Annotated in this window: 54 protein-coding genes and 1 pseudogene; 23 read left to right on the top strand and 32 right to left on the bottom strand. The window is 73.1% G+C overall.

What is annotated here, in order from left to right; genetic code table 11:
* Positions 1–6: 6 nt before the first annotated feature.
* A pseudogene (locus BU52_RS36380) lies at positions 7–256 on the top strand (urease accessory protein UreD); the annotation flags it as partial.
* Positions 257–437: 181 nt separating this feature from the next.
* Entirely contained in the window at positions 438–2,048 is a 1,611-nt protein-coding gene (locus tag BU52_RS16840) for an alpha/beta hydrolase (protein ID WP_037934895.1), read from the top strand.
* Between the two features lie 70 nt (positions 2,049–2,118).
* On the opposite strand, the gene BU52_RS16835 is transcribed toward BU52_RS16840, so the two are convergent.
* Entirely contained in the window at positions 2,119–2,844 is a 726-nt protein-coding gene (locus BU52_RS16835) for a lysophospholipid acyltransferase family protein (protein WP_037934893.1), read from the bottom strand.
* Between the two features lie 186 nt (positions 2,845–3,030).
* Between BU52_RS16835 and BU52_RS16830 the strand changes: the two genes are divergently transcribed.
* On the top strand, positions 3,031–3,486 hold the full coding sequence (locus BU52_RS16830; RefSeq protein WP_037934890.1) for an RpiB/LacA/LacB family sugar-phosphate isomerase: 456 nt from the start codon (positions 3,031–3,033) through the stop codon (positions 3,484–3,486).
* 34 nt (positions 3,487–3,520) lie between these two features.
* On the opposite strand, the gene BU52_RS16825 is transcribed toward BU52_RS16830, so the two are convergent.
* The 4 genes from BU52_RS16825 to BU52_RS16810 all read right to left on the bottom strand — a co-directional run bounded on the left by BU52_RS16825 (position 3,521) and on the right by BU52_RS16810 (position 8,790).
* Complete coding sequence (locus tag BU52_RS16825) at positions 3,521–5,983, bottom strand: SpoIIE family protein phosphatase (protein WP_037934887.1); 2,463 nt, start codon at positions 5,981–5,983, stop codon at positions 3,521–3,523.
* 143 nt (positions 5,984–6,126) lie between these two features.
* The gene (rocD, locus tag BU52_RS16820; RefSeq protein ID WP_037934885.1) at positions 6,127–7,353 is read right to left on the bottom strand and encodes an ornithine--oxo-acid transaminase; all 1,227 of its coding nucleotides are present in this window, start codon (positions 7,351–7,353) and stop codon (positions 6,127–6,129) included.
* Entirely contained in the window at positions 7,350–8,162 is an 813-nt protein-coding gene (gene ddaH, locus BU52_RS16815) for a dimethylargininase (RefSeq protein WP_078903287.1), read from the bottom strand. The genes rocD and ddaH overlap by 4 nt, the downstream gene beginning before the upstream one ends.
* 124 nt (positions 8,163–8,286) lie before the next feature.
* A complete protein-coding gene (locus BU52_RS16810) occupies positions 8,287–8,790 on the bottom strand; it encodes an Lrp/AsnC family transcriptional regulator (protein ID WP_037934878.1) in 504 nt (167 codons plus the stop codon).
* Between the two features lie 121 nt (positions 8,791–8,911).
* Here BU52_RS16810 and BU52_RS16805 point away from each other — a divergent pair, with 121 nt between their 5' ends.
* From BU52_RS16805 to BU52_RS16790, 4 genes are read left to right on the top strand one after another with little or no spacing between them, the layout of a single operon-like run.
* Positions 8,912–9,667 carry a LytR/AlgR family response regulator transcription factor gene (locus BU52_RS16805; protein WP_037934873.1) on the top strand — a complete coding sequence of 252 codons (756 nt, stop codon included), beginning with the start codon at positions 8,912–8,914 and terminating at the stop codon, positions 9,665–9,667.
* A gap of 15 nt (positions 9,668–9,682) precedes the next feature.
* Positions 9,683–10,039, top strand: coding sequence for a hypothetical protein (locus BU52_RS16800; protein WP_037934870.1), 357 nt, complete (start codon positions 9,683–9,685; stop codon positions 10,037–10,039).
* Between the two features lie 20 nt (positions 10,040–10,059).
* A complete protein-coding gene (locus BU52_RS16795; protein ID WP_037934865.1) occupies positions 10,060–11,772 on the top strand; it encodes a sodium/solute symporter in 1,713 nt (570 codons plus the stop codon).
* The gene (locus BU52_RS16790) at positions 11,769–12,974 is read left to right on the top strand and encodes a sensor histidine kinase (RefSeq protein WP_037934858.1); all 1,206 of its coding nucleotides are present in this window, start codon (positions 11,769–11,771) and stop codon (positions 12,972–12,974) included. The genes BU52_RS16795 and BU52_RS16790 overlap by 4 nt, the downstream gene beginning before the upstream one ends.
* Positions 12,975–12,997: 23 nt before the next feature.
* On the opposite strand, the gene BU52_RS34840 is transcribed toward BU52_RS16790, so the two are convergent.
* From BU52_RS34840 to BU52_RS16765, 5 genes are all read right to left on the bottom strand, one after another.
* Positions 12,998–13,174, bottom strand: coding sequence for a membrane protein (locus BU52_RS34840; protein WP_037934856.1), 177 nt, complete (start codon positions 13,172–13,174; stop codon positions 12,998–13,000).
* Between the two features lie 53 nt (positions 13,175–13,227).
* Positions 13,228–14,178: a cytochrome c oxidase assembly protein gene (locus tag BU52_RS16780; protein WP_037934854.1), complete on the bottom strand. Its 951-nt coding sequence runs from the start codon at positions 14,176–14,178 to the stop codon at positions 13,228–13,230.
* A 201-nt stretch (positions 14,179–14,379) separates the two neighbouring features.
* Positions 14,380–15,405: a 6-phosphofructokinase gene (locus tag BU52_RS16775; RefSeq protein WP_037934853.1), complete on the bottom strand. Its 1,026-nt coding sequence runs from the start codon at positions 15,403–15,405 to the stop codon at positions 14,380–14,382.
* Positions 15,406–15,617: 212 nt separating this feature from the next.
* Complete coding sequence (locus tag BU52_RS16770) at positions 15,618–16,346, bottom strand: type 1 glutamine amidotransferase (protein ID WP_037934852.1); 729 nt, start codon at positions 16,344–16,346, stop codon at positions 15,618–15,620.
* Between the two features lie 24 nt (positions 16,347–16,370).
* On the bottom strand, positions 16,371–17,609 hold the full coding sequence (locus BU52_RS16765; RefSeq protein WP_037934847.1) for a Mur ligase family protein: 1,239 nt from the start codon (positions 17,607–17,609) through the stop codon (positions 16,371–16,373).
* A 146-nt stretch (positions 17,610–17,755) separates the two neighbouring features.
* Here BU52_RS16765 and def point away from each other — a divergent pair, with 146 nt between their 5' ends.
* Positions 17,756–18,301, top strand: a complete 546-nt coding sequence (def, locus tag BU52_RS16760; RefSeq protein ID WP_037934844.1) for a peptide deformylase — start codon at positions 17,756–17,758, stop codon at positions 18,299–18,301.
* 29 nt (positions 18,302–18,330) lie between these two features.
* On the opposite strand, the gene BU52_RS16755 is transcribed toward def, so the two are convergent.
* A complete protein-coding gene (locus tag BU52_RS16755; RefSeq protein ID WP_037934842.1) occupies positions 18,331–18,972 on the bottom strand; it encodes a TetR family transcriptional regulator in 642 nt (213 codons plus the stop codon).
* Positions 18,973–19,144: 172 nt separating this feature from the next.
* On the opposite strand from BU52_RS16755, the gene BU52_RS16750 reads away from it, so the two are divergent.
* Positions 19,145–20,371: an acyl-CoA dehydrogenase family protein gene (locus BU52_RS16750; protein WP_037934839.1), complete on the top strand. Its 1,227-nt coding sequence runs from the start codon at positions 19,145–19,147 to the stop codon at positions 20,369–20,371.
* Positions 20,372–20,472: 101 nt separating this feature from the next.
* Positions 20,473–21,153 carry a transcriptional regulator gene (locus tag BU52_RS16745; protein WP_037935190.1) on the top strand — a complete coding sequence of 227 codons (681 nt, stop codon included), beginning with the start codon at positions 20,473–20,475 and terminating at the stop codon, positions 21,151–21,153.
* Here the strand turns inward: BU52_RS16745 and BU52_RS32815 are convergent.
* The 6 genes from BU52_RS32815 to BU52_RS16715 all read right to left on the bottom strand — a co-directional run bounded on the left by BU52_RS32815 (position 21,140) and on the right by BU52_RS16715 (position 26,887).
* Positions 21,140–22,003 (bottom strand): RICIN domain-containing protein, encoded by an 864-nt coding sequence (locus BU52_RS32815; RefSeq protein WP_051858316.1) that lies wholly within the window; start codon positions 22,001–22,003, stop codon positions 21,140–21,142. The genes BU52_RS16745 and BU52_RS32815 overlap by 14 nt on opposite strands.
* 159 nt (positions 22,004–22,162) lie before the next feature.
* Positions 22,163–22,399: a DUF6213 family protein gene (locus tag BU52_RS16735; RefSeq protein WP_037934835.1), complete on the bottom strand. Its 237-nt coding sequence runs from the start codon at positions 22,397–22,399 to the stop codon at positions 22,163–22,165.
* A 25-nt stretch (positions 22,400–22,424) separates the two neighbouring features.
* Complete coding sequence (locus BU52_RS16730) at positions 22,425–23,810, bottom strand: NADP-dependent succinic semialdehyde dehydrogenase (RefSeq protein ID WP_037934833.1); 1,386 nt, start codon at positions 23,808–23,810, stop codon at positions 22,425–22,427.
* A gap of 78 nt (positions 23,811–23,888) precedes the next feature.
* Complete coding sequence (locus BU52_RS16725) at positions 23,889–24,353, bottom strand: NUDIX domain-containing protein (protein WP_037934829.1); 465 nt, start codon at positions 24,351–24,353, stop codon at positions 23,889–23,891.
* Positions 24,350–25,888 (bottom strand): ATP-dependent DNA ligase, encoded by a 1,539-nt coding sequence (locus BU52_RS16720; protein ID WP_037934826.1) that lies wholly within the window; start codon positions 25,886–25,888, stop codon positions 24,350–24,352. The genes BU52_RS16725 and BU52_RS16720 overlap by 4 nt, the downstream gene beginning before the upstream one ends.
* A gap of 51 nt (positions 25,889–25,939) precedes the next feature.
* Complete coding sequence (locus BU52_RS16715) at positions 25,940–26,887, bottom strand: NAD(P)/FAD-dependent oxidoreductase (protein ID WP_037935185.1); 948 nt, start codon at positions 26,885–26,887, stop codon at positions 25,940–25,942.
* A gap of 77 nt (positions 26,888–26,964) precedes the next feature.
* On the opposite strand from BU52_RS16715, the gene BU52_RS16710 reads away from it, so the two are divergent.
* The 6 genes from BU52_RS16710 to BU52_RS16685 all read left to right on the top strand — a co-directional run bounded on the left by BU52_RS16710 (position 26,965) and on the right by BU52_RS16685 (position 32,212).
* Positions 26,965–27,540, top strand: a complete 576-nt coding sequence (locus BU52_RS16710) for a helix-turn-helix domain-containing protein (protein ID WP_037934823.1) — start codon at positions 26,965–26,967, stop codon at positions 27,538–27,540.
* Positions 27,541–27,634: 94 nt separating this feature from the next.
* The gene (locus BU52_RS16705) at positions 27,635–28,612 is read left to right on the top strand and encodes an NADPH:quinone oxidoreductase family protein (protein WP_037934821.1); all 978 of its coding nucleotides are present in this window, start codon (positions 27,635–27,637) and stop codon (positions 28,610–28,612) included.
* The gene (locus tag BU52_RS16700; protein ID WP_037934817.1) at positions 28,609–29,790 is read left to right on the top strand and encodes an acyl-CoA dehydrogenase family protein; all 1,182 of its coding nucleotides are present in this window, start codon (positions 28,609–28,611) and stop codon (positions 29,788–29,790) included. The genes BU52_RS16705 and BU52_RS16700 overlap by 4 nt, the downstream gene beginning before the upstream one ends.
* Complete coding sequence (locus BU52_RS16695; protein WP_037934814.1) at positions 29,787–30,872, top strand: acyl-CoA dehydrogenase family protein; 1,086 nt, start codon at positions 29,787–29,789, stop codon at positions 30,870–30,872. The genes BU52_RS16700 and BU52_RS16695 overlap by 4 nt, the downstream gene beginning before the upstream one ends.
* Positions 30,873–31,051: 179 nt before the next feature.
* The gene (locus tag BU52_RS16690) at positions 31,052–31,915 is read left to right on the top strand and encodes a phosphatidylinositol-specific phospholipase C/glycerophosphodiester phosphodiesterase family protein (RefSeq protein WP_037934811.1); all 864 of its coding nucleotides are present in this window, start codon (positions 31,052–31,054) and stop codon (positions 31,913–31,915) included.
* 102 nt (positions 31,916–32,017) lie between these two features.
* A complete protein-coding gene (locus BU52_RS16685) occupies positions 32,018–32,212 on the top strand; it encodes a hypothetical protein (RefSeq protein WP_037934808.1) in 195 nt (64 codons plus the stop codon).
* Positions 32,213–32,233: 21 nt separating this feature from the next.
* Here the strand turns inward: BU52_RS16685 and BU52_RS16680 are convergent, their stop codons facing one another.
* Positions 32,234–32,629 carry a luciferase domain-containing protein gene (locus BU52_RS16680; RefSeq protein WP_037934806.1) on the bottom strand — a complete coding sequence of 132 codons (396 nt, stop codon included), beginning with the start codon at positions 32,627–32,629 and terminating at the stop codon, positions 32,234–32,236.
* Between the two features lie 122 nt (positions 32,630–32,751).
* Here BU52_RS16680 and BU52_RS16675 point away from each other — a divergent pair, with 122 nt between their 5' ends.
* Positions 32,752–33,123 carry a DUF4180 domain-containing protein gene (locus BU52_RS16675; RefSeq protein ID WP_037934803.1) on the top strand — a complete coding sequence of 124 codons (372 nt, stop codon included), beginning with the start codon at positions 32,752–32,754 and terminating at the stop codon, positions 33,121–33,123.
* A 22-nt stretch (positions 33,124–33,145) separates the two neighbouring features.
* On the opposite strand, the gene BU52_RS16670 is transcribed toward BU52_RS16675, so the two are convergent.
* Positions 33,146–34,354, bottom strand: coding sequence for an ROK family transcriptional regulator (locus BU52_RS16670; protein ID WP_037934800.1), 1,209 nt, complete (start codon positions 34,352–34,354; stop codon positions 33,146–33,148).
* Between the two features lie 42 nt (positions 34,355–34,396).
* Complete coding sequence (gene xylB, locus BU52_RS16665) at positions 34,397–35,842, bottom strand: xylulokinase (RefSeq protein WP_037934798.1); 1,446 nt, start codon at positions 35,840–35,842, stop codon at positions 34,397–34,399.
* A gap of 115 nt (positions 35,843–35,957) precedes the next feature.
* On the opposite strand from xylB, the gene xylA reads away from it, so the two are divergent.
* Both xylA and BU52_RS36375 read left to right on the top strand, forming a co-directional pair.
* Entirely contained in the window at positions 35,958–37,124 is a 1,167-nt protein-coding gene (xylA, locus tag BU52_RS16660) for a xylose isomerase (protein WP_037934796.1), read from the top strand.
* Positions 37,125–37,740: 616 nt separating this feature from the next.
* Entirely contained in the window at positions 37,741–38,004 is a 264-nt protein-coding gene (locus BU52_RS36375; protein ID WP_235216362.1) for a hypothetical protein, read from the top strand.
* Positions 38,005–38,024: 20 nt separating this feature from the next.
* On the opposite strand, the gene BU52_RS16650 is transcribed toward BU52_RS36375, so the two are convergent.
* Positions 38,025–39,287 carry an SWF or SNF family helicase gene (locus BU52_RS16650; RefSeq protein WP_037934794.1) on the bottom strand — a complete coding sequence of 421 codons (1,263 nt, stop codon included), beginning with the start codon at positions 39,285–39,287 and terminating at the stop codon, positions 38,025–38,027.
* Positions 39,284–42,139, bottom strand: coding sequence for a DEAD/DEAH box helicase (locus BU52_RS16645; RefSeq protein WP_051858314.1), 2,856 nt, complete (start codon positions 42,137–42,139; stop codon positions 39,284–39,286). Before BU52_RS16645 ends, BU52_RS16650 begins: the two co-directional genes overlap by 4 nt.
* A gap of 271 nt (positions 42,140–42,410) precedes the next feature.
* Between BU52_RS16645 and BU52_RS16640 the strand changes: the two genes are divergently transcribed.
* Positions 42,411–42,593, top strand: a complete 183-nt coding sequence (locus tag BU52_RS16640) for a hypothetical protein (protein WP_037934791.1) — start codon at positions 42,411–42,413, stop codon at positions 42,591–42,593.
* Between the two features lie 7 nt (positions 42,594–42,600).
* Here the strand turns inward: BU52_RS16640 and BU52_RS16635 are convergent, their stop codons facing one another.
* The 3 genes from BU52_RS16635 to BU52_RS16625 form a co-directional block, all read right to left on the bottom strand.
* Entirely contained in the window at positions 42,601–43,983 is a 1,383-nt protein-coding gene (locus BU52_RS16635) for a tannase/feruloyl esterase family alpha/beta hydrolase (protein WP_037934788.1), read from the bottom strand.
* 183 nt (positions 43,984–44,166) lie between these two features.
* Positions 44,167–45,066: a hypothetical protein gene (locus BU52_RS16630; protein WP_037934785.1), complete on the bottom strand. Its 900-nt coding sequence runs from the start codon at positions 45,064–45,066 to the stop codon at positions 44,167–44,169.
* A gap of 136 nt (positions 45,067–45,202) precedes the next feature.
* Positions 45,203–45,499 carry a hypothetical protein gene (locus BU52_RS16625; RefSeq protein ID WP_037934782.1) on the bottom strand — a complete coding sequence of 99 codons (297 nt, stop codon included), beginning with the start codon at positions 45,497–45,499 and terminating at the stop codon, positions 45,203–45,205.
* Positions 45,500–45,596: 97 nt separating this feature from the next.
* Between BU52_RS16625 and BU52_RS16620 the strand changes: the two genes are divergently transcribed.
* Positions 45,597–46,478, top strand: coding sequence for an oxygenase MpaB family protein (locus BU52_RS16620; protein ID WP_037934779.1), 882 nt, complete (start codon positions 45,597–45,599; stop codon positions 46,476–46,478).
* 21 nt (positions 46,479–46,499) lie between these two features.
* Here BU52_RS16620 and BU52_RS16615 read toward each other — a convergent pair whose 3' ends face one another.
* Together BU52_RS16615 and BU52_RS16610 are read right to left on the bottom strand one after the other, a co-directional pair.
* Positions 46,500–47,099 carry a class I SAM-dependent methyltransferase gene (locus tag BU52_RS16615; protein WP_037935178.1) on the bottom strand — a complete coding sequence of 200 codons (600 nt, stop codon included), beginning with the start codon at positions 47,097–47,099 and terminating at the stop codon, positions 46,500–46,502.
* Positions 47,100–47,237: 138 nt separating this feature from the next.
* Positions 47,238–47,666 carry a PPOX class F420-dependent oxidoreductase gene (locus BU52_RS16610; protein WP_037934777.1) on the bottom strand — a complete coding sequence of 143 codons (429 nt, stop codon included), beginning with the start codon at positions 47,664–47,666 and terminating at the stop codon, positions 47,238–47,240.
* A 119-nt stretch (positions 47,667–47,785) separates the two neighbouring features.
* Between BU52_RS16610 and BU52_RS16605 the strand changes: the two genes are divergently transcribed.
* A complete protein-coding gene (locus BU52_RS16605) occupies positions 47,786–48,193 on the top strand; it encodes a roadblock/LC7 domain-containing protein (protein ID WP_037934774.1) in 408 nt (135 codons plus the stop codon).
* A 502-nt stretch (positions 48,194–48,695) separates the two neighbouring features.
* Here the strand turns inward: BU52_RS16605 and BU52_RS16595 are convergent.
* Both BU52_RS16595 and BU52_RS16590 read right to left on the bottom strand, forming a co-directional pair.
* On the bottom strand, positions 48,696–49,562 hold the full coding sequence (locus BU52_RS16595) for an acyl-CoA thioesterase (protein WP_037934767.1): 867 nt from the start codon (positions 49,560–49,562) through the stop codon (positions 48,696–48,698).
* A 19-nt stretch (positions 49,563–49,581) separates the two neighbouring features.
* Positions 49,582–52,125 (bottom strand): DEAD/DEAH box helicase, encoded by a 2,544-nt coding sequence (locus BU52_RS16590; protein WP_078903296.1) that lies wholly within the window; start codon positions 52,123–52,125, stop codon positions 49,582–49,584.
* Positions 52,126–52,240: 115 nt separating this feature from the next.
* On the opposite strand from BU52_RS16590, the gene BU52_RS16585 reads away from it, so the two are divergent.
* Complete coding sequence (locus BU52_RS16585; RefSeq protein WP_037934763.1) at positions 52,241–53,035, top strand: metal-dependent hydrolase; 795 nt, start codon at positions 52,241–52,243, stop codon at positions 53,033–53,035.
* 20 nt (positions 53,036–53,055) lie between these two features.
* Here the strand turns inward: BU52_RS16585 and BU52_RS16580 are convergent, their stop codons facing one another.
* The 3 genes from BU52_RS16580 to BU52_RS16570 form a co-directional block, all read right to left on the bottom strand.
* Complete coding sequence (locus tag BU52_RS16580) at positions 53,056–53,310, bottom strand: type B 50S ribosomal protein L31 (RefSeq protein ID WP_037934761.1); 255 nt, start codon at positions 53,308–53,310, stop codon at positions 53,056–53,058.
* A gap of 51 nt (positions 53,311–53,361) precedes the next feature.
* The gene (locus BU52_RS16575; protein ID WP_037934758.1) at positions 53,362–53,832 is read right to left on the bottom strand and encodes a DUF5709 domain-containing protein; all 471 of its coding nucleotides are present in this window, start codon (positions 53,830–53,832) and stop codon (positions 53,362–53,364) included.
* A 245-nt stretch (positions 53,833–54,077) separates the two neighbouring features.
* Positions 54,078–55,202 (bottom strand): ABC transporter ATP-binding protein (locus tag BU52_RS16570; RefSeq protein ID WP_037934756.1); only part of this gene is annotated, 1,125 nt, incomplete at its 5' end.

The following is a 55,202-nucleotide window of genomic DNA, read 5'->3' as shown; positions in this document are numbered from 1 at the left end:
CGGGTGGACCCCGGACGGCTCACCTCCCGTCCGACCCTGCGGATCGCGGGTCGAACCGTCCTCGACCAGCGGTTGGCCCGCGGCCCTGGGGCGCCCGGTGGCCGGGACGCCCCTGCCGTGCCGGGCGGACCACGAGCCGTCTCAACGCGTCATGGTGTGGCCCTGGTTCGAGGACCAGCCCGTCCCCGCGGCAGCGCCGGGAGGAGGTGCCGCCGTCCTGACCCTCCCGGGCCCCGCCGCGCCGGTGCCCGCCGTGCGCTGCGGCTGTGCCGCCTCCTCGGCGGGGCATCGGCCTTCTTCGGCCCGGTGTCCGATTGATGGAACCCGCTTATCCGGTTATCGGATTGGCAAAGAAGGGGCATCGCCCCTGTTCCCGGGAACCCCCGAGCGGCGAGGATCCCCCGTATCCATCACAACGAGGAACGGGGAGGCACCACTTGACGGACAGCGGACCGAAGAGGCGGGCCAAGGCGCTCGGTTCGGCCGGCGTGCTCGTCGCGGCCACACTCGTCGCCGGCGCCGTCGCGGCACCCACGGCGAACGCCACGGCGCCCACGGCGACTGCGTACCACGGCAAGGACCGAGAGGCCAGGGGCGTGGCCGTCGCCGCTGCCCGGGCCGCCGAGCGCGGCATCGACTGGCAGGACTGCCCCGCCGACTGGAACCTGGCCAAGCCCATCCAGTGCGGCTGGGTCTCGGTGCCCCTGGACTACGCCAAGCCGTACGGCAAGCAGATCAAGCTCGCCGTCGACCGCATAGGCAACACCGGTACCCCGGGCGAGCGACAGGGCGCGCTGCTGTACAACCCCGGCGGCCCCGGCGGCTCGGGCCTGCGCTTCCCCGCCCGGGTCACCGGAAAGAACCCCGTCTGGGCCAACACGGCCAAGGCGTACGACTTCGTGGGCTTCGACCCGCGCGGCGTGGGCAAGTCGGCGCCCATCTCGTGCGCCGACCCGCAGGAGTTCGTCAAGGCGCCGAAGATGGACCCGGTGCCCCGCGACGAGGCCGACAAGCTGGCTCAGCGCAAGCTCGCCCGTGAGTACGCCGAGGGCTGCTACGAGCGCAGCGGCGAGATGTTGCCGCACATGACCACGCCGAACACCGCGCGCGACCTCGACGTCATCCGCGCCGCCCTGGGCGAGAAGCAGCTCAACTTCCTCGGCGTCTCCTACGGCACCTACCTCGGCGCCGTCTACGCCACCCTCTTCCCGGGCCACGTGCGCCGCATGGTCGTCGACAGCGTCGTCAACCCCTCCCGCGAGAAGATCTGGTACCAGGCCAACCTGGACCAGGACGTCGCCTTCGAGGGCCGCTGGAAGGACTGGCAGGACTGGGTCGCCGAGAACGACGCCACCTTCCACCTCGGCACCACCCGCGACGCCGTCCAGGCTCAGTGGCTGAAGCTGCGCGCCACCGCCGCGAAGGACCCGATCGGCGGAGTCGTCGGACCAGCCGAGCTGATCGGCTTCTTCCAGAGCGCCCCGTACTACGACTCGGCGTGGATCCCCGTCGCGACCGTCTTCAGCAAGTACGTCGCCGGTGACACCCAGGCGCTCGTCGACGCCGCCGCCCCCGACCTCACCGACACCGCGGGCAACGCGGCCGCGGAGAACGGCAACGCCGTCTACACGGCCGTCGAGTGCACCGACGCCAAGTGGCCCACCAACTGGCGCACCTGGGACCGCGACAACACGCGGCTGCACAAGGACCACCCGTTCATGACCTGGGCCAACGCCTGGATGAACCTCCCCTGCGCCACCTGGCCGGTCAAGCAGCACACGCCCGTGGACGTCAAGTCCGGCAAGGACCTGCCCCCGGTGCTGATCGTCCAGGCCGAGCGCGACGCGGCCACCCCGTACACGGGCGCCGTCGAACTGCACCAGCGGCTCAGGGGCTCCCGCCTCGTCACCGAGCGGGACGCCGGGTCCCACGGGGTCACCGGTCTGGTCAACCCCTGCGTCAACGACCGGGTGGACGCCTACCTGCTCACCGGCGAGCTGGACCGGTCCGACGTGACCTGCGCACCGCACGCCACGCCGAAGCCGTAGCGCCTTCCTCCCACGACACGAGGGGCGGCCGGAACTCTCCGGCCGCCCCTCGCCCGTGTGTTCCCCCGGATCAGTTCCGCGGCAGACGCGGGAACCGGCGCTTGTCCTCCGCCCCGCGCTCGGCCTCCTCGGCCTTGGCGACGGCGGCGTACTGGTCGACGTACTCCTGGCCGGACAGCGTGAGGATGGCGTACATGATCTCGTCGGTGACGGCGCGCAGCACCGCCTTCTCGTTCTCCATCCCCTCGTAGCGCGAGAAGTCCAGCGGTTCGCCGAAGCGGATCACCACGGGGCGGATCCGCGGGACGACCTTGCCGGGCGGCTGCGCCTCGAACGTGCCGATCATCGCGCAGGGAACCACCGGGACGCCCGCCCTGAGGGCCATCACCGCGACGCCCACCTTGCCCTTGTAGAGGCGTCCGTCGTGCGAGCGCGTGCCCTCCGGGTAGATGCCGAGCAGTTCCCCCTTGCTCAGCACCCCGAGCCCCTCGCGGATGGCGGCCTGCCCGGCCTCCTTGCCGGAGCGGTCGACGGGGATCTGTCCCGCGCTGCGGAAGAAGAACGCCGTCAGCCGGCCCTTGAGGCCGGGACCGGTGAAGTACTCGGCCTTGGCGAGGAAGGTGATGCGCCGTTTGAGGACGGCCGGCATCAGGAAGTGGTCCGAGAACGACAGGTGGTTGCCCGCGACGATGGCGGCGCCGGACGACGGAACATGCGCCAGGCCTTCTATGCGTGGCCGGAAGGTCAGTCTCAGCAGCGGGCCCAGCAGCACGTATTTGAGCAGGTAGTAGAACAAAAGCACGCTCCTCGACTCTGACGAACGGGCAGTGCCGCCGCGTTCCAGCAGGTCGTCCGGCACGTCGTGAGGTGCCAGTCTAGGACCGCGCGGCACGGCCCGGCACCACGTTCGGCGCGAGAGGAACGGACCGGCCGGACGTCCGGACCGGCCGGAGGACGGGCTCCGGGGAGTAGGCTCCCCGGCATGCGGATCTCCGTCTCCTCCGACATGGACGAACCCGTGGCCCGTGCCCTCCTCGCCGAACTGCGCGACCGCGGCCACGAGGTGAGCGCGCACGGCGCGCTGAGCCCCGGGGACGATCCGCAGTGGGCGGTCTGCTCGGCGGCGGCGGCGCGTGAGGTGGCCGACGGAACGGCCGATCAGGCGGTGGTGTGCTGCTGGACCGGCACGGGCGCCTCGATCGCCGCCAACAAGGTGCCCGGCGTGCGCGCCGCCCTGTGCACGGACGCCTACACGGCGGACGGGGCGCGCCGCTGGAACGACGCCAACGTCCTGGCGCTCAGCCTGCGGCTGACGTCCGCGCCGCTGCTCGGCGAGATCCTCGACGCCTGGTTCGCGGCCACGCCCAGCGACGACCCGGCGGACCGGCGCAACGTGGAACGCACGGCACGCCTCGACCGCACCCGCGCGGGTTCCTGACCCCGGCGGCCGGCGCCGGTCGCCGGCCACCGCCTCACTCCGACGGCGCGGTCAGTGCCTGCTCCGCCCAGATGATCTTCCCGTCGGGGACGAACCGCGTACCCCACCGCTGTGTCAGCTGGGAGACCAGCAGCAGTCCACGCCCGCCCTCGTCCATCGCGCGGGGATGACGCAGATGCGGCGCGGTGGGGCCACCGTCGAGGACCTCGCAGAACAGCGCGCGCTCACGGATCAGCCGCAGCGTGACCGGCCCGGTGGCGTGCCGGATCGCGTTGGTGACCAATTCGCTGACCAGCAGCTCCGTGGTGAAGGCCAGCTCCTCCAGCCCCCATCGGGCCAGTTGCCGGGCGGTGGCCCTGCGTGCCTCGGCCACCACGGCCGGATCCACCGGCAGCTCGCGGACCGCGACCTGTTCCGGCGCGAGACGCCTGGTACGGGCCAGCAGCAGGGCCACGTCGTCGTACGGACGGGCCGGGACCAGCGCGTCGACGACGGCCCGGCACCCCAGCTCAAGGTCGGCCGGCGCCCCGGCCAGCGCCCGCCGCAGCCGCTCCCGGTCCGCGTCGACGGACCAGGAGTCCCCACGGGCGAGCAGACCGTCCGTGTGCAGCGCGAGCGTGCTGCCCTCGGCCAGGGTCAGCTCCACCGCCTCGAACGGCGGGCCGCCCACACCGAGCGGGGGGCCCTGCGGGAGGTCGACGAAGGTCACCGTGCCGTCCGGTGCCACCACGGCGGGCGCGGGGTGACCGGCGGCGGCCATCGCGCACCGGCCGTCCACCGGGTCGTACACGACGTACAGGCAGCCGGCCCCCAGCGACCGGCCAGGGTCGTCGTCCCCGGGCTCCGCCTCGCCCTCGCCCTCCTCCCGCTCCGACCGGGAGACCAGGTCGTCCAGGTGGGCGAGCACCTCCTCGGGCGGCAGATCGATCGCGGCCAGCGTCCGTACGGCCGTGCGCAGCCGTCCCATGGCCGCGGCGGCGTCGATGCCGTGCCCCGGTACCTCGCCGACGACCAGGGCGACGCGGGCGCCCGACAGCGGGACGAGGTCGTACCAGTCGCCGCCGAGACCGGTCAGCTCGTCGGCCGGGCGGTAGCACGCGGACACCTCGACGGCGTCCTGTGCGGGCAGCCGGCGGGGGAGCAGGCTGCGCTGGAGGGCGAGCGCCGCGTCCCGCTCACGGGTGTAGCGCCGGGCGTTGTCCACACTGACGGCGGCGCGGGAGACGAGGTCCTCCGCGAGACTGAGGTCGTCCGCGTCGAACGGGTTCTCGCGGCGGCGACGGAAGAAGGTGGTGACGCCCAGGGTGACGCCCCGGGCCCGGATCGGGACGATCATCACGCTCTGCAGCCCCAGCTCCAGGAAGGTGTGCGCCCGGTCGCCCGGCGTGACGGCGGCCCACTCCAGGGCGAGCGGGTCGAGCTGCTCCTGACGCCAGGGCCGGCCCGTGGTCAGGCAGCGCACGGGCGGGGAGTCCGCCAGATAGGGCACGACCGCACCGGTGTCGACGGCCGTCCGCGGCAGGTCCTCGTAGGCCGAGCGGTGGCCCGCCCGGCGCAGGGGCACCCGGTCCCGGTCGCCGACGGGGCCCGGCGGGGGTTCGGCGCCGCGCAGCACCGTCTCCAGCAGGTCCACGGTGACGAAGTCCGCGAGGCCCGGCACGGCGACGTCCGCCAGTTCCTGCGCGGTGCTCGTGATGTCGAGGGAGCGGCCGATGTGCCCGCCGGCCCGGTCGAGCAGGGCGAGGCGCTGCCGGGCACGGTGCCAATCGGTGACGTCCACGACCGTGTAGTACAGGCCGATCGGGCGGCCCCGCTCGTCGTCGAGGCGGGTGAACGAGAGCATATGCGCGGTCTCGCGCAGCGGTGCCGACCGTACGCGGCCGACGTGCTCGTAGCCGACCACCTGCTCGCCGGTCTCCAGCACGTGCCGCATCCGCGCCTCGACGGCCTCGGCGTCCATGCCCGGCTGGACGTCGGCGTGCCGCAGACCCAGCCGTCGCTCCGCCGGGCCGCCGCCGAACTGCTCGAGCGCGGCGTTGGACCACACGAAGCGCAGGTCCGTGTCCATGATCGCGATGCCGATCGGCGACCCGGCGACCATCCGCTCCAGCACGGTGCGGCTCATGTCCCAGCCGGCCGAACCGGCCGCCCCGGACAGCAGCACCAGCAGCGACGTCCGGCCCCTCGGCTCCACGGCCGGCGTGACCCGCACCATCACCGCGACCGGGCGCCCGTCCCGGTGCAGCGCCGTCATCAGCCCCGCCCAGTCCCCTCCCGAACGGCACCGCTCGACCAGGTCCGGCACCCGCTCGGCGTCGTCGGAGACCAGCAGCTCGGAGAACTTCCGCCCCAGCACCTCCTGCGCGCCGTACCCCAGCATCCGCTCGGCGTGACCGGTCCAGCTCGTCACCATGCCGTGCGGGTCGAGCAACAGGGGAGCGGCGTCGGCCACGTCGTACCCCTGCCGGGCAGCGTCCTGCTCGTTGTGTCCGCCCACGGCCGACCTCTCTGTCGCTGAGAGTGGTCTACCACCTCTTGTCCCCATCTTCACCCTTGTGGGGAGCGAGGGCTTGCCGGGCGGGGCAGGGCGATGCGGTGCCCGGCCGGCGGGTGGACCGGCCGGGCACCGCACCGGGTGTCTCAGGCGTGCGCGGTGAGCACCTTCTCCAGGGTGCGCAGGGCGCCCTGAAGCTCCTCCGCCGTGATGGTCAGGGGCGGGGCAAGCCGGATGGTGGAGCCGTGGGTGTCCTTGACCAGGACGCCCTCGCGCATGAGGCGCTCGCTGATCTCGCGGCCGGTGCCGATCGCCGGGTCCACGTCCACGCCCGCCCACAGGCCACGGGAACGGAAGCCGACGACGCCCTTGCCGACCAGCGCCTGAAGGCCCTCGCGCAGCACCTCGCCCAGGTCCGCCGCCCGGCGCTGGAACTCACCCGTCTCCAGCAGTTCCACCACCGCCGTGCCGACCGCCGCGGCCAGCGGGTTGCCGCCGAAGGTCGACCCGTGCTCACCGGGGTGCAGCACCTGCAGCACCTCCCGCCGGGCCACCACCGCCGACACCGGGACGATACCGCCGCCCAGCGCCTTGCCGAGCAGGACCACGTCCGGGACGACCGACTCGTGGTCGACGGCGAGGGTGCGGCCCGTGCGGCCGAGGCCCGACTGGATCTCGTCCGCGACGAACAGGCAGCCCTCGCGGCGGGTCAGTTCCCGCACGCCGGCGAGGTAGCCGTCGTCCGGGACGATCACACCCGCCTCGCCCTGCACCGGCTCGATCAGCACCGCCGCCGTCGTCTCGTCGACCGCCGCCTCCAGCGCCGCGAGATCGTTGTACGGGACGACGCGGAAGCCCGGGGTGAAGGGGCCGAACCCGGCGCGGGCCACCTCGTCCGTCGAGAAGCTCACGATCGTCGTCGTGCGGCCGTGGAAGTTGTCCGCGGCCACCACGATCGTGGCCCGGTCGGCCGGGACGCCCTTCACGTCGTAGGCCCACTTGCGGGCCACCTTCACACCGCTCTCCACCGCCTCCGCACCGGTGTTCATCGGCAGCACCATGTCCAGCCCGGTCAGGGCGGCCAGGCGCTCCGCGAACTCGGCGAGCCGGTCGTTGTGGAACGCGCGCGAGGTCAGGGTGAGCCGGTCGAGCTGGCGGTGCGCCGCCTCGATCAGCGCGGGATGCCGGTGACCGAAGTTGAGCGCCGAGTAGCCGGCCAGCATGTCGAGGTACCGCCGGCCCTCCACGTCCTCCACCCAGGTGCCCTCCGCGCGGGAGACGACCACGGGCAGCGGATGGTAGTTGTGCGCGAGGACCGGCTCCTCCGCGCCGATCAACTCGGCGGACGTACGCGCGGGGACGACAGAGGTCATGAGCGGATCTCCTGAGTGCAGCACTTGATGCCCCCGCCCGCCTTGTGGAACTCGGACAGGTCGACGGGGACGGGAACGTAACCGCGGTCGGCGAGCCGGCCGGCGAGGGCCGTCGCCTCCGGCGCGATGAAGACGTGGCGCCCGTCGGAGACGGAGTTCAGGCCGAACGCCATCGCGTCCTCACGCGTCGCGATCACCGCGTCGGGATACAGCCGTCCGAGCACCTCGCGGCTGCCCGGTGAGAACGCGTCGGGGTAGTACGCGATGTTCTCGTCGTCCAGGACGAACAGCGCCGTGTCCAGGTGGTAGAAGTACGGGTCGACCAGGGTCAGGCCGATCACCGGAACGCCGAAGAACTCCTGCACCTCGCGGTGCGCCTCCCGGGTGGTGCGGAACCCGGTGCCGGCGAGGATCCAGCGCCCGGCGGGCACCAGGTCGCCCTCGCCCTCGCACACCGACTCGGGATGCTGGACCTCGAATCCCTCGGACTTGAACCACGCCTCGTACGGAACGGACTCCGGGCGCCGCTCCGGCGCGGAGAAGAGGGAGCCGAAGACACGGCCCTCCACGACGACCGCCGCGTTCGCGGCGAACACCATGTCGGGCAGTCCGGGCTCGGGGTTCACGGTCTCCACGGTATGGCCGTGGTCGCGGTAGACGCCGATCAGCGTCCGCCACTGGCGCTGGGCGAGGGAGACGTCGACGGGAAGGTCGGGGTGCATCCAGGGGTTGATCGCGTACCGGACGGCGAAGTGTCTGGGTTCGCAGACGAGGTATCGCCGCCGGCGCGCCACACGGGATCCGGGCACAGAGGGGTTCCTCCGCTTCCATGCGGTGCCGACAGGGGGTGCCTCCACGGTAGGAAGCGACCGGGACGGACGACAAGGAACGAGAGCTGCGCGTTCACGCAGGATCACTGCGTGTTCACGCCGCTCAGCGCACGTCTGATGCGCCGTCCGGCGCGGGCTGGGTCACTCCCGCCTCAGGACTGTCGGGCAGCAGGTGGGACAGCACCATCACGCTGATCGTCTTGCGGATGAACGGCTCCTGGCGGATGCGCTCCAGCACCTCCTCGAAGTGCTCCACGTCCCGCGCCCGCACGTGCAGCAGCGCGTCCGCGCCCCCGGTCACCGTCATGGCGGCGGCGATCTCCGGATGGTTGCGCACCACCTCCGCCAGCCGCCGGGGCGGCGCAGCCCCCTCGCAGTACACCTCGACGTACGCCTCCGTGCGCCAGCCCAGCGCCGACGGCCGCACCGTCGCCGTGAACCCGGTGATCACCCCGGTCTCGCGCAACCGGTCCACCCGGCGCTTGACCGCGGTCGACGACAGCCCGATGGCCGCGCCGATCTCCGCGAAGGACGTCCTGGCGTTCGCCATCAGAGCGGTGACGATCTTCCGGTCGAGCTCGTCGAACGCCGTGGGCCTGCTGTTCATGCGGGCACTGTATCCAGCGGCGTCCGCTCGCCCCCGCCACCGCGGGACCGTCGGCGCACCGGCGGGTGAGCCGCGCCCGGTACGTGTCCAGACGTGGAAATCACCCCTACACTCCACCTTCATGCTGCGCGCCCTCGCCGTCGACGACGAACGTCCCTCGCTGGAGGAACTGCTGTACCTGCTGAACGCCGACCCGCGCATCGGCAGCGCCGAGGGCGCGGGGGACGCCACCGAGGCGCTGCGCCGCATCAACCGCGCCCTCGAATCGGGACCCGACGGGCCCGAGGCCATCGACGTCGTCTTCCTCGACATCCAGATGCCCGGCCTCGACGGCCTCGACCTCGCCCGGCTGCTCAGCGGGTTCGCCCGGCCGCCGCTCGTCGTGTTCGTCACCGCCCACGAGGACTTCGCCGTCCAGGCCTTCGACCTCAAGGCCGTCGACTACGTGCTCAAACCGGTCCGCAAGGAACGGCTGGCCGAGGCCGTCCGCCGCGCCGCCGCCCAGCGCGGCACCGCCCCGCGCATCCCCGTGCACGAACCCGATCCCGACCACATGGCCGTCGAGCTCGGCGGCGTCACCCGGTTCGTGGCCGTCGACGACATCACCCATGTCGAGGCCCAGGGCGACTATGCCCGCCTGCACACCGACCGGGGCAGCCACCTCGTGCGCATCCCGCTGTCCACGCTGGAGGAGCGCTGGCGCTCCCGCGGATTCGTCCGCATCCACCGACGCCACCTGGTCGCCCTGCGCCACATCGGCGAGCTCCGGCTCGGCGCGGGCACCGTGAGCGTCCTGATCGGCGCCGAGGAACTCCAGGTCAGCCGACGGCACGCCCGTGAGCTGCGGGACCTGCTGATGCGCCGGACCACGAGCTAGACAGGGGGAGCACGCATGCCCCAGGACCCGATGGAACGCCGCGTGGTCGTCACCGGACCGCCCCGCCGCACCCGCCGCGCCTCCGGCTACTACCGCCCGCGCACCGAGATCGACGAGCAGACCACCCTCGGGCACACCTACGTGCGCTCCTTGATGCGCACCCAGCTCCGCGCCGGTCTCACCGTGTTCGCCGTGCTCGTGCTGCTCGTCGGTCCGCTCCCGCTGGTCTTCGCCGCCGCCCCCGACGCCGGCCTGGAGTGGGCGGTGCTCGGCTTCGGCCTCTACCCGCCGCTGGTCCTGCTCGCCCGCTGGTACGTACGCCGCGCCGAACGCAACGAACGCGACTTCGTGCGGCTCGTCGAGGACCGCTGAGACCGGGGACCGGCACCACCGTGAACTCCGCCTACGCCGTCACCGCCGTCGCGCTGGTCGCCCTCGCGACCGTCCTCGTCGGCGCCTTCGGCCTGCGCATATCCCGCACCACCTCCGACTTCTACGTCGCCTCACGCACCGTCGGCCCCCGCCTCAACGCCGCCGCCATCAGCGGCGAGTACCTGTCCGCCGCCTCCTTCCTCGGCATCGCGGGGCTCGTCCTGGTCCAGGGGCCGGACATGCTGTGGTACCCGGTCGGCTACACCGCGGGCTATCTGGTCCTGCTGCTGTTCGTCGCCGCCCCGCTGCGCCGCTCCGGCGCCTACACCCTGCCCGACTTCGCCGAGGCCCGGCTCGCCTCGCACGCCGTGCGGCGGCTCGCGGGCGGCCTTGTCGTCGGCGTCGGCTGGCTGTACCTGCTGCCCCAGCTCCAGGGCGCCGGGCTCACCCTGACCGTTCTCACCGGCGCCCCCGACTGGCTCGGTGGGGTGATCGTCGCCGTCGTGGTGACCGTCATCGTCGCCGCGGGCGGCATGCGCAGCATCACCTTCGTCCAGGCCTTCCAGTACTGGCTGAAACTGACCGCCCTGCTCGTCCCCGCCCTCTTCCTCGTCCTCGCCTGGCAGAGCGACGGCGCGCCCAGCCACGCCTTCGACGAACCCGCCGCCTTCCGCGAACAGCGGGTGGTCCGCGTCGACGACACCGTCGACCTGCGGCTCGCCGAGCCCCTCACCGTGACGGTGGACGGCACCGTCGACGGCCGCGCGCACGACGGCACCGACGTCAGCCTGCCCGCCGGCACCCACCGCATCGACGGCGGTACGCGGCTCACCTTCGCCGAGGGCACCGCCGTTCCCTCGGCCGGGCGCGGCGCCGACGACGCGCTGTCGCCCTCCCGCGCGGAGTCGCGCGAGGAACGCCCGCTGTACGCCACGTACGGCCTGATCCTCGCCACCTTCTTCGGCACCATGGGGCTGCCGCACGTCGTCGTCCGCTTCTACACCAGCCCGCACGGCGTCGCCGCCCGCCGCACCACCGTCGCCGTCCTCGGCCTGATCGGCGCCTGGTACCTGCTGCCGCCGGTCTACGGCGCCCTGGGCCGGCTGTACGCCCCCGACCTGACCCTCACCGGCCACGCGGACGCCGCCGTCCTGCTGCTGCCCGGCCGGATGATCGGCGGAACGGGCGGCGACCTCCTCGGCGCGCTCGTCGCCGGGGGCGCCTTCGCGGCGTTCCTGTCGACGGCCTCCGGACTCACCATGGCCGTCGCGGGCGTGCTCACCCAGGACGTGCTCCCCTCTCGGGGCGTGCGGCACTTCCGGCTGGGCACCGTGTTCGCGATGGCCGTCCCGCTCGCCGCGAGCGTCCTGGTCGGCGGACTGCCGGTGGCCGACGCCGTGGGGCTGGCCTTCGCCGTGTCGGCGTCCTCGTTCTGCCCGCTGCTCGTCCTCGGCATCTGGTGGCGCAGGCTCACCCCGCCGGGCGCGGCCGCCGGGATGCTGGTGGGCGGCGGCTCCGCGTTCCTCGCCGTCGCCGCGACCATGGCCGGCTACCCGGGCGCGGGGCCCTGGCACGCCCTGCTCGCCTGGCCCGCGCTGTGGTCGGTGCCGCTGGGCTTCCTCACCATGATCCTGGTGTCCCTGGCCACGCCCGGCCGGGTACCGCCCGGGACGGCTGCGGTGCTGGCCCGCTTCCACCTGCCCGAGGAACTGCGCACGGAGGTGTCCGCATGAGCGGCTTCCTCGCCGGTCTGCTCGTCGCCGTGCTGCCTCTCCTGGCGGCCGGATTCTGGCTCGGCCGGCGCACCGCGCGGCCCACCAGCCTGGCCGGACTCGGCACCCCCGTCGAACACGCCACCTTCGAGACCCTGCACACCGCCTCCCTGGCCACACCGCCGCTCCGCGCGGGCCTGACGGAGGAGACCGCCGGGAAGTCCGCCCGCAAACTGCGCTCGCTGCTGGGCACGGACGCCCTGTGCCTCACCGACCGCGAACAGGTCCTCGTCTGGGACGGTGCCGGCGCCCACCACCGCACGGAGATCATGGAACGCCTGAGCGGCCCTCTCGACACCGGCCGCGGCGAGGCCTTCCCGCTCACCTGCGACACCCCCGACTGCGCCGTGCGCTGGGCCGTGGTCGCCCCGCTCACCGTCGACGACCGGGTGCACGGCGCGCTCGTCGCCTGCGCGCCCCGCGAGTCCGCCGTCCTGGTGCGGGCCGCGGGCGAGGTCGCCCGGTGGGTGTCCGTCCAGCTCGAACTGGCCGACCTCGACCAGTCCCGCACCCGCCTCATCGAGGCCGAGATCAGGGCCCTGCGGGCGCAGATCTCGCCCCACTTCATCTTCAACTCGCTGGCCGTGATCGCCTCGTTCGTGCGCACCGACCCCGAGCGCGCCCGCGAGCTGCTGCTGGAGTTCGCCGACTTCACCCGGTACTCGTTCCGCCGGCACGGTGACTTCACCACGCTCGCCGACGAGCTCCACGCCATCGACCACTATCTGGCACTGGTCCGGGCACGCTTCGGCGACCGCCTCTCCGTCACCCTGCAGATCGCCCCCGAGGTGCTGCCGGTCGCGCTGCCCTTCCTCTGTCTCCAGCCGCTGGTCGAGAACGCCGTCAAGCACGGCCTGGAGGGCAAGGCCGACAAGTGCCACATCCAGATCACCGCGCAGGACGCCGGCGCCGAGGCCCTCGTGGTGATCGAGGACGACGGCGCGGGGATGGACCCCGGCCTGCTGCGCCGCATCCTGGCCCGTGAGGCCAGCCCCACCGGCGGCATCGGGCTGTCCAACGTCGACGACCGGCTCCGCCAGGTCTACGGCGACGACCACGGCCTCGTCATCGAGACGGCCGTGGGTGCCGGCATGAAGATCACCGTCCGGCTGCCGAAGTACCAGCCGGGCGTCCACCTGACGGGGCGGCTCACCCCGAAGTGAGGCCGGGCCGCCCCGGACGCTTCTCAGGTGCTGCGGGTGGCCACCATCCCGAGCGTGATCAGGCCGAGGACGACCCAGCCGAACCACAGCCAGCCGTTGCTCCCGAGCGCCACCGTGTACGCCGTCACGGCGACCAGGGCGCCCACGGTGAGCACTCCCATGGTCTTCGTCGAGGTGGAACCGTTCGTGGTACCGGGCATCGCAACACCCTCCTCATGACTCGGCTCCCCCCATGGTGCCCGAATCAGTGCCTTCAGTTCCCGTGTGCGTGCAGCGAGGCCAGATAGGCGTTGTACGCCTCGAGCTCCTTGTCGCCGTCCCGGTCGGCCGCGCGGTCCTCGCGCTTCGCCTGCCGCTGGTCGGAGGCGTACCACTGGAACAGCAGGGCGATCAGCACCAGGACGGAGGGGACCTCGCTGAACGCCCAGGCGATGCCGCCGGCCGCGTTCTGGTCGGACAGCGCGTCGACGGCGAGTGAGGCGGGCGGATTGTCGAACGTCGTGACCATCGGCGTCGACGCCATCATCAGGGCGATACCGAAGAACGCGTGGAACGGCATGCCCGCGAACAGCTCCAGCATCCGCATCAGATAGCCCGGCCGGTGCGGACCCGGGTCCACACCCATGATCGGCCAGAAGAAGACCAGGCCGACGGCGAGGAAATGCACCATCATCGCGATGTGCCCGACCCGGGAGCCCATCAGGAAGTCGAACAGCGGGGTGAAGTACAGGCCGTACAGGCTCGCGATGAACATCGGAATGGTGAACACCGGGTGGGTGATGATCCGCATGTAACGGCTGTGCAGCAGCATCAGCAGCAGTTCACGCGGCCCCTTGCGGCCGCGCCCGGCCGGCGGCAGCGCCCGCAGGGCCAGGGTGATCGGGGCACCGAGGAGGATCAGGATCGGCGACACCATGCTGATCACCATGTGCTGCACCATGTGCACGCTGAACATGACCATGCCGTAGTCGTTCAGCTTGGTGCACATCATGAGCCCGATGCTCAGCACACCGGCGGCGAACGCGACGGTCCGTCCCACCGGCCACTTGTCGCCGCGCCGCGTCAGCCGGACCACGCCCCAGCCGTACAGCGCCAGCCCCAGCAGGCACGCGACGAGGAAGAAGGGGTCCGCCGACCAGGCGAGCCCCCGCCCCAGCGTGAACGGCGGCAGATCCATGGTCATACCGTGCCCGCTGTGATCCATCCGCCGGCTCCCGTTTCGTGCAGGTTGTACGCGATCCGTCCGCACTCAGAGTACGGCCGGCCCCGGCCACACCTGTGACCGGGGTCGGGGAGCACCCTCAGGGGCGCGGGGAACCGCGCGACAGGCCCGCGCACGGCCCGCGGACGCCGACGGCAGACGTCGACGAACCCGGGGGACCGGGCTCCTACCGGCGCAGCGCACTCACAGCACGCACTCCGCCTCCGCGTACCGGGAGTCCGGCACCGTCTTCAGCGTCTCGACCGCCTCCGCGAGGGAGACCATCACGATGTCGGTACCACGCAGCGCGGTCATCCGCCCGAACTCGCCCCGGTGCACCGCCTCCACCGCGTGCCACCCGAACCGCGTGGCCAGGACCCGGTCGTACGCCGTCGGCGTCCCGCCGCGCTGCACGTGCCCCAGGATCACCGGCCGCGCCTCCTTCCCGAGCCGGGACTCCAGCTCGAGGGAGAGCTGCCGGGCGATCCCGGCGAACCGCTCGTGGCCGTACACGTCCTTGCCGCCCTCGTCGAAGTCCATGGTGCCGGCCTTCGGCTTGGCACCTTCCGCGGCGACCACGATCGCGAACCGCTTCCCGGCCGAGAACCGCTCGCCGACCTTCGTGGTCAGCTCGTCGATGTCGAAGGGCCGCTCGGGCACGACGATGGCGTGCGCGCCGGCCGCCATGCCGGAGTGCAGCGCGATCCAGCCCGTGTGCCGGCCCATGACCTCCACGATCAGCACGCGCTGATGGGACTCGGCGGTGGTCTTCAGCCGGTCCAGGGCCTCGGTCGCCACCCCGACGGCGGTGTCGAACCCGAAGGTGACGTCGGTGACGGCGATGTCGTTGTCGATGGTCTTCGGCACACCGACTATCGGCAGGCCGTTGTCGGACAGCAGCCGGGCGGCCTTGAGCGTGCCCTCACCGCCGATCGGGATGATGGCGTCCAGGCCCAGGTCCCGGACGTGCCCCCTGGCCCGCTCCACACCGTCCCGCAGATGCTCGGGGCGCACCCGGGAGGAGCCGAGGATGGTGCCGCCGCGGGCGAGGATGCCGCTCACCGCGTCGAGGTCGAGCTTGAGGTAGTCGCACTCCAGGAGGCCCTTCCACCCGTCGCGGAAGCCGATGACCTCGTCGCCGTGGTCGACGACGGCGCGGTGCACGACGGACCGGATGACGGCGTTCAGGCCGGGGCAGTCGCCACCGGACGTGAGGACACCAATGCGCATAGCCCGAAACAACCTTCTCGATGAGGGCCGGGACCGGACCGCGCTGTCCGGCTCGATCCCCGCCACCCTAGCGGCATCGGGGGGCGGGGCCGCACCTCGCGTCCGCCTGCTGGACGACCCCGCTCACCTGTGCGGAGCAGCCGTCAGACGGGCCGGCGGGACCCGTCCGCGCCCTGGTGCGCAAGGGGCGCGGGCGCGGGTCCGCGGCCGGTTCAGGCGGGCTGCTGCGCCGCCGCGATGCGCTCGCTGCGCAGCGCCTCGTACCAGTGGTCGTCGGTCGGCGGCAGCGCGTTGACGTCGAGTGCCAGCTTCAGCAGCAGGTCCGCGATCTGCGGGTTGCGGGCCAGCACGGGACCGTGCATGTACGTGCCGAAGACGGTCTCGTTGAACGCGCCCTCCGTGCCGTCCCCGGTGCCGTTGCCGTTGCCGAAGCGGACCTGGGCGAGCGGGCGGGCCGTGGGGCCCAGGTGGGTGACGCCCTGGTGGTTCTCGAACCCGGTCAGCGGGGGCAGCCCCAGCTGCGGATGGATGTCCGCCAGGACGTCGCCCACGCAGCGGGCGCCCTCACCGCGGACCGAGACCACGTCGAGCAGTCCCAGGCCGGGCTCGCGCTGGCCGAGGTCGTTGATGAACTCGTGGCCGAGGATCTGGTAGCCGGCGCACACCGAGAACACGATCGCGCCGTTCTCGACCGCGCGGTGCAGACCGCCGTCCCGGCGCAGCCGCTCGGCGGCCAGCCGCTGCGGACGGTCCTCGCCGCCGCCGATCAGATAGATGTCGCCGGAGGTCGGGATCGGCTGGTCGCTGCGCACGTCGAGCCGTGCCACGTCCAGGCCGCGCTGCCGCGCCCGGCGCTCCACGACGAGCACGTTGCCCTGGTCGCCGTACGTGCTGAGCAGGTCCGGGTAGATCCAGACGACCCGCAGCTGGTTGTCGCTCACTTCAAGTCCCCTGAGGTGTGGTGGTCAGTTGCCGACGCGGCGGCGCAGGTCCTGGAACGCGGTGTAGTTGGCGATGACCTCGATCCGGCCCGGCGGGCACAGTTGGACCGCCTGGTCGAGGTTCTCGCACACCTGGAACTGCTGGTTCGCGACCTCCAGGCGCACCGCGAGGTCGAGCCTCCGGTCGCCGACGACGCAGATCGGGTGGCCCGTCAGCCGCGTGTAGTCGACGTCCCACAGCCAGGAGGTGTCGGTGCCGTCGGCGGAGCGCGCGTTCACCGACAGGATCACCGGGGTCGGCGGCGGGTCGATCAGCGAGAACGTCTCGAGCCAGCCCGCGGGGTTCTTGGCGAGCAGCAGACGCAGGTCCCGGCCCTCGAACTGGACCACGTCGTAGCGCCCGGCCACGGCCTGCACCTGGTACATGCGCTCCAGGGCGACCTGCGGCGGGACCCCGAAGACGGCGGCGACGGCCGCCGAGGACGCGGCGTTGGCCTTGTTGGCGCGGCCCGGCAGCTGCAGGTGGATCGGCCAGGCGGAGCCGTGCGGGTCGAGCACGTGGTCGCCGGAGAGCGCCCAGCTCGGGGTGGGCCGGCGGAAGCCGCACTCGCCGCAGAACCAGTCGTCGCCGGGGCGTTGCATCACACCGCCGCAGGACGGGCAGGACCAGGCGTCGTCCTTCCACATCTGTCCCGCGGCCACCCAGATCACGTTGGGGGAGGACGACGCGGCCCACACCACCAGCGGGTCGTCGGCGTTCGCGACGATGACGGCCTTGGAACCGGCCAGACCCTCGCGCCAGTTCTCCGCGAGCATCCGGGTCTCGGCGGCGCGGTCGAGCTGGTCACGGGAGAGGTTGAGCAGCGCGATGCACTTCGGGTCGGTGTCCCGGGCCACGCCGGCGAGGTACTTCTCGTCGACCTCGATGACGCCGAACTTCGCGTCCGAGCCGCCCGCCAGCGCGGAGGTGATGCCGGCCGGCATGTTGGCGCCGAGCGCGTTGGACACGACCGGTCCCGCGGCGCGCAGCGCCTCGGCGATGAGCCGGGTGGTGGTGGTCTTGCCGTTGGTCGCCGAGACCAGGACGCAGTCCAGGTTCTGCGCGAGCCGGGCCAGGAGATCGGGGTCGAGCTTGAGTGCCACCCGGCCGCCGATCACCGAACCGCTGCCGCGCCCGGCGGCGCGGGATGCCGCCGCGACCGCCTTGCCCGCGGTCACGGCCAGCTTGGCCCGCGGCGTGAGCGGGTCCGAGTTGCCTGCCATCAGTTCTCGATCCTCCTTGCGTACGCGCCGCGTCTGTGCCTGACGGCCACGTGGTGAGACCTCAGCCTATCGAGATCCATTCGCACTCCAGAACCGCGGCACCATCGTGAGACGGGCGATGCTGCAAGGACCGTACTCTTGCCGCCATGCGACACGGCTCCATCCCCGGCGTCCACGGACGCGTACGGCCCCTCACCCTGCTCGGCGACCCGGTGCTGCACGGGCCCTGCCGGGAGGTCACCGGCTTCGGCCCGGAACTGGCCCGCCTGGTGGAGGACTTGTTCGCGACGATGTACGCGGCCCGGGGCGTGGGCCTGGCCGCCAACCAGATCGGCGAGCCGCTGCGGGTGTTCGTCTACGACTGCCCGGACGACGAGGACGTCCGGCACCGGGGTCACGTGGTGAACCCGCGGCTGATCGAGACGGACGGGCTGGTGCTGCGCGGCCCGGAGGGCTGTCTGTCGCTGCCCGGCCTGGAGGCGGGGACGGAGCGCCACGACCACGCGGTCGTCGAGGGTTTCACGGTGACCGGCGAGCCGGTCACCGTCCACGGCACCGGATTCTTCGCCCGGTGCCTGCAGCACGAGTGCGACCACCTGGAGGGCCGGATCTACGCGGACCGCCTGACGGGGTGGCGGCACCGGCGGCTGATGCGGCAGGTGAGGCGGGCTTCCTGGAACCGGCCGGACTGAGGGGCCCGGGGGAGGCGGCCGGCGCGGGCTCAGAACCCCGGGCCGCCGACCTTGTCGCCCGCCGCCGCGAGACGCCCCCACAGCAGGTCCGCCAGGCTGCGCACCAGTTCCGCGCGGGAGCAGGGCCGCTCGCCGAGCCACCAGTCACCGGCCGCGTGCATCATCCCGACGATGCCGTGCCCCCACACCCGGGCCAGCTGCTGGCTGCCCGGCCCGAGGTCCAGCCGCTCCTCGATCACCTGCGCCAGCTCCTCGCCCATCCGCCGCAGCAGCGGTGCCGAGTGCTTGCCGGTGTCGAAGCCCTGGTCGCTCTGCGAGCCCTCCGCCGGGTGCATCAGGAACCGGTACACCTGCGGGCGTGCCTCGATCGCCGACAGGTAGGTGTCCAGCGTGGCCTCGACCCGCTCGCGCCGGTCCGCCGGGGCGTCGAGCGCCGCCCGCAGCGAGTCGAGCAGCGCGTCGGTGTGCCGCATGGCCAGAGCGGCGTAGAGTCCTCCCTTGTCACCGAAGTGCCGGTAGAGAATCGGTTTGGTGATGCCGGCCTCGGCGGCGATCGCGTTCATCGAGGCCCCGGGGCCGTCGCGCAGCACCACTCGGTCGGCGGCCTCCAGGAGCTCGCGCCGACGCCGGTCGGCGGCGCGCTGCTGATCGGTCCGCTGTGTGGTGTCCATGAGCTCTCCCCACCCGTGCTGATTCCGTGACGCCTGCGCAAACTAACACTGAAGGCCTCACGGCCATCGAACGGGATACGACAGGTCCTGGGGAGTTGACTTTTCCTACCGACCAGTAACAGACTCGGGGTTACCGCAAGTAACATGCACGTGCGCCGCCGCTGGAGGGGTCATGGCCGAGTTCACCATGGAGCTCAACGACGAACAGAAGGAGGTCCGCGACTGGCTGCACGGCTTCGCCGCCGATGTGATCCGCCCCGCGGCCGCCGAATGGGACGAGCGTGAGGAGACTCCCTGGCCGGTCATCCAGGAGGCCGCCAAGGTCGGCATCTACTCCCTGGACTTCTACGCCCAGCAGTACTTCGACGCAAGCGGCCTCGGCATTCCCATGGCCATGGAGGAGCTGTTCTGGGGTGACGCGGGCATCGCCCTGTCGATCGTCGGTACCGGCCTCGCCGCCGTCGGCGTCCTCGCCAACGGCACCGATGAGCAGATCGGCACCTGGATCCCCCAGATGTACGGCGACGCCAATGACGTCAAGGTCGCCGCCTTCTGCTCCTCCGAGCCCGACGCCGGCTCCGACGTGGCCTCCATGCGCACCCGCGCCGTCTACGACGAGGCCAAGGACGAGTGGGTCATCAACGGCACCAAGACCTGGGCCACGAACGGCGGCATCGCCAACGTCCACGTCGTCGTCGCGGTCGTCGACCCGGACCTCGGCTCCAAGGGCCACGCCTCCTTCATCATCCCGCCGGGCACCCCCGGCTGCTCCCAGGGGCAGAAGTTCAAGAAGCACGGCATCCGGGCCTCGCACACCGCCGAGGTCATCCTGGACAACGTGCGCGTCCCCGGCTCCTGCCTGCTCGGCGGCAAGGAGAAGCTGGACGAGCGTCTCGCCCGCGCCCGTGAGAAGGCGAAGAAGGGCGGAGAGCGCGTCAGGAACGCCGCCATGGCGACGTTCGAGGCGTCCCGCCCGGCCGTCGGCGCCATGGCGGTGGGCACCGCCCGCGCGGCGTACGAGGTCGCCCTGGAGTACGCCACCACGCGCGAGCAGTTCGGCCGCCCGATCATCGACAACCAGGGCGTCGCCTTCCAGCTCGCCGACATGCGCACCCAGATCGACGCCGCCCGGCTCCTCGTGTGGCGTGCCTCCTGGATGGCGGTCAACGGCAAGCCGTTCACGGCGGCCGAGGGCTCGATGTCCAAGCTGTTCGCCAGCGAGACGGCCAAGAAGGTCACCGCCCAGGCGATCCAGATCCTCGGCGGCAACGGCTACACGCGCGAGTACCCGGTCGAGCGGATGCACCGCGACGCCGCCATCTACACCATCTTCGAGGGCACGAGTGAGATCCAGCGCCTGGTGATCGCCCGCACCCTGTCGGGCATGCCCATCCGCTGACCCCGCCGCGCGGACGACCCGGCGGTGCGGCGGCACCGCCGGGTTGTCCCCGCCCCGCTCCCGGGGAACGCTCGTGGGTGACCGACGCGAGGGAGGACGCGATGACACGCACGGCCCGGGACCTGATGGAGATCACCATCCGCGAACTGGCGCCGGACCCGCGCGCCAACCCCCTCGTGCCGCTGATCGCCCGCGGCGAGGCGGACCGGGGCGTCCTGGCCGCGCTGGCCCTGGAGCAGCGCCTGGTGATCCCCGCGGACCGCCGCGCGTTCCAGCACCTGGCGGACAGGTCCGCGGCCGAACCGGACTCCGCCGCGTTCTTCACCGCGCTCGCGGAGGGCGAGGCACTCGCCGGGGAGCACCTCGAGCCGTTCGCCGCCGCCTGCGGTGTCGACGCGGCCCGGGCGGACGCGTACGAGGCCCTGCCGGGGTGTCAGGCCTACCCGGCCCACGTCGCCTGGCTGGCCCTGAACGCCGCACCGGCCGACGCCGTCCTCGCCGTGACGGCCAACTTCTCCGCCTGGGGCGGCTACTGCGCCACGATTGCCAAGGCCCTGCGCGCCCACTACGGCTTCACCGACGAGGCCTGCGCCTTCTTCGACTTCTTCGCCGAACCGGCTCCCGACCTCGACCGCACGGCCCTGGCGGCGGTCAGGGCCGCCATGGACGCGGGCAGCCTGGACGAGCACCACGCACGCCGTCACGGGCGTCTCCTGCAGAGCTACGAGGCCATGTTCTGGGAGACCCTGTGCTCTTCGGCCGCCCCGGTCAGACAGGAGTGAGTTCCTTCCAGACCTGGGCGTCGGTGCCGTTGCACTCGTGGATCTGGAGCTGGACGCCGTTGGTGAAGTTTCCGTAGGGCACGTCCAGACACTTGCCGGACCGGGGGTTGACGAAGGCGGCCGGGACTGTCTGGTCGTAGCGCCACTGCTGGGCGCCGGTGCCGTTGCAGGTGTAGATCTGCACGCCGGTGCCGTTGGCTGTTCCCCCGTCGGCCACGTCCAGGCACTTGCCCGAGTTCGGGTTCACCAGGGTGCCCTCGGGCGTGGTCCTCCAGGTCTGGCCCAGGGAGCCGTTGCAGTCCCACAGCTGCACCCTCGTGGCGTCCTCCGTGCCGGCGCCGCTCACGTCCAGACAGTGCTCGCCGCCGTCGGGGCTGTAGGTGGACTCCGTGGGCGTGGGCTCCGGGCCGGTCACGGTGAACGTGCACCAGGCGGACCAGTCGGACGGGCCGTCGGCGCCCTCGGCGCGGATCCGCCACTGGTAGTCACCCGGGCTGAACGTGCTGGTGGGAATCTGCAGGGCCCATACGTAACCGGCCCCGGTGTCCGTCCGGAAGGTGCGGAACGGCTGTTCGCCGAGGCGTGCGAGCTCCATCGTCCCGTCCAGCCCGGGCTGGGGATCGAGGCCCTTGACCGAGGCGGCGAACAACGGGGCGGAACTGTTGGTGGTGCTGAACGTCGGCGGGGTCGCGGCGCCGCACTGCTGGAAGCCCGCGTAGGCACTGGTGGAGATCCGCAACGCCTCGGGGACGTCGGGTGTGGCGGCCCACGCTGTGGCGGGAAGGCCGAGGCCAAGGCAGGCGGCGGCAAGGCCCGTGGCCGCGGCGGACGCGGAACGGTTCCGTCTCATCACTACTCCATCGCACGATCGATCACTCGGTCGCTCAGGAGTTCACACCACCCGGACGTCCCCCGTCAGCCTCTCCGGCGCCGGCGTAAGGATGACGTCACATCCCCTCTTCCGGTGCCGGCCGGACGGGGACGCGGGCGGCCCGGAGAACAGCGGGACCTACGGCGCGCTCCCGCTGCTGTGGGCGATGCACGCCACGTCGATCCGGTCGGCCAGCTTCGCCAGCTCGATCGTCAGCGCGGCGACCGTGTCCTCGTCGAGCCCGTCCTCCCCGGCCTCGACGAGCCGGACCCACCGCCCACCCACCGTGCGCAGCAGTCTGCTGACATCGGCGGCGGCAACCTGCAAGGTCCCGCGGTCGTCGACGATCAGAGGAAGAGTCACTTCGCGGTTCACAGTCGGGATCGTAGTCGTGCGGGCATCACGCACCCTGCCAAACCGTGGTGATGTTGCAGAACTCGCGGATTCCGTGCCCGGACAGCTCACGCCCGTAACCGGACCGCTTCACTCCGCCGAAGGGGAACGCCGGGTGGGACGCCGTCATGCCGTTCACGTACACACTGCCCGCCTCCAGGTCCCGCACGAACCGGTCGACCTCGGCCTCGTCCCGGGTCCAGACGTTGGAACTGAGCCCGAAGGAGGTGTCGTTGGCGATGAGCACCGCCTCGTCCAGGTCCGCCGCGCGGTACAGCGTGGCGACCGGGCCGAAGGCCTCCTCCCGGTGGATGCGCATCTCCCGCCCGATCCCGGCCAGCACGGTCGGCGGGTAGAACCAGCCGGGCCCCTCGGGGCGCTCCCCGCCGCACAGCACGGTGGCACCGGCCCGGACGGCGTCGTCGACCAGCTCCTCCAGGTCGCTCCGGCCCTGTTCGCTGGAGAGCGGACCGACGTCCGTCTCCTCGTCCATCGGGTCGCCGACCTTCAGCGCCTTCATTCCGGCCGTGAACCGCTCGGCGAAGGCGTCGTAGACGTCCGTGTGCACGATGAACCGCTTCGCGGCGATGCAGGACTGCCCCGTGTTCTGCGTCCGCGCGGTCACCGCGACCTCGGCGGCCCGGTCCAGGTCGGCGGACGGCATGACGACGTACGGGTCGCTGCCACCCAGTTCCAGCACCGTCTTCTTGATCATCTCTCCGGCGGTGGAGGCGACCGCGCGGCCCGCGGGCTCGCTCCCGGTCAGGGTGGCCGCCCTGACCCGTTCGTCCCGCAGCAGGTCGTCGACCGCGGCGGAGCCGATGAGCAGCGTCTGGAAGCAGCCTTCGGTGAAGCCCGCGCGGTGGAACAGGTCCTCCAGGTACAGGGCGGTCTGCGGCACGTTCGAGGCGTGCTTGAGCAGCCCCACGTTGCCCGCCATCAGTGCGGGCGCGGCGAACCGCACCACCTGCCACAGCGGGAAGTTCCACGGCATCACGGCGAGCACCGGACCCAGGGGCCGGTAGCGCACGAGAACCCGGGAGGCGCCGGAGTCCTTGACGTCGGAGGCGTCGGGTTCCTCGTCGGCGAGGAGTTCCGCCGCGTGATCGGCGTACCAGTGCATCGCCTTGGCGCACTTCGCGGCCTCCGCACGGGCCTGCCTGACCGGCTTGCCCATCTCCGTGGTGATCACCCGGCCGATGGTCCGCTGGTCCTCGTCGAGGATCTCGGCGGCCCGGTGGAGCAGGCGGGCGCGCTCGTCGAAGGTCGTCGTCCGGTACGTGCGGAACGTGGCCTCCGCGAGCTGGAGCCGGCGCTCCAGCTCCTCCTCGTCCATGGGATGGTACGTCTTGACGGTCTCGCCGGTCGCCGGATTCACCGTGGCGATGTGCATCGCTTGACCTCCCTGGGGACGGGCTGTGCCTTCCGACCTTCCCGCGCGGCGGTGGGCCGCGCAACGCGGGAGGGCTCCTCAGGACGAGTGCTCCGCCAAGCGGTCGAGAAACGCGGCCTGCGCGGAGACGATCACTTCCCGGGCCCGGTCCAGGGGGAACCACGCCACCCGGTCCAGCTCGGGGAACTCCTGGATCCGTCCCGACTTCGGCGGCCACTCCATGCCGAACGTGCCGGGGACCACCGTCGCCGGGTCGAGGTCGGCCTCGACCGCCCAGGCCGTCACGGTCTTCCCGCCGGCCTGCCTGACCTCCCCGAGCGGCAGCGCCCGCCCGTCCGGCGGCGGCAGCCCGAGCTCCTCCCGGAACTCGCGCCGTGCCGCCTCCCAGGCCGGCTCCCCCGGGTCGTACTCGCCCTTCGGCACCGTCCACGCCCCGGTCTCCCGCCGCCGGAAGAACGGCCCGCCCATATGCCCGAGCAACACCTCCAGGCCCGAGCCGGTGTGTCGGAACAGCAGCAGTCCGGCGCTCCGCGAGCCCTTCACGGCCGCACCTCGGGGTGCGCGGCGAGCAGGGTCTCCACCGAGTCGGCCTCCTCGGGACGCTTGTCCTCGCGGTAACGGATCACGCGGGCGAAGCGCAGGGTGACGCCGGCCGGGTAGCGGGTCGAGCGCTGCAGGCCGTCGTAGGCGATCTCCACCACGAGTTCGGGGCGCACCGTCACGACGTATCCGCTCTCCTCGACCGCCAGCTCCCGCAGCCGCTCGGTCTGCCACGCCAGCATCGCGTCGGTCATGCCCTTGAAGGTCTTGCCGAGCATGACGAAGCCGCCGTCCGCGGTGCGCGCGCCGAGGTGCAGGTTGGACAGCTTGCCGGTGCGGCGGCCGTGGCCCCACTCGGCGGCCAGCACCACCAGGTCGAGCGTGTGCACGGGCTTGACCTTCAGCCAGGAGGCACCACGGCGGCCCGCGCTGTAGGGGGCGTCCAGCCCCTTCACCACGACGCCCTCATGACCGCGTTTCAGCGTCTCGGCGAGGAACTCCTCCGCCGTGCCCAGGTCCCCGGGGCCGGACGCCACGGCGCGCCGCACCCGCATCGGTTCCGGGACGAGCCGGGCCAGCTCCGCGTGCCGCGCGGAGAACGGCAGGTCCAGCAGGTCGCGCCCGTCGGCGGAGAGGACGTCGAAGAACACGGGGGACACCGGGACCTCCCGGGCGGCCGTGGCCACGTCCACCCGGGAGCCGACCCGTCCGGCGGTCTCCTGGAACGAGCGGGGACGGCCGTCGCCGTCGAAGGAGATGACCTCCCCGTCCAGGATGAACCGATCACCCGGCAACTCCCGCGCCGCCGACGTCACTTCCGGCAGCCGCCCGGTGATGTCGTCGAGGGTGCGGGTGTGTACGCGCACCGTGTCCCCGTCGCGGTGGACCTGGACACGGATGCCGTCGAGTTTCTCCTCGACCGCGCAGGCCCCCAGCTTCTCCACCGCCTCCGCGACCGAGGAGGCGCTGTGCGCCAGCATCGGCAGCACCGGACGGCCGACGGTGAGCCGGAACCGGTCCAGCGCTCCGGGGCCGTCCGCCAGCAGGGCCCCGGCCACCGACTGGAGGGAGCCTGCCAGCATCACCGCCCGCCGGACACCGGCCGGCGGCGCCCCCGTCGCCTCCGCGAGCCCTTCCACGGCGACCGCGTCCAGGGCGCCCTGCCGTACCTCGCCGGTGAGCAGCCCGAACAGGAACCGCTGCTCGTCCTCGGTGGACGCCCCCAGCAACTCGGCGACCAGACGGGACCGTTCGGCCTGGGAGCCGGGACCGGACACCTTGCCCAGCGTGGTGAGCAGGGCGTCGACCTCGCGCACGGTCAGGGACGGTTCGGCGGCGGGGGCGACCGGACGGCTCAGCACCTTCCAGCCCACGCCGATCCGCCCCTGCGGCAGCCGGCCCGCCAGATACGGGATGACGATCGGCACGTCCTCCGCCTCCGCCTCCCGGAACAGCTCGGCGAGCAGAGCGATCTTCCGGGACCGCGCCGAAGTGGCGGCGACCTCCTGGGACACACGGGCCAGCCGGAACAGCAGCATGCAGCCATGGTGCTACGGAGGCGGCCGCTCCACACCCCGGCCGCGCGTCGCCTATCCGTTCAGGGCGGCGTCCAGGCGGCTCATCAGCAGGTCCCCTACGATCGCGGCCGCCGCGCGGTAGCCGCCGCTCGCGGCGTGCACCACCTGCTCGGCGAAGCCGATCGCGTTGCCCGCAGCCCAGACGCCGGGCACCGTGGTCAGACCGGTCGGGTCGACCACCGGGTAGGCGCCGGACGGCGTCTCCGCCAGCTCGGCACCCAGCCGCTCCAGCAGACCCGTCTGCGGCACCGGCCGCGGGCCGGTGAAGAGCACCGAGCGCGCGTGCGTGCTGCCGTCGGCCAGCCGCACCCCGGTGAGCCGGTCGTCCTCGACCACCAGCCCCGCGACCTCACCGGGCACCACCTCCACGCCGGCGGCGGCCAGCCGGCGCAGGTCCTGGTCGGACAGTTCCTCCTCGGCGACCCGGTGCAGGAAGAAGGTGACGTCCTTCGACCACTGGGACACCATCAACGCCTGGTGCACGCTCGTCGCGCCGGACGCCAGCACGCCGAAGGGCTCGTCGCGCACCTCCCAGCCGTGGCAGAACGGGCAGTGCAGCACGTCCCGCCCGAACCGTTCGGCCACCCCGGGGACTTCCGGCAGCTCGTCCCTCAGCCCGGTGGCGACGACCAGCCGCCGGGCACGCACGCTCCCACCCGCGTCGAGTGCGAGGGTGAAGTCCTCCTCACCCCTGGTGACGTCCGTGACCCGGTCCCGGACGAGCCCGACGCCGTAGCGTGCGATCTCCTCCCGTCCCCGGGCCAGGAACTCGGCCGGCGCCATCCCGTCCCGGGACAGATAGCCCTGCATGTGCGAAGAGGGCGCGTTGCGCGGCTCCCCGGCGTCGACGACCAGCGTGCGCAGCCGGGCCCGCCCCAGCACCAGCGCGGCGGACAGCCCCGCCGCCCCGCCGCCGACGACGACCACGTCGTGGATCCCGCCTCGGTCCGTCTCGTTCATCGTGACCACCTCCACGACGACGGTCGCCCAGTGAGTGCCGCATTGACAAACAACTTTGCCGATCCTGCAATAGCGGCATGACGACCGACGACGTTCTCGCGGGTGTGGGCCCCCGGCTGCGCCGGATCAGGAAGGAGCGGGAGGTGACGCTGGCGGCTCTGTCGGAGGCGACCGGCATATCCGTCAGTACCCTCTCGCGGCTGGAGTCCGGGCTGCGCAGGCCCAGCCTCGAGCTGCTGCTGCCGATCGCACAGGCCCATCAGGTGGCGTTGGACGAACTGGTCGGCGCCCCGCCGGTCGGAGATCCGCGGATCCGCGCGTCCGAGCCGATCAGGCGCCACGGACGCACCCACTGGCCGCTCACCCGGCAGCCCGGCGGGCTGCAGGCGTACAAGGTGCTCGAACCGAAGCGGAGACTCGAGCCCGAGCCGCGCACCCACGAGGGCTACGAGTGGCTGTACGTGCTGTCCGGCAGGCTGCGGCTGGTGCTCGGCGAGCACGACGTGGTGCTGGCGGCGGGCGAGGCCGCCGAGTTCGACACGCGTGTGCCGCACTGGTTCGGATCCACGGGCGAGGGGCCCGTGGAGTTCCTCAGCCTGTTCGGTCCGCAGGGGGAACGGATGCACGTACGGGCGCGGCCCGGACGGGGGTGACGGACGAGAGTGTTCCCTATCGGCAAGCGACCGCTTAGTATGCGGTGGACCCGGTCAGGCGAACACGACGTTCACAGCCCCGTGGAGGCCCCGCATGCAGGCATGGCACGTGCACGAGCTCGGCGAGCCGGGGCAGGTGATGCACCTCGCGGAGACGGAGCGGCCGGTACCCGGTGAGGGGCAGGTCCTGCTCAGGGTGCGCGCCGCCACCATCAACTTCCCGGACGCGCTGATGTGCCGGGGCCAGTACCAGGTCCGGCCCCCGCTGCCGTTCACCCCGGGTGTGGAGATCTGCGGCGAGACGGAGGACGGGCGCCGGGTGATCGCCAACCCCGCGCTGCCGTACGGCGGCTTCGCCGAGTACGCCGTCGCGGACGCCGCCGCACTGCTGCCCGCGCCGGAGGCCCTTGACGACGCCGAGGCCGCCGCCCTGCACATCGGCTACCAGACGGGCTGGTTCGGCCTGCACCGCCGGGCCGGTCTGGAGGCCGGCGAAACCCTGCTCGTCCACGCCGCCGCGGGCGGGGTGGGCAGCGCGGCCGTGCAGCTCGGCAAGGCGGCGGGTGCCACCGTCATCGGCGTGGTGGGCGGCGCCGCCAAGGCGGCCGTCGCCCGCGAGCTGGGCTGCGACGTGGTGATCGACCGGCGCGAGCAGGACGTCGTCGCCGCCGTGAAGGAGGCCACCGGCGGCCGGGGCGCCGACGTGATCTACGACCCGGTCGGCGGTCAGGCCTACGCCCAGTCCGCCAAGACCGTCGCCTTCGAGGGCCGGATCGTCGTCGTCGGCTTCGCGAGCGGGTCCATCCCGAGCCCCGCCCTGAACCACGCGCTCGTCAAGAACTACTCGATCCTCGGCCTGCACTGGGGCCTGTACAACACCAGGAACCCCAAGCTGGTCCAGCACTGCCACGAACAGCTCACCGCCCTCGCCGCCCGGGGAGCCGTCAGGCCGCTGGTGAGCGAGCGCGTCCCGCTCGCCGGGGCCGCCGACGCCGTGCAGCGGGTCGCCGACGGTCTGACCACCGGGCGGATCGCCGTGCTGCCCGCACCGGAGAACGGAGCCGCCGCATGACCGACGCCGCCGAACTGCGCCGCCGGACGCAGGAGTTCCTGTCCGCGCACCCACCGGCCGACACCGGCCGGCTCGACTTCCTGCGCGCCCGCTTCGACGCCGGACTCGCCTGGGTTCACTTCCCCGAGGGGCTCGGCGGGCTCGGTCTCCCGCGCTCCCTGCAGGCCGTCGTGGACGCCGGACTCGAAGCCGCCGGGGCCCCCGACAACGACCCGCGCCGCATCGGCATCGGCCTGGGCATGGCCGCGCCGACGATCCTCCAGTACGGCACCGAAGAGCAGAAGCGGCGGTTCCTGCGGCCCCTGTGGACCGGCGAGGAGGTCTGGTGCCAGCTGTTCAGCGAGCCCGGCGCCGGATCCGACCTGGCGGCACTCGGCACGCGCGCCGTCCAGGACGGCGAGCACTGGGTGGTCGACGGGCAGAAGGTCTGGACGTCCAGCGCCCATCTGGCGCGCTGGGCCATCCTCATCGCCCGCACGGATCCGGGGGTGCCCAAGCACCGGGGCATCACCTATTTCGTCTGCGACATGACCGACCCCGGTGTCGAGGTCCGGCCACTGCGTCAGATCACCGGCGAGGCCGAGTTCAACGAGGTGTTCCTCACCGGCGTCCGCATCCCCGACGCCCACCGGCTCGGCATGGTCGGAGACGGCTGGCGGGTCGCGCAGACCACGCTCAACAACGAGCGCGTCGCCATCGGCGGCATGCGCCTGCCCCGCGAGGGCGGCATGATCGGCCCGGTCTCGAAGACCTGGCGCGAGCGCCCCGAACTGCGCACCCACGACCTGCACCAGCGGCTGCTGAAGCTCTGGGTCGACGCCGAGGTCGCCCGCCTCACCGGTGAGCGCCTGCGCCAGCAGCTCGTCGCAGGACAGCCCGGGCCCGAGGGGGCCGGCATGAAACTCGCCTTCGCCCGTCTCAATCAGGAGATCAGTGGCCTGGAGGTGGAACTCCGCGGCGCGGAGGGCCTGTTGTACGACGACTGGACCATGCGCCGCCCCGAGCTGGTCGACTTCACCGGACGCGACGCGGGCTACCGGTACCTCCGCTCGAAGGGCAACAGCATCGAGGGCGGGACCAGCGAGATCCTGCTGAACATCGTCGCCGAGCGCGTCCTCGGCCTGCCGGCCGAGCCGCGCACCGACAAGGACGTCGCATGGAAGGACCTGGCCCGATGAGCCCACAGCCCGACCTGCTGTACTCGGAGGAGGAAGAGGCGCTGCGCGCCGCCGTCCGGGACCTGCTCACCGACCGCTGCGACGCGGCGGGCGTGATCGCCCGTACGGAATCGGACGTCCCGCACGACCTGGCCCTGTGGAAGGCGCTCGCGGACGGCATGGGTCTCGCCGGCCTGCTGGTCCCCGAGGACCGGGGCGGCCAGGGCGCCACCCACCGCGAAGCGGCGGTCGTGCTGGAGGAATTGGGCCGGGCGGTCGCTCCGGTGCCGTATCTGACCAGCGCCGTGGTGGCCACCGAGGCGCTGCTGGCGTGCGGCGCGGCGGGCGAGCTGCTCGCCGAGCTCGCGTCCGGGCGCCGGATCGGCGCCCTCGCCGTGGGGCTGCACACCGCTCCCGGCCCGGTGTTCACCACCGCACGGCTGGAGGGCGGCGCGCTGCACGGGGAGCTGACCGGCATCGCGGACGCCGCCGTCGCCGACGTCCTGCTCGTGCCGGCGGACGACGGCGGGCTGTACGCGGTGGAGGCCGACGCGGTCGTCATCACCCCGCAGACCTCCCTGGACCTCACCCGGCCCCTCGCCCGCGTCGCCCTCGACGGCGCCCCGGGACGTCGCCTCGGCGACGCGGGACCCGCCGTGCGCCGCGCTCTGAGGGCCGGCGCGGGACTGCTCGCCTCGGAGCAACTGGGCCTCGCCGAATGGTCGCTGACCGAGACCGTCCGCTACCTGAAGGACCGTAAGCAGTTCAACCGCCCGGTCGGCGGCTTCCAGGCCCTCAAGCACCGGCTCGCCCAGCTGTGGCTGGAAGTCGTCAGCCTGCGCGCGGCGGCACGGGGCGCCGCCGACGCCCTGGCCACCGGCGAGGACACCGACGTCGCGGTCGCCGTCGCCCAGGCCTACGCCGCGCCCGTCGCGGTCCGCGCCGCCGAGGAGGCGCTGCAACTGCACGGCGGCATCGGCATGACCTGGGAACACCCGGTGCACCTCCACCTCAAGCGCGCCAAGGCCGACTCCCTCGCGCACGGTACGGCGGGTGCCCACCGCGAGGCGCTCGCCGGACTCGTCGACCTGCGAGCGCCCTGACCGGCCCCACCACACGGACAGCCCGCCCCTTCCTGGGGCGGGCTTCCTCGCGCGCCCGGCACGGGTGAGGTGAACACACAGCGGCGGATCGGCCAACTCGTCGCACGGCACTGCTCCTTGACCGTGGGGCGACCTCATACTCACTGGGGTCACCTACGGCACTTCCAGGGAGGCAGAGCATGGCCCTCACCACCCGCCGCAGAGCCCTCACCACCCTCGGCGCCGCCCTCGCCGTCTCGGCCGCGCTGCCCGCGGCCCCGGCGCGGGCCGGCGAACGGGCTCACCGCCCGCGCCCGTTGTGGCGCGCCCACGCCCACAACGACTACGAGCACCCCCGCCCCCTCCTCGACGCCCTCGACCACCGCTTCGGCAGCGTGGAGGCGGACATCTTCCTGGTCGACGGCCAACTCCTGGTGGCCCACGACCCCGAGGACCTCGACCCCTCCCGCACCCTCGAATCCCTGTACCTGAACCCGCTCGCCGCCCGGGTCCGCGCGAACCGCGGTGCGGTGTACCGCGGAGGGCACAGACCGTTCCAGCTGCTGATCGACATCAAGACCGAGGGCTCGTCCACCTACCTCGAACTCGACCGCCGGCTGCGGCGCCACCGGCACCTGTTCACCACCTACGTGCACGGCAGGGTGCTCCCCGGACCCGTCACGGCCGTCGTCTCCGGCGACCGCGCGGCCCGCGTGCCCATGGACACCCAACGGGTGCGCCGCGCCTTCTACGACGGCCGGCTCACCGACCTCGGCGGTCCCGCACCGGCCTCCTTCGTCCCGCTGATCAGTGACAACTGGGCGCTCCACTTCACCTGGCGGGGCGTGGGGGCCTTCCCCGACGCCGAGCGCCGGAAACTGCACGGCATCGTGCGCACCGCGCACGCCCGCGGCCGGCGGGTGCGCTTCTGGGCCACCCCCGACCTGCCGGGACCCGCCCGTGACGCACTGTGGGGCGAACTGGTCGCGGCGGGCGTCGACCACCTCAACACCGACGACCTCGCGGGGCTCGCGTCCTTCCTCGACGCCCACCGGAGGGCGTGACACCACACGTTCGGAGGACAGCTCAGCGACCCGGACGAACCCTCCGTTACGCCACACTTGCGGCCGAACGCCGCGCATCGGATGTGGCGGAGGAGGTTGACGATGGCCGTTTCCATCTCTGTGGTGCTGCTGCTCTCGGTCCTGGCGGTGATCTTCCTGCGCAACAGCGGGCTGAAGGTCTCCCATGCGCTGGTCTGTCTGCTGCTGGGTTTCTACCTGGCCGGCACGAGCCTCGCGCCCACCATCCACAGTGGTCTCACGGCGACCGCCGACATCGTCGGCGGTCTGCGGCCGTGAGGCCCGTCCGAAGACCGCGGCTCAGCGGCCGGCCGACGCGTCGCGCGGCAGCACGGTGACACGGTGGTAGTTGCACCCGGCCGGTGAGGGCGGCGCGGACGGGGGACGGTTCTGGTGCGCCTTGAGGGCGACACTCACCAGGCTCAGCAGCAGGTCCACGTCCGTCGCGCAGTCCAGGTGCACCGTGACCCAGCACGAGCCCGGGACCAGCTGGATCGCGCTCGACCCGCCCAGGTCGTAGTGGAAACGCTGGATCGCGCGGTGCGTGAGGTGGAGGTCCACGTCCCGCGCGGAGTGGAAGTGGACGATCTCGTCGTGGACGGTGCGGAGCGCCGCTCCCGTACCGCACCCGGCCGGACAGGCCGAGAGATCGGTCCATGAGAGCAGTCGCTCCATGGCTCGCTGCGCCGGTGTCATGCCCTCATCGTTGCCTGCTCAACCTCGGGCCACCAGTAGTTGGGCGATTCGTAATCGACCGGTGAGGTGGCCGGTCCAGCGGAGCGCCCGTTCCTGACCGGCCCTTGACATAGGCTCAGTTCATGGCAACCAGTGATCTCCTGACCACCCACGGCGTCGCCGTCCTCGTCTGCGGCGACGACGGACGGAAGCTCGGCAGCGGCGACACCGCACTCGAGCTGATCGGCGACGCCATGGGCTGTCAGGCGGAGGTGGTGGCCGTACCCGTGGAGCGGGTGGCCGACGAGTTCTTCACCCTGCGCTCGGGCGTCGCCGGGGACGTGGTGCAGAAGTTCGTGAACTACCGGATCCGCCTGGTGATCGTCGGCGACATCGCCTCCCGGGTCGCGGACAGCGACGCCCTGCGTGACTGGGTGCGCGAGGCCAACCGCGGCAGTCAGGTGTGGTTCGTGAACGACCGCGCCGCCCTCGAGGAGCGGTTGGCGCCGGCCTGACGCGGCGCCCCGAGTCCGGGCGTCAGACCCGCCCGGCCACGGCCGCCGGGTCGTCCAGGACCTCCCGGACCACCGAGTGCGCCGCGCCCAGCAGAGGGCCCTCGGAGCCCAGCGCGGACACGGTGACCGGGCAGGCCGGCCCCGCTGTGCGCCGGGCCAGTTCGGACCGCAGTGAGGGCAGCAGCCAGGGCGCGAGCCCGGACAGGGCCCCGCCGAGCACCACGCTCTGCGGGTCCAGCAGGTTCACCGCGCCGGTCAGGGCGATGCCGAGTGCCGTTCCCGCGCCGTGCAGGGCGCGCCGCACCTGGGCGTCGCCCTGCTCGGCGCGGCCCGCGAGGAGGCCGACGCGGTCCTCCCCGGGCTCCATTCCGGCCGCGCGCAGCACCGCCTCCTCGCCGGCGTACTGCTCCAGGCAGCCGCGTCCGCCGCAGGCGCACGCCGGTCCGTCGGGCCACACCGGTACGTGGCCCAACTCGCCCGCGAAGCCCCGGTTCCCGTGCAGCAGCCGCCCGTCGACCACGACCGCGGCGCCGATGCCGATCTCGGCCGACACGTGCAGGAAGTCGCGCGGAGTGTCCTCGCCCAGCCACAGTTCCGCCAGTGCGCCGAAGTTGGCCTCGTTGGCCACCGTGAGCGGCAGCCCCGGGGGCAGGAGGTCGCCGACGTCGGTGTCGAGCCAGCCGAGGTTCGGGGCGCGCACGACGGTCCGGGCGTCGCGGGCCACCAGACCGGGTACGGCCACGGCCAGTCCCGCCGGCCACAGGCCCTCGCCCTCCGCCTCGGCGACGACCCGGTGAATCAACGCGGTGAGTCCCCCGAGCACCGGTTCCGGGGAGCGGTCCCGGTTCGGGACGTGCCGCACCGCACGCGCCCGTACCCGGCCGCGCAGGTCGACCGCGCAGACCGCGAGATGGTCGACGCCCACCTCGGCGCCGATCCCCGCGGGCCCGTTCCCGCTCACGGCGAGGGCCGACCCGGGCCGGCCCACCCGCCCGGGCCGCTCCGGACCCAGTTCCTCCAGCAGGCCTGAGCGGATGAGCTCGTCGACCAGCGTCGACACCGCCGCGCGGGTCAGGCCGATGCGTGAGGCGACGGCGGCCCGGGACAGGGGTCCCTCGGCGCCGACGGTGTGCATCACCCGCGAGAGGTTGCGGCGGCGCATGCCCTGCTGGGTGTCGGGCAGCGCCCGCTCCGGGCCTGCCGGGCGGGTCCTGTTCAGCGGTGTGCTCATTCCTCCGTCAATCCTCGGTCCTCCGCCGTCCTCGCGCGGCCGTCAGTCGGTGTCCGTGCCGCGGCTCAGCAGCGAGGCCGCGTCGGAGAGTACCCCGGCCAGCCTGGAGAGGGTCTCCTCGTCACGCTCCACCGCCTCCAGCACCGGGCCCGCGGCCGTGTTCCAGCGCCGGGCGACCGACGCCGGGTCCTCCCCGGTGAGCAGTCCGGCCGCCTGCGCCGCGGCGCCGAGCGCGACCAGTTCCCTGGCCTCGGGGACCTGCACGGGCCGTCCCGACAGCCGCCGCACGGTGTGCTGCCAGGCCGTGCCCCGGGCGCCGCCGCCGATCAGCAGCAGGGGCGCCGAGGGATCGGCGTCCTCGTCGAGGACGAGACCGAGCGCGGCCAGCAGCGAGTACACGGCGCCGTCGTAGGCGGCCTGGAGCAGCTGGCCCCCGGTGGTGTCGTGGCGCAGCCCGTGCAGCAGACCGGAGGCGCCCGGGAGGTTCGGGGTGCGCTCGCCGTCCAGGAACGGCAGCAGGGTGACGCCGCGGCCGGGTTCCACGGCCTCGCGGTCCAGACCCAGCAGGGCCGCGACCCGGTCCACGGCGAGCGTGCAGTTGAGGGTGCAGGCCAGCGGCAGCCAGTCGCCGCGCGCGTCGGCGAACCCCGCGACCGTGCCGGTCGGGTCGGCCGGCCGGTGCCGCGACACGGCGTACACGGTGCCCGAGGTGCCGAGGCTCATCACCGGGGTCCCGGGGCGCACCCCGAGGCCCAGCGCGGCGGCGGCGTTGTCGCCGGTGCCGCAGGCCACCAGGGTGCCCTTGGAGAACGGCAGGTCGTGGCTGCCGCGCACGGTCCCGGCCACCTCGCCGGGCCGGACCACCCGCGGCAGCAGCGCCGGGTCGAGGCCCACGTGCGCGAGGATCTCCTCGTCGTACGCCTCCGTCCCGGACGCCCACCATCCGGTGCCCGAGGCGTCGCCGCGGTCGGTCGTGCCCTGCCCGGTGAGCCGCTCGGTGAGGTAGTCGTGGGGGAGCCGTACGGCCCTGGTGGCCCGGACCGCGTCCGGCTCGTGCTCCGCCAGCCAGGCCCACTTGGTGACCGTGAAGGAGGCGGCGGGCACGCTTCCGGTGCGCTCGGCCCAGACCTTCGCACCGCCCAGCTCCTCGATCAGCCGGCGGCTCTGCGGCGCCGAACGCACGTCGTTCCACAGCAGCGCCGGACGGACCGGCTCGCCGTGCCCGTCCAGGGTGACCAGACCGTGCTGCTGCCCGCCGATGGACACCGCGGCGGCCTCGTGCGCCGCCTCGCCGCACTGGCGCAGTGCCTCGGACAGGGCGTCCCACCACTGGCGCGGGTCGGTCTCCCGGCCCGCGCCCGAGGTCACCGTGTGCGGTGCCTGGCCGCTCGCGACGATCCTGCCGGTGGCCGCGTCGACGACCAGGGCCTTGGTGGACTGGGTGGATGTGTCCACGCCGACGACGAGCGGACCCTCGGCTGCTGACATCGGTCTTCTCCCTCTTCCGCGCCCCGGCGGGGTGTGTCTCTTCCCAGAAATGTTCCTGCATACTAATTTGTAAACCGCCATGACGAAATAGTCTCAGCGAGCAAGGAGCCCCGGCATGAACTACCAGCCCACCCCCGAGGACAAGTTCACGTTCGGTCTGTGGACCGTCGGCTGGCAGGGGCGGGACCCCTTCGGCGACGCCACGCGGCGTGCCCTCGACCCGGTCGAGTCGGTGCGGCGCCTGGCCGAGCTGGGCGCCCACGGCGTCACGTTCCACGACGACGACCTGATCCCCTTCGGCTCGAGCGACAGCGAGCGCGAGGAGCACGTCAAGCGGTTCCGTCAGGCGCTGGACGACACCGGCATGAAGGTGCCGATGGCCACCACCAACCTGTTCACCCACCCGGTGTTCAAGGACGGCGGCTTCACCGCCAACGACCGCGACGTGCGCCGCTACGCCCTGCGCAAGACCATGCGCAACATCGACCTCGCGGCCGAGCTCGGCGCGCAGACCTACGTCGCCTGGGGCGGCCGTGAGGGTGCCGAGTCCGGTGCCGCCAAGGACGTCCGTGTCGCCCTCGACCGGATGAAGGAGGCGTTCGACCTCCTCGGCGAGTACGTCACCACCCAGGGCTACGACATCCGCTTCGCCATCGAGCCCAAGCCGAACGAGCCGCGCGGCGACATCCTGCTGCCCACCATCGGCCACGCCCTGGCGTTCATCGAGCGCCTGGAGCGGCCGGAGCTCTACGGCGTCAACCCGGAGGTCGGCCACGAGCAGATGGCCGGACTGAACTTCCCGCACGGCATCGCGCAGGCGCTGTGGGCGGGCAAGCTGTTCCACATCGACCTCAACGGCCAGTCCGGCATCAAGTACGACCAGGACCTCCGCTTCGGCGCGGGCGATCTGCGCGCCGCCTTCTGGCTGGTGGACCTGCTGGAGTCGGCCGGGTACGAGGGCCCGCGGCACTTCGACTTCAAGCCGCCGCGGACCGAGGACTTCGACGGCGTGTGGGCCTCGGCGGCCGGCTGCATGCGCAACTACCTGATCCTCAAGGAGCGCGCGGCGGCCTTCCGCGCGGACCCGGAGGTGCAGGAGGCGCTGCGCGCGGCCCGTCTGGACCAGCTCGCCCAGGCCACGGCGGCCGACGGTCTCCAGTCCCTGCTCGACGACCGGTCCGCCTTCGAGGACTTCGACCCCGACGCCGCCGCCGCGCGCGGCATGGCCTTCGAGCATCTCGACCAGCTGGCGATGGACCACCTGCTCGGCGCCCGGGGCTGACACCCCGCCGCTTCGGGCGCGGTCGTCCCCGCCTGCGCGGCGGGACGGCCGCGCCCCGGCGCGTGGGCGGGCGACCGGTCCGCGCTCCGTGTGCGCGGGGCAGGGCCGCCCCACGGTCCCGGCCCGTCCCGGCCCGCCCTTGAGCGGAGGAGCGTGCGCGGCGCTCGGTCGCAGCCCCCGCGCGTGCGCGGCGCTCGGGAGCGTCACTCGCCCGCGGTGACCGTCACGTGCCGACCGGCGCACCGGCCGGGGAGCCTCCCGCGGGCGCGCCGTCCGCCACGGCCGCCCCCGCCTGCCCGTCCCGGCGCGCCGCCCCACGATTGGGGGTACGCCGGAGTCACGACGTCGCTGTCCCGTGTCCGTCCCGACATCCGGGCGGCGTCCTCGCGCCCGCCCGGGGTCCGAGGCGACGATGGTGCGTATGGCCATGCCACCGGTACCGCCCCAGCAGCCGCCCGGCCCGCCGGACCGTACACCGCCCCCGGGTGGCGGCTCCGGACCGCCCTCCCACGGGGCAGCGCCACCGCCCCGGCCACCCGGGGACCGCGGCGGGCCGGGGCGCGGCCCCGGCGGACGCAGGGTCCTGCTCGTCCTACTCACTGTGATCGTGGCGGTCGTGGCCGTCTCCCTCATCGTGCTCCTGGCCACGGGGGACGACGACTCGCCGGACAAGCGGCCCGGCGAGAGCGGCACGGTCACCGGCAGCCCTTCCGGACCGTCGCCGGGCCTCCCCTCCTGGCTGCCCAGCGACCTGCCGTCCGGCCTTCCGACGGAGCTGCCCTCCGGTTTGCCCACCGAGCTGCCGAGCGGGGTGCCCAGCAACCTCCCGAGCGGTCTCGAGTCGCTCCTGCCGTCCCTGGGGGACGCCGACGTGCCCTGACGGGCCGGCGCGACACGCGGTCACGCCCCGGCGGCGGCCTCCGCCGAGGCGAGGGCGGTCGCCGGGTCACGCGCGGGATCCCCCGCCGGGACCCAGCGGCCGCGTTCCCTGCGGTACGGCCACCAGCGGCCGTCGCGGCTCAGCCGCAGCTGCAGCGGTGCGCCGACGGCCGTCCAGTGGTTGGCCCGGGCCCGCAGAGCCGGCCGTTCGTCCTCCTCCCAGGCCGTTGCCAGGGCGGCACGCGCGCGTGCGAGGGCGTCGCCCCGCACCGTCCACTCCTCGTCGAGCACGGACAGTGCCGCCCTGCCGCCCTGCCGCCAGGCCCGCACCGCCACGGCCAGTCCCTCCCGGCCCCGGCCGGACCCCTCGGCGAGCCGGGCCGTCACCGCGGGGTCGGGCTCACCGGCGGCCAGCCGCACCGCGTCCCACGCCACCGACGGCTCCACGGCATGCGCGTCGGGCTCTCCCCGCAGCGCCTCCTCCAGCAGACGGTGGGCCCGTGCGGCGGTCCGCGCCGCCAGGAACTCCAGCGCGGGCGGGTCGACACCGGCCGCCGGGGCGGCCTCCGTGTCGAGCGACGGCGGCACCCCCGGCCCCGCGGGGAGCGAGGGAGGGCCGGGCAGCGACGGCAGGATGTCCCCGGCCGCGTACGCCTCGGCCGCGTCCACGCCCCCCGGACCTGGTGCGGGCCGCCCCGCGGAGGCGTCGCCGCGCGACTGCAGTGCGTCGAGCAGGGCCCGCTCACCCCGGCCCCGCAGCAGCAGCAGGACGAACGGGTCCTGGTCCAGCAGCCGGGCCAGCTGGTAGCAGAGTGCCGCCGTGTGACCGCAGTGGTCCCAGGCACCGCAGTCGCACTCCGGCTCCAGGTCCCCGAGCCCCGGCAGCAGTTCGACGCCGGCCAGCTCCGCGTCCTCGACCAGATGGGTGGGCATCTCCCGGTCGAGCAGCGCCGCGACATGACCGGCGCGCTCGGCGGTCATGTCCAGGAACCGGTCCCACTGCTCCCCGGAGAGCTCCTGCAGCAGGACGTCCGCGCGGTGCGTCGTGCGGTCCGGGTCCTGGACGACCGCCGTGACGCGGCCGGGCCGTACGGACACCGCACCGACCGCGCCCGCACGGGCGAGCCTGCGGCCCGCCTTGAGCTGCCCGGAGTCCAGTGCCGTGCCCTCCAGCGCGGTCAGCCAGGCCCGCCCCCACCAGGTCTGCGCGAAACCCCGGCCCCGTGCGGGCGGCAGCGCGGCGAAGGTGCGTTCCGTGCCGGCCCCGGTGTCGTACGCGTTCATCGCGGCTCCCCCCGCAGTTCGACCAGATCCGCCAGCTCGGCGTCCGTCAGTTCGGTGAGCGCCGCCTCGCCGCCGCCGAGCACCGCGTCGGCCAGCTCCCTCTTGCGCGCCAGCAGTTCGGCGATGCGGTCCTCGACGGTCCCCTCGGCGACGATCCGGTGCACCTGCACGGGCCGGGTCTGCCCGATGCGGTACGCGCGGTCCGTCGCCTGCGCCTCGACGGCGGGGTTCCACCAGCGGTCGTAGTGCACGACGTGCTCCGCGCGGGTGAGGTTCAGCCCGGTGCCCGCCGCCTTCAGAGACAGCAGGAACACGGGAACCCCGCCGTCCTGGAAGCGGCGGACCATCGCCTCGCGTTCGGCGACCGGTGTACCGCCGTGCAGGAACTGCGTCGGTACCCCCCGCGCCGCCAGATGCCGCTCCAGCAGCCGGGCCATCCGTACGTACTGCGTGAACACCAGGACACCGGTCCCCTCGGCGAGGACGGTGCCGAGGAGTTCGTCCAGCAGCTCCAGCTTCCCGGACCGGCCGGCGACCACCGGCCGCTCCTCCTTGAGGAACTGCGCCGGGTGGTTGCAGATCTGCTTCAGGCCGGTCAGGAGCTTCACGATCATGCCGCGCCGCGTCATGCTGTCGGCGCCGGAGATCTCGGCCAGCGCCTCGCGCACCACGGCCTCGTACAGGGCCGTCTGCTCCTGGGTGAGCGACACGGCGTGATCCGTCTCCGTCTTCGGCGGCAGCTCGGGCGCGATCCCCGGGTCCGACTTGCGGCGGCGCAGCAGGAACGGCCGTACCAGCCGGGCCAGCCGCTCCGCGGCGGCCGGGTCACGTCCGCCCTCGACCGCGTCCGCGTACCGCGCGCGGAAGGTGCCGAGCCGGCCCAGCAGACCGGGGGTCGTCCAGTCGAGGATCGCCCACAGTTCGGACAGGTTGTTCTCCACCGGAGTGCCGGTGAGTGCTACGCGCGCGCGTGCGCCGATGGAACGCAGCTGCCGGGCCGTCGAGGAGTAGGGGTTCTTCACGTGCTGCGCCTCGTCGGCGACGACCATGCCCCACCCGACCCCGGCGAGCCGGCCGGCGTCCAGCCGCATGGTGCCGTACGTGGTGAGCACGAACTCGCCGTCGGCGAGGCCGTCCAGCGCCCGTCGGGCACCGTGGAAGCGGCGCACCGGAGTGCCGGGCGCGAACCGCTCGATCTCCCGCTGCCAGTTGCCCATCAGCGAGGTCGGGCAGACCACGAGGGTGGGTCCAGCGGCCGCCGGATCGGTCTGGCGGTGCAGGTGCAGCGCGATCAGGGTGACGGTCTTGCCCAGGCCCATGTCGTCGGCGAGACAGCAGCCCAGGCCCAGTGAGGTCATCCGGGCCAGCCAGTTCAGGCCGCGCCGCTGGTAGTCCCGGAGGGTGGCGGCGAGCGCGGCGGGCTGCTCGACGGGCTCCTGCGCCTCGGGGTGCGCGAGCCGGTCCCGCAGGGCCGCCAGCCACCCGGTGGGCCGCACCTCGATCCGGTGGCCGTCGGCCTCCACCGAGCCCGTCAGCGCCGCGCCGAGCGCGTCGACGGGCGTGATCTTGTGGTCCTGGCGTGCGCGGGCCCGGGCCAGTTCCCCGGGGTCGACCAGGACCCACTGGTCGCGCAGCCGTACGAGCGGCCGGTTCAGCTCGGCCAGCCGGTCCAGCTCCTCGCGCGTGAGGCGGCGGTCGCCCAGGGCGAACCCCCAGTCGAAGGCGAGCAGCGCGTCGGCGGACAGGAACGACGGCCCCTCCGCGGGGCCGCTCCTCCCGGGTGCCGCTCCGGTGCCGGCGGGACCGATCTCCGCGCGGGTGGTGAGTTCGCGGACCAGGTCCCTGGGCCAGTGCACGTCGACGCCCGCACCGGCCAGCGCCCGGCCGCCCTCGCCGAGGAGCCCGGTGATCTCCTCCTCCGCGAGTTCGACCGCGTCCGGCACCGTCGCCGACAGCAGGGGCGAGAGCGGTGCCCAGGCGCGTGCCGCGCGGCGCAGCGCGAGCAGGGCGTCCATCCGCGCACGGGAACCGAAGCCCGCGTCCGAGGTCCCGGACCACACGTCGGCGGCGTCCGCGACGAGGGCGGGATCGCTCACGCCGTGCATCTGCAGGACGGCACGGAACGACACGTCCGCGCCGTCGTCCCCCGTGTCCGTGAGCCCGCGGACCTCGACGCGCAACGACAGCCGCACGCCCGCGTCGTGGCCGGCGGCGATGTCCGCGGCCCAGGCGCGCAGTCCGGGCAGCCGCTGCGGCCGGGGCACCGCGAAGGCCGCGGTGCCCGTCACGAGGCGGGCGGCGGGGGAGCGGGGGAGGGTGTCGGCGACGGCGTCGAGGAAGGCGCGCAGCAGCGCCTCGGGTTCGGGCAGACGCGGCGCCCCGGTGGCGTCCAGCGGCACGGCGTGCGCCTCGGGCGGCATCGCGGCCGCGAGCCGGCGGATCGCCTCGACGTCCTCCGCGTCCAGCGGGCCGGCGCGCCAGGCGTCGTGGCCGGCGGGGGACAGGCCCGGCAGCAGCAGCCCGCGCGCCACCAGATGCAGGGCGTGCACGGCAGCGGCGCCCCAGAACACGGTGGCCCGGTGCCCCTCACCGGCGGCGCGCGCCCGCGTGAGGACCGGGAGCGCGGCGTCCACGGGCAGCAGGGTGGCGGGGACGCGTACCCTCTCGACGCCGCCGTCGCCGGGCACGACGACGGTCAGGTGCTCGGCCGGCGCGGCGCCCGTGGGCGGGGGAGCGGAGCCGTCGGGCCGCCAGAAGGCGACGCGTCCGGTGCGGGCGGGATCACCGGGGACGAAGACGGCAGGACAGCGGGCCGGTGCGAAGGGCACGGAGGCCGAGGCCGGGGGAGTCATCTGCGCAGCGATGGCGAGGTCCTCAAATTTGACTAGTGGAACCGGAGTCGCCGAGGGTACAGCACGGACGGTGCGACCGGGTATGCCTGGACTGTGAGCCGCGTCACCAGGGGGGTGCCGAGGGCCGGCCGCCGTGGGGCGCCCGGGAGGGTCCCGGAGACCCTAGGGGGCGCACCTCAGGGACGACTCGGGGTCGCGGTCCGGAACCGCCGGCAGCGCGGGCCCGTTCTCACAACAGAGAGCGGCAGTGGCCGCGAAGGAGGCGACACTCATGTCGAACAACGCCAAGATCGCCGCGGGAGGTGTGGCGGCCGGACTCATCCTGCTCATCTGGCTGCCCTGGTGGGCCGCCCTTCTGATAATCCTGGGAGTCCCGGCCGCCGCGTACCTCGCCCTGGACCCCGCACAGCGGCGCAGGCTGCGCCGCGTCTCGCGCAAGGAGCTGGGCCGCTGAGGCGGCGCTACCGCCTCCCTCCGCCGTCCCCCAGGGCGCAGGAGCCGACCACGTCGCCGTCCGCGGGCCTGCCGATGGTCCGGTCCGCGGGCGGCGTGACCCCGCGCTCCACCCAGGCGACCAGAGCGTCGAACGCCGAGCGGTAGCAGGGCAGGATCGGCCGCAGCCGGTCCGGATGGGTGTCGTACAGGCCGTCGACGTGCGTGCCGTCCTGCACCGTGTAGTAGCGGTGCAGGCGCCCACGCCCGTTCGACTCGATCATCGCGGCGTACACGTCGGAGTCGACGGCCTTGGGCAGCAGCGCGTCCAGATCGCCGTGCAGGGTGATCATCGGCCGGCCGATCCGCCCGGTGAGCGCCACCCGGTCCACGGCACGGTGCACGGACGCCGGACGGGAGGCGTAGTCGTAGGCGGCGTCGGAGGGGCACGGCGCCAGGATCCGCTCCACCGTCGATCCCGCGGAGGGACCCGGGCAGTCGGGGTCGTAGGCCGGGTCGAACTCCGCGCGGTAGATCTTCTGGGTGACTCCCCAGTAGGCCCTCTCGTGGTAGGGCCACAGGAACTCGGACCCGCGTGCGAAGCCCGCCGCGTACATGTCCTCGTCGGTTGCCGCGCCGTACGACCTGGCCACTGCCACGGGCAGGGAGTGCAGCGGATGGCGGCCCTCGCCGGCCCACAGGGTGCCCTCCCAGTCCACCCCTCCGTCGTAGAGCTCCGGGTGGTTCTCCAACTGCCAGCGCGTCAGATAACCGCCGTTGGAGACCCCGGTCATGTACGTGCGGCGCGGGGCGTGCCCGTAGCGCTGGGCCACCGCGCGCCGGGCGGCCCGGGTGAGCTGCGTGGTCCGCGCGTTCCACTCGGCGACGGCGTCACCGGGCCGCTTCCCGTCGCGGTAGAAGTCGACACCGTTGTTGCCCTTGTCGGTCGCCGCGTAGGCGTATCCCTGCGCCAGCACCTGGTCGGAGATCGCCTTGTCGGTCGCGTACTGCTTGCGGGTGCCGGGCGCGCCGGTGACGACCAGCCCGCCGTTCCAGCGGTCGGGCAGCCGGATCACGAACTGCGCGTCGTGGGCCCAGCCATGGGTGTCGTTGAACCGGGAGGAGTCGGGGAAGTAGCCGTCGATCTGCACCCCCGGCACACCGGACGGCGACCGGGTGGCCGCCGCGGTCAGTCCGGCCTGGTCGGCCATGTCGGTGTACGGGGTGCCGGCCAGCCCCGTGGTGGTCAGGTCGGCGAGACAGGCACTGCGCTGATGCGCCGCGCCGGGCACCCGCACCCGATCCTGGCGTGCGCAGTGGGCGTCCCCGGCCGCACCGGCCGGAGTCGGAGCGGAGAGGGTGGCGACGGCGAGGACGGCGGCGAGCAAGGGAACGCCACGGGAGGGGCGCATGACGGCCTCCGAAAGGACGGGCAGCGGACATCGGGCAGAGAGCTGATCACAGAACTGCCCCATGGTGAGGGCCCGACCTTGCCGTCATCGATGGGTTGGCGCCATACGGAACGGCGCCCGCACGTGGGGTCGCAGCACACGCTAACGTCCCTCACCCAGGCCACCGCGGAAGGCCGCGCCTGCTCAGAGCGGTCGTACGGCCATCTGGTCGAGCGCTTCGAGCAGACCCGGCAGCTCCGGCCCCCGGCCCACCGGGAGGACCTCGCCGGGTTCCTCGTCGAGCAGGACGAAGGCGATGTCGTCGGTCCTGGCCACCAGGGACCAGCCGGGCCCGTCGGCGCGCAGCGTGCGCGCGCCACCCGGCGCGAAGGACGAGCGGACCCGGCCGAGCGGCGGCGGCGAGTCGACGTAGGCGCGTGCCTCCGCCAGGACCCGCCGGATCCCGCTGTGACCGCCCGACGGCACGTCCCGGCCGTCGCCGTTCCGGTCCGTCCGGTCGGGGCCGACGCCCTTCCGGCCGTCCTCCGTGGAGCCGTCGGCGCCTCCGGCTGCCTCCGCCGAGGCGCCGCCCGGCACCTGGAACGCCGTGTCGTCGACCTGTTCCCGCCAGACGGCCCACTGCAGCGCGATCTCGTCGGCACCCAGCCGGCGCTGGGCCGGCCCCCAGACGTCGGCATCCGGCGGCGTCAGCGCGGGCCCGTCCGCGACGTCGGGGCCGGGATCGTGGGGCGCGGGCACGTTCGGCGCCGCCACGGCCACCGCCAGGGGCCAGCCGGGCAGCGCGGTGACGACCGTGCGCTCGTCCGGCGACAGGTCGTGCTCCATGCCGCAGTCCCAGGACGCGATCGCGACGGCGACCAGGGAGACGTCGTCGACGACCACGGTCCACCGGGCGCCTGAGCCGTCCTGGCCGAGTACCAGCCCGTACCCGTCGGCCACGGGCGGAAGGCCGAGTGCCGCGCACGCCTCCGGATAGTCGTCGCCCAGCACGCTCGGGAACTTCGCGGGCGTCAGCAGCGCCGCCGTCAGCACATAGAGCGCGTCGTCCACGGCGGCGACGGCTTCCTCGTCCGTCCCGGCCATCCCAGCCTCCCCATCGGTTCGTCCATCGGCGCGCACCCTATGCCGACCCCGAGCCCCTTGTCACGACCCGCAGCCGCGTCCGGAGCTGCAGGTTTCCGGCCGGACGGGGCGAATCGACCACGCACCGGCGGGCGTCTCAGGCGGCCGGGAGCCCCAGCAGCGCCCGCGCGACCGTCCCCGGGGACTCGTCCCGCTCCCGCGCGAGCGCGACGACCGCACGGCACGCCAGCTCGTTCACCCCGAACGACAGCGCTTCCGGCGACACCCAGCCGGCCGCCTCGTCGATCCGTTCCTGATCGTCCTCCGCGCAGGCCGAGACATAGGCCGCGGCGGCTTCGAACAGGTTGTGCGGACGTTCCGCCCGCCTGGCCGGCTCCTCCGGCCGCAGGCCGCCGAGCGCTCTGCTCCCGATCTCACGAACCCATCGCCACACGCGGCTCACCTTCCCCTGCCCGATTGCCCTCACCGACCGTGCGTCCCCCGCTGCCCAACGTAGAGTTGCGGCGTCGGCGGCAGAAGGGGGCGGCACGGTGCGACGCTACGAACGGCTGGAACGGATCCGGCGGATGGACCCCTACCGGGAGGCAACGGAGATCCACCGGCTCAGCGTGGCGTACGAGTTCCCCTGGGACTTCACCCGGTCCCTGGAACTGGCCCTCTACCGCACCTACGCCGTGCCCGGCATCGGCCGCCTGCTCGCCGCGACGGCGGAACTCACCGACCGGCCCCAGAAACGCTACGACGACACCTCGCTGCTCCTGGACGCCGTCGTCGAGCACGGGTTCGGCAGCACGCGGGGCCGGACCGCGATCCGCCGCATCAACCGGATGCACCACGCCTACGACATTCCCGACGACGACATGCGGTACGTCCTGTGCACGTTCGTGGTGATGCCCAGGAGGTGGATCGACGCCTACGGATGGCGCAGGCTCTCGCGGCACGAGATCGTCGCCAGTGCCGTCCACTACCGAACCCTCGGCCGGTACATGGGCATCAAGGACGTCCCCCGGACCTACGAGGAGTTCGAAAGCCGCATGGACGCCTACGAGGAGGCTCACTTCGGCTGGGACGAGGAGGCCCGGCGGGTCTCGGACGCCACCCTCGACCTCATGACCTCCTGGTACCCGCGCCCGCTCGCCCCCCTGCTGCGCACCACCACGCTCGCCCTGCTCGACGAACCCCTCCTGCGTGCCTTCCGCTACCCCCCGCCCAGCGAGGCCACCCGCGCGTGGGTGCGCCGCGCGGTACGGCTGCGGGGCCGTGCCGTCCGGCTGCTGCCGCCCCGCCGGGCCCCGCACTTCGCCCGGCAGAACCGGCAGATCAAGAGCTACCCGGACGGCTACCGGCTGGCGGACCTGGGGACCAGCCCCGTGCCGGGACTGCGGGGCTGCCCGGTACGCCACCCGGACTGATCCCGGCGCACGCCCGGGAGCTCAGTCCGCGCGGACGGCCAGCGCCAGGAACCGGTCGTCCTCGTCGGCGTACGACGTCATGCGCCAGCCCGAACGCGTCAGCAAGGCGCGCAGGTTCGGTTCGGCGCGGAGGTCGTCCGGTGTGATCGCGCGGCCCTGGCGCGCGGCGAGTGCCGCCCGGCCGATCGGGTGGAACAGCGCCAGCACACCGCCGGGCCGCACCACCCGCGCGATCTCCCGGAGGTCGCCGGCCGGGTCGGGCAGGTGCGCGATCAGCCCGGCCGCGAACACGGCGTCCAGCGAGGAGGAACGCAGCGGCAGCGCGGCCACGTCGGTCAGCAGCAGCACTCCGTCGCGGTCCCGCCCGGCCCGCGCCGCCTCCCGCAGCATGGCCGGGGTGAGATCCGCGCCGAGCACCACGCCCGAGGACCCCACGGCCGCGCGCAGCGCGGGCAGCGCCCGCCCGGTGCCGCAGCCCGCGTCGAGGACCCGGCCGCCCTCCCGCAGGCCGAGTTCGGCGACCGCGGCCGCGTACGCCGGGCCGTCGTCGGGGAAGCGGCGGTCCCAGTCCGCGGCGCGCGCGGTGAAGAACTCCTGGACGTGTGTGTGGTCGTCGCTCATGCTCCGCATGATTCCGCACGGCGGGAGTGACGGCAGGACCCACACCGGGACGGACGGCACCGACGCGCGCACGTCCGCGCGTCGCAGGGCCGCCCCGGCGCACCGCCGCACCGGATCCCGGCCCCTTCCGGCCGGGTGTCAGTCCGCGACGTCCGCCTCCGCCACGACCCTCTCGACCGTGACACGGACAAGGAGTTCGCCGGGCACCGCGTTGCGCGCCCCGAACTCCTCGGCGCGTTCCTCGCCCATGTACCGTGCGCCGATCCGGGTGGCCCAGTGCCGGAGCTGCTCGGCGTCCTCCGAGAGCCGCGCCCGGCCGTGCAGCACCACGAAGCCGAACGGCGGACGGTCGTCGTCCACGCACAGGGCGACCCGCCCGTCGCGGGCCACGTTGCGGCCCTTCACGGTCCGCGCGCCGGTGGTGAAGACCACCTCGTTCCCGTCGGCCAGGAACCAGACCGGCGCCACGTGCGGGCTGCCGTCGGCACGGACGGTGGCGAGCTTGGCGGTGCGGGTTCCGGACGAGACGAACTCCCGCCACTCTTCCTCGGTCATCTTGTGTCCCATGGCCTCCATCCTCCTTGCCCGGGGCCCCGTCGTGGGGAAGGCTGGCGCGGGGACCCTCCCGCGGGGAGGGGACGGCACACGGGGCAGACCACGGGGAAGAGCAGGGGGAGAGGGACGACATGGGGCAGAACCAGGGACTCGACTGGCTACTGGACGACCTGACCCAACGCGTCGAACACGTACGGCACGCGCTCGTCCTGTCCAACGACGGGCTGGTGACGGGCGCGAGCACGGGGCTGCGCCGGGAGGACGCGGAGCACCTGGCCGCCGTGTCGTCCGGCCTGCACAGCCTCGCCAAGGGGTCGGGACGGCACTTCGGCGCGGGCGGGGTGCGCCAGACGATGGTCGAGTTCGACGACGCGGTGCTCTTCGTCACCGCGGCGGGCACCGGAAGCTGTCTCTGCGTGCTCAGCGGTGCCGAGGCCGACATCGGCCAGATCGGCTACGAGATGACGCTGCTGGTCAACCGGGTCGGCGAGCATCTGGACGTGGACACCCGCCGGCCGGAACCCGGTACCGACCTCTGACCTGTCGTTCGTCCCTCGCCCGGGAGTTTTCCACAGACTTGTCACGCAGGGTGATCGAGTGGCTACCTTTACGAAGCGGCGCATCCGGCGCCGGCCGCCGACACTTCACGGGGGAGACGAGCATGCCCGGACACCACACCCGTACGCACGACGTGACCGTGACCGCCGAGCGGACCTCGGGGGACCGTGACAGCTGGGTCACGACGGGCCGTGCGGCGCGGGAACTGTGCCGGTCACACCTCGACGGCTTCCGCGGGCCGCCGCCCGCCCACGGCGCCCCGGCTCACCGGCGGCCCACCTCGCACAGGACCTCATGACGGCCAAGGACCCGACGAGATCGCCTGGTTGCAGGCCGACCTGACCCGGCTGACACAACAGGCACGGGATCACCGGCCGGCGCCCCGCCGCCCTCGGCCGGTCCCGCGGACGCGCCGCGCCGCGGAACCGGCCCGTGGGGCCCGCCGTGGCCTGCTGGGCCGCCGGCGCCGCTGAGGCCGGTGACCTACACCGCCCGGAACAGCCCCTCCTGCACGACGGACACCAGCATCCGCCCCTGGAGGTCGTAGATCCGCCCACGGGCCAGACCCCGTCCACCCGTGGCGATCGGCGACTCCTGGTCGTACAGGAACCACTCGTCCGCCCGGAAGGGGCGGTGGAACCACATGGCGTGGTCCAGCGACGCCATGTCGAAGCCGCGCGGGCCCCACAGCGGCTCCACCGGGATCCGCACGGCGTCCAGGAGGGTCATGTCACTGGCGTAGGTCAGGGCGCAGGTGTGCACCAGCGGGTCGTCACCGAGCGGGCCGACCGCACGCATCCACACCGCGCTGCGCGGCTCGGCGCCCCGGACGTCCTCCGGCGCCCAGCGCAGCCGGTCCACGTAGCGGATGTCGAAGGGCTGCCGGCGCGCCATGCGCTCCAACTGCTCCGGCAGCGTGCCCAGATGCTCACGGATTTCGTCGGTGACCGTCGGCAGCGACTCCGGATCCGGGACCTCGCGGGCCGGCGGCAGCTGGTGCTCGAAACCCCCCGGTTCCGGCTTGTGGAAGGAGGCGGTGAGATTGAAGATCGTGCGGCCCTGCTGCACCGCGGTGACCCGGCGGGTGGTGAACGACCTGCCGTCCCGCACCCGTTCGACCTGGTACACGATCGGCACCCCGGGCCGCCCGGGACGCAGGAAGTACGCGTGCAGCGAGTGCACCGGACGGTCGCCCTCCGTGGTGCGGCCGGCCGCGACCAGGGCCTGGCCGGCCACCTGGCCGCCGAAGACCCGCTGCAGCGACTCCTGCGGGCTGCGGCCACGGAAGATGTTGACCTCGATCTGTTCCAGGTCGAGCAGGGCGACAAGGCTCTCGGCCGGGTTCGTCATGGGTGGGCTTCTCCTGTGCTCACAACTGGCCGACATCGGTGACGCGGACGACAGCACGGCCCTCCGCGTCGGAGGCGGTGAGGTCCACCTCGGCGCTGATGCCCCAGTCGTGGTCGCCGCTCGGGTCGTCGAAGATCTGCCTCACCCGCCACAGGGCGTTCTCCGGCTCCTCCTCGATCAGCAGCAGCTTCGGTCCGCGGGCGTCGGGGCCGGTGCCCAGCTCCTCGTACTCGTCCCAGTACGCGTCCATGGCCTCGCCCCAGGCGCCGGCGTCCCAGCCCGACTCGGCGTCCAGTTCGCCCAGTTCCGCCATCTGGTCCAGGGCGGCGAGCTCGACCCGGCGGAACATGGCGTTGCGGACCAGGACGCGGAAGGCACGCGCGTTGGCGGTGACGGGCTTGACCTGGTCGGCCTTCTCCTGGGCCTCCTCGGCGGTCATCTCCTCCGGATTCGCCAGCTGCTCCCACTCGTCCAGCAGGCTCGAGTCGACCTGACGCACCATCTCGCCCAGCCAGGCGATCAGATCCTCCAGGTCCTCCGACTTCAGGTCGTCGGGCACGGTGTGCTCCAGCGCCTTGTAGGCGCCGGCGAGGTAGCGCAGCACGATGCCCTCGGTGCGGGCCAGTTCGTAGTGGGACACCAGCTCCGTGAAGGACAGCGCCCGCTCGTACATGTCCCGGACCACGGACTTCGGCGACAGCGGATGGTCACCGACCCAGGGATGGCTCTTGCGGTACGTGTTGTACGCGTGGAAGAGGAGTTCCTCCAGCGGCTTCGGGTAGGTGACGTCCTGGAGGCGCTCCATGCGCTCCTCGTACTCCACCCCGTCGGCCTTCATGGCGGCGACCGCCTCGCCGCGTGCCTTGTTCTGCTGGGCGGCGAGGATCTGGCGCGGATCGTCCAGGGTGGACTCCACCACGGACACCATGTCCAGCGCGTACGACGGCGACTCGGGATCCAGCAGTTCGAACGCGGCCAGCGCGAACGTGGACAGCGGCTGGTTCAGCGCGAAGTCCTGCTGCAGATCCACGGTGAGGCGCACGACGCGACCCTCCGCGTCCGGCCGGTCGAGCTTCTCGACGATGCCGCCGTCCAGCAGCGATCGGTAGATGGCGATCGCCCGCCTGATGTGCCGCAGCTGCTGCTTGCGCGGCTCGTGGTTGTCCTCCAGCATCCGGCGCATCGCCTCGAAGGCGTTGCCGGGCCGGGCGATCACCGACAGCAGCATCGTGTGCGTGACCCGGAAGCGCGAGGTCAGCGGCTCCGGCTCGGAGACGATGAGCTTGTCGAAGGTCTGCTCGCTCCAGGCGACGAAACCCTCGGGCGCCTTCTTGCGCACGACCTTGCGGCGCTTCTTCGGATCGTCGCCTGCCTTCGCCAGCGCCTTCTCGTTCTCGATCACGTGCTCGGGGGCCTGGGCCACCACGAAGCCCTCGGTGTCGAAGCCGGCGCGTCCGGCGCGGCCCGCGATCTGGTGGAACTCGCGGGCCCGGAGGGTACGTACACGGCTGCCGTCGTACTTGGTCAGCGCCGTGAACAACACCGTGCGAATGGGGACGTTGACACCCACACCGAGCGTGTCCGTGCCGCAGATGACCTTCAGCAGACCCGCCTGCGCGAGCTTCTCCACCAGCCGCCGGTACTTGGGCAGCATGCCTGCGTGGTGCACTCCGATGCCGTGCCGGACGTAACGGGACAGATTGCGGCCGAACTTGGTGGTGAACCGGAAGTTGCCGATGAGTTCGGCGATCCGGTCCTTCTCCTCGCGCGTGCACATGTTGATGCTCATCAGCGCCTGCGCCCGCTCCACCGCCTGCGCCTGCGTGAAGTGCACGATGTAGACCGGAGCCTGCCGCGCCGCCAGCAGATCGGTGAGCGTCTCGGTGAGCGGCGTGTACCGGTACTCGTACGACAGCGGCACCGGCCGGGTCGCCGAGCGGACCACCGCGGTGGGGCGGTCCGTGCGGCGGGTCAGGTCCTTCTCGAAGAAGGAGACGTCGCCGAGCGTCGCCGACATCAGCACGAACTGCGCCTGCGGCAGCTCCAGCAGGGGGATCTGCCAGGCCCAGCCCCGGTCCGGCTCCGCGTAGAAGTGGAACTCGTCCATCACGACCTGGCCCACGTCGGCGTTCCGGCCGTCGCGCAGCGCGATCGACGCCAGTACCTCGGCGGTGCAGCAGATGACCGGGGCGTCCGCGTTGACCGACGCGTCACCGGTGAGCATGCCCACGTTCTCCGTGCCGAAGATCTTGCACAGCTCGAAGAACTTCTCGGACACCAGCGCCTTGATGGGCGCGGTGTAGAAGGTGACCTCGTCGCGTGCGAGTGCGGCGAAGTGGGCGCCCGCCGCGATCATGCTTTTGCCGGACCCGGTGGGCGTCGACACGATCACGTTCGCGCCGGAGACCACCTCGATCAGCGCCTCCTCCTGGTGGGGGTAGAGCGTGAGACCGCGCTCCCGGGCCCACGACTCGAAGGCTTCGTACAGGGCGTCGGGGTCGGCGGTCGGCGGCAGCTGATCGATGAGGGTCACATCCCCATCTTGCCTGCCCGCCGGTCCGATGCGGGAATCGGCTACGGGCCCGAAGATCACGACCGCTACGCTGTGTCGCCGGCGGAGTGCCGACGCCGCCGGTCAACCGTCCGGCGGCGAAAGAGGAATGGGGCGGGCAACGGGGATGATGGGACCAGCACACTCACTGTCGGGCGCCGCGGCCTGGCTCGGGGTCGGTGCGGCCGTGGCCGCCGCCGGACGTCCGATGCCCTGGCCGGTGCTCCTGGCCGGTGCCCTGATCTGCGCGGGCGCCGCACTCGCCCCGGACCTGGACCACAAGGCGGCCACCATCTCGCGGTCCTTCGGGCCGCTGTCCCGCTGGTTGTGCGAGGTCGTCGACAAACTCTCCTACGCCGTCTACAAGGCCACCAAGAAGCAGGGCGACCCGCGCCGCTCCGGCGGGCACCGCACGCTCACGCACACCTGGCTGTGGGCCGTCCTGATCGGCGGTGGCACCGCGGCCCTGGCGGTCAACGGCGGCCGCTGGGCGGTACTGGCCATCCTCTTCGTGCACATGGTGCTCGCCATCGAGGGCCTGCTGTGGCGGGCGACCCGCGGCTCCAGCAGCGACGTCCTGGTGTGGCTGCTGGCGGCGGCCACCGCCTGGATCATCGCGGACGTCCTGGACAAGCCCGGCAACGGCTCCGACTGGCTGTTCACCGCGCCCGGCCAGGAGTACCTGTGGCTGGGGCTGCCGATCGTGCTGGGGGCACTGGTGCACGACATCGGGGACGCGCTGACCGTCTCCGGCTGCCCGATCCTGTGGCCCATACCGGTGGGCCGCAAGCGCTGGTACCCGATCGGTCCGCCCCGGTTCATGCGGTTCCGGGCGGGCAGCTGGGTGGAGCTGAAGGTACTGATGCCCGCCTTCATGCTGCTGGGCGGGGTGGGCTGCGCGGCGGCGCTCAACGTGATCTGACGGTCCCGTCCCCGCGGGACTCAGCCGGTGCCCTCACCGCCGTACCGGCGCTCGAAGCGGGCGACCCGGCCCTCCGTGTCCACCGTCCGGGCCTTGCCCGTGTAGAACGGGTGGCTCTCCGAGGAGATCTCCACGTCCACCACCGGGTAGGTCTCGCCGTCGTCCCACTCGATGGTCTGCTCGCTGGTCGCGGTGGACCGGGTGAGGAAGGCGTATCCGGCGGCACGGTCGCGGAAGACCACCGGGCGGTAGTCGGGGTGCTTGTCCTGCTGCATGAGTGCTCCTCGTGCGACTCGGGACCGCGCTGCGGCGGGGGAGCGGCGGGGTCAGCCGGGCAGGGTGTCCTCGTCGACGACGTGCATGGCGGCCTCCTCGGCGGAGGCGGCCGCGCCGTCGATGCCGACGTCCGTGGCGACCAGTGCCTCCTCCTCGTCCTCGTGCGCCCCTTCGTCCGGGGCCACGAGCCGGCCGGAGCGTGTGGCGCCGACCTCGTTGTCCAGGAGTTCCCCGTCGGTGCCCGAGGAATCCCCGAGCCCGTCGCCGTCGGAGGCGGCGGGATCCGGGATCTCCTCGGAGAGCCGCTGGTCCAGCGTCTCGCCCTCGTGGCGCTCTGCCGCCGTCACGCCGTAGTGCTCCACGGCCCAGGGCCGCTCCGGAGGGGACCAGCCCCGGTCGAGGGGGTCGGCGACGCCGTCGTTCTCCAGGGTGTCCTCGGCGTCGAGCAGTCCGGCGTCGTCCTGGATCTCGGACGCGTCGGGCTGGTAGACGTCGTCTCCCCAACCGTCGGCGCTGTTCACGGGTACCTCCAGAGGGTGGGGACGGGCCCGTTCCCGCCGCGGCCCGCTCCGGGCCGGCCGCACGGGGCACTGGCCACCCGCTCCCCGGTCCGGCAGGATCCGGGTGTTCCCCGAGCCGGTGCCTGACTCCAGCCTTCCACCGGAGCTCCCCACCGCGCAACGCCACGCCCCGCGCGGGCGGCGCGCGCCCGTGCCCGCCGCGCGGCCCGACGCCGATGACGGGCGCACGCCGTGCGACGGCGCGGTCACCCGTGCCAGGACCGCCACAGGGCCGCGTACGCGCCGTCCGCCGCGACCAGCTCGTCGTGGCTGCCCAGCTCGCTGATGCGGCCGTCCTCCACGACGGCGATGACGTCCGCGTCGTGGGCGGTGTGCAGACGGTGGGCGATGGCGACCACCGTCCGCCCGTCCAGGACGCGGGCGAGGGAGCGCTCCAGGTGACGTGCCGCGCGCGGGTCGAGCAGCGAGGTCGCCTCGTCCAGGACCAGCGTGTGCGGATCGGCCAGCACCAGCCGGGCCAGCGCGATCTGCTGGGCCTGGGCCGGGGTGAGCGCGAACCCGCCCGAGCCGACCTCGGTGTCGAGCCCCTCGTCCAGCGCACGGGCCCAGCCGTCCGCGTCCACCGCACCGAGCGCCGCCCACAGCTCGGCGTCCCCGGCGCCGGTGCGGGCGAGCCGCAGATTGTCGCGCAGGGAGCCCACGAAGACGTGGTGCTCCTGGTTGACCAGGGCCACATGGGCCCGGACCTGTTCGGCGGTCATGCGCGACAGCTCGGCGTCGCCGAGAGTGACCCGTCCGTCCCGGGGGGCGTAGATCCCGGCGAGCAGCCGGCCCAGCGTGGACTTGCCGGCGCCCGAGGGGCCGACCAGCGCCAGCCTGGTCCCGGGGGCGACCCGCAGGGACACCTCGCGCAGGACGTCCACGCCCTCCCGGTAGCCGAAGCGCACCCGGTCCGCGTGCACCCGGCGTCCCTCGGGGACCAGACCGGCGTCCCCGGCGTCCGGCTCGATGTCCCGGACCCCGACGAGCCGGGCCAGCGACACCTGCGCCACCTGCAGCTCGTCGTACCACCGCAGGATCAGCCCCACGGGGTCGACGAGCATCTGTGCGATCAGCGCGCCGGTGGTCAGCTGGCCGACGCCGATCCAGCCTCGCAGGACGAACACCCCGCCGATCATCAGCACCGAGCCGAGAACGGTCACATGGGTGATGTTGACGACGGGGAAGAGCACCGACCGCAGCCAGAGGGTGTAGCGCTCCCAGGCCGTCCACTCCCCGACCCGCCGGTCGGTCAGTGCGACGCGCCGCGGGCCGAGGCGGTGCGCCTCCACGGTCCGCCCCGCGTCCACGGTCTCCGCCAGTGCGGCGGC

The organism is Streptomyces toyocaensis (genome assembly GCF_000725125.1).
In the GTDB taxonomy this organism is placed as follows: Bacteria; Actinomycetota; Actinomycetes; order Streptomycetales; family Streptomycetaceae; genus Streptomyces; species Streptomyces toyocaensis.
The sequence above is the reverse complement of the archived record's forward strand: the minus strand, read 5'-3'. Positions and strand labels throughout refer to the sequence as shown.

Coding starts and splice junctions, on each gene's coding strand:
- BU52_RS16830 (WP_037934890.1), top strand. CDS start 3,031: ATGCGGATCTCCGTCTCCTCCGACATGGACGAACCCGTGGCCCGTGCC.
- rocD (WP_037934885.1), bottom strand. CDS start 7,353: ATGACCTCTGTCGTCCCCGCGCGTACGTCCGCCGAGTTGATCGGCGCG.
- BU52_RS16810 (WP_037934878.1), bottom strand. CDS start 8,790: ATGAACAGCAGGCCCACGGCGTTCGACGAGCTCGACCGGAAGATCGTC.
- BU52_RS16805 (WP_037934873.1), top strand. CDS start 8,912: ATGCTGCGCGCCCTCGCCGTCGACGACGAACGTCCCTCGCTGGAGGAA.
- BU52_RS16800 (WP_037934870.1), top strand. CDS start 9,683: ATGCCCCAGGACCCGATGGAACGCCGCGTGGTCGTCACCGGACCGCCC.
- BU52_RS16790 (WP_037934858.1), top strand. CDS start 11,769: ATGAGCGGCTTCCTCGCCGGTCTGCTCGTCGCCGTGCTGCCTCTCCTG.
- BU52_RS34840 (WP_037934856.1), bottom strand. CDS start 13,174: ATGCCCGGTACCACGAACGGTTCCACCTCGACGAAGACCATGGGAGTG.
- BU52_RS16780 (WP_037934854.1), bottom strand. CDS start 14,178: ATGGATCACAGCGGGCACGGTATGACCATGGATCTGCCGCCGTTCACG.
- BU52_RS16775 (WP_037934853.1), bottom strand. CDS start 15,405: ATGCGCATTGGTGTCCTCACGTCCGGTGGCGACTGCCCCGGCCTGAAC.
- BU52_RS16765 (WP_037934847.1), bottom strand. CDS start 17,609: ATGGCAGGCAACTCGGACCCGCTCACGCCGCGGGCCAAGCTGGCCGTG.
- def (WP_037934844.1), top strand. CDS start 17,756: ATGCGACACGGCTCCATCCCCGGCGTCCACGGACGCGTACGGCCCCTC.
- BU52_RS16755 (WP_037934842.1), bottom strand. CDS start 18,972: ATGGACACCACACAGCGGACCGATCAGCAGCGCGCCGCCGACCGGCGT.
- BU52_RS16750 (WP_037934839.1), top strand. CDS start 19,145: ATGGCCGAGTTCACCATGGAGCTCAACGACGAACAGAAGGAGGTCCGC.
- BU52_RS16745 (WP_037935190.1), top strand. CDS start 20,473: ATGACACGCACGGCCCGGGACCTGATGGAGATCACCATCCGCGAACTG.
- BU52_RS32815 (WP_051858316.1), bottom strand. CDS start 22,003: ATGAGACGGAACCGTTCCGCGTCCGCCGCGGCCACGGGCCTTGCCGCC.
- BU52_RS16730 (WP_037934833.1), bottom strand. CDS start 23,810: ATGCACATCGCCACGGTGAATCCGGCGACCGGCGAGACCGTCAAGACG.
- BU52_RS16720 (WP_037934826.1), bottom strand. CDS start 25,888: ATGCTGCTGTTCCGGCTGGCCCGTGTGTCCCAGGAGGTCGCCGCCACT.
- BU52_RS16715 (WP_037935185.1), bottom strand. CDS start 26,887: ATGAACGAGACGGACCGAGGCGGGATCCACGACGTGGTCGTCGTCGGC.
- BU52_RS16710 (WP_037934823.1), top strand. CDS start 26,965: ATGACGACCGACGACGTTCTCGCGGGTGTGGGCCCCCGGCTGCGCCGG.
- BU52_RS16705 (WP_037934821.1), top strand. CDS start 27,635: ATGCAGGCATGGCACGTGCACGAGCTCGGCGAGCCGGGGCAGGTGATG.
- BU52_RS16700 (WP_037934817.1), top strand. CDS start 28,609: ATGACCGACGCCGCCGAACTGCGCCGCCGGACGCAGGAGTTCCTGTCC.
- BU52_RS16695 (WP_037934814.1), top strand. CDS start 29,787: ATGAGCCCACAGCCCGACCTGCTGTACTCGGAGGAGGAAGAGGCGCTG.
- BU52_RS16690 (WP_037934811.1), top strand. CDS start 31,052: ATGGCCCTCACCACCCGCCGCAGAGCCCTCACCACCCTCGGCGCCGCC.
- BU52_RS16685 (WP_037934808.1), top strand. CDS start 32,018: ATGGCCGTTTCCATCTCTGTGGTGCTGCTGCTCTCGGTCCTGGCGGTG.
- BU52_RS16680 (WP_037934806.1), bottom strand. CDS start 32,629: ATGACACCGGCGCAGCGAGCCATGGAGCGACTGCTCTCATGGACCGAT.
- BU52_RS16675 (WP_037934803.1), top strand. CDS start 32,752: ATGGCAACCAGTGATCTCCTGACCACCCACGGCGTCGCCGTCCTCGTC.
- BU52_RS16670 (WP_037934800.1), bottom strand. CDS start 34,354: ATGAGCACACCGCTGAACAGGACCCGCCCGGCAGGCCCGGAGCGGGCG.
- xylB (WP_037934798.1), bottom strand. CDS start 35,842: ATGTCAGCAGCCGAGGGTCCGCTCGTCGTCGGCGTGGACACATCCACC.
- xylA (WP_037934796.1), top strand. CDS start 35,958: ATGAACTACCAGCCCACCCCCGAGGACAAGTTCACGTTCGGTCTGTGG.
- BU52_RS16650 (WP_037934794.1), bottom strand. CDS start 39,287: ATGAACGCGTACGACACCGGGGCCGGCACGGAACGCACCTTCGCCGCG.
- BU52_RS16645 (WP_051858314.1), bottom strand. CDS start 42,139: ATGACTCCCCCGGCCTCGGCCTCCGTGCCCTTCGCACCGGCCCGCTGT.
- BU52_RS16640 (WP_037934791.1), top strand. CDS start 42,411: ATGTCGAACAACGCCAAGATCGCCGCGGGAGGTGTGGCGGCCGGACTC.
- BU52_RS16635 (WP_037934788.1), bottom strand. CDS start 43,983: ATGCGCCCCTCCCGTGGCGTTCCCTTGCTCGCCGCCGTCCTCGCCGTC.
- BU52_RS16630 (WP_037934785.1), bottom strand. CDS start 45,066: ATGGCCGGGACGGACGAGGAAGCCGTCGCCGCCGTGGACGACGCGCTC.
- BU52_RS16615 (WP_037935178.1), bottom strand. CDS start 47,099: ATGAGCGACGACCACACACACGTCCAGGAGTTCTTCACCGCGCGCGCC.
- BU52_RS16610 (WP_037934777.1), bottom strand. CDS start 47,666: ATGGGACACAAGATGACCGAGGAAGAGTGGCGGGAGTTCGTCTCGTCC.
- BU52_RS16605 (WP_037934774.1), top strand. CDS start 47,786: ATGGGGCAGAACCAGGGACTCGACTGGCTACTGGACGACCTGACCCAA.
- BU52_RS16595 (WP_037934767.1), bottom strand. CDS start 49,562: ATGACGAACCCGGCCGAGAGCCTTGTCGCCCTGCTCGACCTGGAACAG.
- BU52_RS16585 (WP_037934763.1), top strand. CDS start 52,241: ATGATGGGACCAGCACACTCACTGTCGGGCGCCGCGGCCTGGCTCGGG.
- BU52_RS16580 (WP_037934761.1), bottom strand. CDS start 53,310: ATGCAGCAGGACAAGCACCCCGACTACCGCCCGGTGGTCTTCCGCGAC.